The 57,671-nt window shown below is 38.9% G+C and carries 44 protein-coding genes, 26 tRNA genes and 3 rRNA genes (2 of these 73 cut by a window edge); 10 read left to right on the top strand and 63 right to left on the bottom strand.

Annotated elements, in window-relative coordinates; all coding sequences use genetic code 11:
- The 9 genes from JP39_RS03165 to murB form a co-directional block, all read right to left on the bottom strand.
- On the bottom strand, nt 1-2,585 hold the 5' portion of the coding sequence (locus JP39_RS03165; protein WP_041499341.1) for a leucine-rich repeat protein. It extends 1,012 nt beyond the left edge of the window; 2,585 of the gene's 3,597 nt are visible here — the first part of the coding sequence; it begins with the start codon at nt 2,583-2,585; the stop codon falls past the left edge of the window.
- A gap of 223 nt (nt 2,586-2,808) precedes the next feature.
- Nucleotides 2,809-3,327, bottom strand: a complete 519-nt coding sequence (locus JP39_RS03160; protein WP_041499342.1) for a VanZ family protein — start codon at nt 3,325-3,327, stop codon at nt 2,809-2,811.
- Nucleotides 3,327-4,922, bottom strand: coding sequence for an APC family permease (locus tag JP39_RS03155; RefSeq protein WP_041499343.1), 1,596 nt, complete (start codon nt 4,920-4,922; stop codon nt 3,327-3,329). The genes JP39_RS03160 and JP39_RS03155 overlap by 1 nt, the downstream gene beginning before the upstream one ends.
- Before the next feature lie 555 nt (nt 4,923-5,477).
- Nucleotides 5,478-7,289 carry a glutamine--fructose-6-phosphate transaminase (isomerizing) gene (glmS, locus tag JP39_RS03145; protein ID WP_041499345.1) on the bottom strand — a complete coding sequence of 604 codons (1,812 nt, stop codon included), beginning with the start codon at nt 7,287-7,289 and terminating at the stop codon, nt 5,478-5,480.
- Between the two features lie 798 nt (nt 7,290-8,087).
- Nucleotides 8,088-9,440 carry a phosphoglucosamine mutase gene (gene glmM, locus JP39_RS03140; protein WP_041499346.1) on the bottom strand — a complete coding sequence of 451 codons (1,353 nt, stop codon included), beginning with the start codon at nt 9,438-9,440 and terminating at the stop codon, nt 8,088-8,090.
- Nucleotides 9,441-9,460: 20 nt separating this feature from the next.
- The gene (locus JP39_RS03135; RefSeq protein ID WP_048698900.1) at nt 9,461-10,549 is read right to left on the bottom strand and encodes a CdaR family protein; all 1,089 of its coding nucleotides are present in this window, start codon (nt 10,547-10,549) and stop codon (nt 9,461-9,463) included.
- The gene (gene cdaA / locus JP39_RS03130; RefSeq protein ID WP_041499347.1) at nt 10,527-11,390 is read right to left on the bottom strand and encodes a diadenylate cyclase CdaA; all 864 of its coding nucleotides are present in this window, start codon (nt 11,388-11,390) and stop codon (nt 10,527-10,529) included. The genes JP39_RS03135 and cdaA overlap by 23 nt, the downstream gene beginning before the upstream one ends.
- Nucleotides 11,391-11,465: 75 nt before the next feature.
- The gene (locus tag JP39_RS03125) at nt 11,466-13,592 is read right to left on the bottom strand and encodes a cation:proton antiporter (protein ID WP_041499348.1); all 2,127 of its coding nucleotides are present in this window, start codon (nt 13,590-13,592) and stop codon (nt 11,466-11,468) included.
- Between the two features lie 890 nt (nt 13,593-14,482).
- On the bottom strand, nt 14,483-15,385 hold the full coding sequence (murB, locus tag JP39_RS03120; protein ID WP_041499349.1) for a UDP-N-acetylmuramate dehydrogenase: 903 nt from the start codon (nt 15,383-15,385) through the stop codon (nt 14,483-14,485).
- Nucleotides 15,386-15,494: 109 nt separating this feature from the next.
- Between murB and JP39_RS03115 the strand changes: the two genes are divergently transcribed.
- Nucleotides 15,495-16,256, top strand: coding sequence for an exodeoxyribonuclease III (locus JP39_RS03115; RefSeq protein WP_041499350.1), 762 nt, complete (start codon nt 15,495-15,497; stop codon nt 16,254-16,256).
- Nucleotides 16,257-16,259: 3 nt separating this feature from the next.
- The gene (locus JP39_RS03110; RefSeq protein ID WP_041499351.1) at nt 16,260-16,796 is read left to right on the top strand and encodes a 3'-5' exonuclease; all 537 of its coding nucleotides are present in this window, start codon (nt 16,260-16,262) and stop codon (nt 16,794-16,796) included.
- A gap of 281 nt (nt 16,797-17,077) precedes the next feature.
- On the opposite strand, the gene JP39_RS03105 is transcribed toward JP39_RS03110, so the two are convergent.
- Genes JP39_RS03105 through JP39_RS03090 form a run of 4 tightly spaced genes read right to left on the bottom strand, consistent with a single transcriptional unit; the run spans nt 17,078 to nt 19,673 of the window.
- Nucleotides 17,078-17,542, bottom strand: coding sequence for a GNAT family N-acetyltransferase (locus JP39_RS03105; protein ID WP_041499352.1), 465 nt, complete (start codon nt 17,540-17,542; stop codon nt 17,078-17,080).
- Nucleotides 17,539-18,000 (bottom strand): tRNA (adenosine(37)-N6)-threonylcarbamoyltransferase complex ATPase subunit type 1 TsaE, encoded by a 462-nt coding sequence (tsaE, locus tag JP39_RS03100; RefSeq protein WP_041499353.1) that lies wholly within the window; start codon nt 17,998-18,000, stop codon nt 17,539-17,541. Before tsaE ends, JP39_RS03105 begins: the two co-directional genes overlap by 4 nt.
- 9 nt (nt 18,001-18,009) lie before the next feature.
- Nucleotides 18,010-18,978, bottom strand: a complete 969-nt coding sequence (gene pta / locus JP39_RS03095; protein WP_041499354.1) for a phosphate acetyltransferase — start codon at nt 18,976-18,978, stop codon at nt 18,010-18,012.
- The gene (locus JP39_RS03090) at nt 18,978-19,673 is read right to left on the bottom strand and encodes a uracil-DNA glycosylase (protein WP_041499355.1); all 696 of its coding nucleotides are present in this window, start codon (nt 19,671-19,673) and stop codon (nt 18,978-18,980) included. Before JP39_RS03090 ends, pta begins: the two co-directional genes overlap by 1 nt.
- Nucleotides 19,674-19,756: 83 nt before the next feature.
- Between JP39_RS03090 and JP39_RS03085 the strand changes: the two genes are divergently transcribed.
- On the top strand, nt 19,757-20,635 hold the full coding sequence (locus JP39_RS03085; protein ID WP_041499356.1) for a Cof-type HAD-IIB family hydrolase: 879 nt from the start codon (nt 19,757-19,759) through the stop codon (nt 20,633-20,635).
- 3 nt (nt 20,636-20,638) lie between these two features.
- The gene (locus JP39_RS03080; protein WP_041499357.1) at nt 20,639-21,187 is read left to right on the top strand and encodes a hypothetical protein; all 549 of its coding nucleotides are present in this window, start codon (nt 20,639-20,641) and stop codon (nt 21,185-21,187) included.
- 288 nt (nt 21,188-21,475) lie between these two features.
- Here JP39_RS03080 and JP39_RS03075 read toward each other — a convergent pair whose 3' ends face one another.
- From JP39_RS03075 to JP39_RS03055, 5 genes are all read right to left on the bottom strand, one after another.
- A complete protein-coding gene (locus JP39_RS03075) occupies nt 21,476-22,789 on the bottom strand; it encodes a Sapep family Mn(2+)-dependent dipeptidase (protein ID WP_041499358.1) in 1,314 nt (437 codons plus the stop codon).
- A 32-nt stretch (nt 22,790-22,821) separates the two neighbouring features.
- Nucleotides 22,822-24,081 carry a PTS sugar transporter subunit IIC gene (locus JP39_RS03070; protein WP_041499359.1) on the bottom strand — a complete coding sequence of 420 codons (1,260 nt, stop codon included), beginning with the start codon at nt 24,079-24,081 and terminating at the stop codon, nt 22,822-22,824.
- Between the two features lie 15 nt (nt 24,082-24,096).
- On the bottom strand, nt 24,097-25,050 hold the full coding sequence (locus JP39_RS03065) for a glycosylasparaginase (RefSeq protein WP_041499360.1): 954 nt from the start codon (nt 25,048-25,050) through the stop codon (nt 24,097-24,099).
- Between the two features lie 87 nt (nt 25,051-25,137).
- Nucleotides 25,138-26,157: an alpha-L-fucosidase gene (locus tag JP39_RS03060; protein WP_041499361.1), complete on the bottom strand. Its 1,020-nt coding sequence runs from the start codon at nt 26,155-26,157 to the stop codon at nt 25,138-25,140.
- A 41-nt stretch (nt 26,158-26,198) separates the two neighbouring features.
- A complete protein-coding gene (locus JP39_RS03055) occupies nt 26,199-27,416 on the bottom strand; it encodes an MFS transporter (protein ID WP_041499362.1) in 1,218 nt (405 codons plus the stop codon).
- Between the two features lie 476 nt (nt 27,417-27,892).
- Here JP39_RS03055 and JP39_RS03050 point away from each other — a divergent pair, with 476 nt between their 5' ends.
- A complete protein-coding gene (locus JP39_RS03050) occupies nt 27,893-29,110 on the top strand; it encodes an IS110 family RNA-guided transposase (RefSeq protein ID WP_041501566.1) in 1,218 nt (405 codons plus the stop codon).
- Nucleotides 29,111-29,408: 298 nt separating this feature from the next.
- On the opposite strand, the gene JP39_RS03045 is transcribed toward JP39_RS03050, so the two are convergent.
- The 3 genes from JP39_RS03045 to JP39_RS03035 are packed head-to-tail and all read right to left on the bottom strand — an operon-like array spanning nt 29,409 to nt 33,283.
- Nucleotides 29,409-30,053 carry an L-fuculose-phosphate aldolase gene (locus JP39_RS03045; protein ID WP_041501676.1) on the bottom strand — a complete coding sequence of 215 codons (645 nt, stop codon included), beginning with the start codon at nt 30,051-30,053 and terminating at the stop codon, nt 29,409-29,411.
- A gap of 19 nt (nt 30,054-30,072) precedes the next feature.
- Nucleotides 30,073-31,860, bottom strand: coding sequence for an L-fucose isomerase (locus tag JP39_RS03040; protein WP_041501677.1), 1,788 nt, complete (start codon nt 31,858-31,860; stop codon nt 30,073-30,075).
- A 4-nt stretch (nt 31,861-31,864) separates the two neighbouring features.
- A complete protein-coding gene (locus tag JP39_RS03035) occupies nt 31,865-33,283 on the bottom strand; it encodes a rhamnulokinase (protein ID WP_041501678.1) in 1,419 nt (472 codons plus the stop codon).
- A 184-nt stretch (nt 33,284-33,467) separates the two neighbouring features.
- Between JP39_RS03035 and JP39_RS03030 the strand changes: the two genes are divergently transcribed.
- On the top strand, nt 33,468-34,250 hold the full coding sequence (locus JP39_RS03030) for a DeoR/GlpR family DNA-binding transcription regulator (RefSeq protein WP_041501679.1): 783 nt from the start codon (nt 33,468-33,470) through the stop codon (nt 34,248-34,250).
- Nucleotides 34,251-34,355: 105 nt separating this feature from the next.
- Here JP39_RS03030 and JP39_RS03025 read toward each other — a convergent pair whose 3' ends face one another.
- The 6 genes from JP39_RS03025 to JP39_RS03000 all read right to left on the bottom strand — a co-directional run bounded on the left by JP39_RS03025 (nt 34,356) and on the right by JP39_RS03000 (nt 41,092).
- Nucleotides 34,356-36,698, bottom strand: a complete 2,343-nt coding sequence (locus JP39_RS03025; protein ID WP_041501680.1) for a glycosyl hydrolase family 65 domain-containing protein — start codon at nt 36,696-36,698, stop codon at nt 34,356-34,358.
- An 18-nt stretch (nt 36,699-36,716) separates the two neighbouring features.
- Nucleotides 36,717-38,237, bottom strand: coding sequence for a PTS transporter subunit EIIC (locus JP39_RS03020; protein ID WP_041501681.1), 1,521 nt, complete (start codon nt 38,235-38,237; stop codon nt 36,717-36,719).
- Between the two features lie 19 nt (nt 38,238-38,256).
- The gene (locus tag JP39_RS03015; protein ID WP_041501682.1) at nt 38,257-38,739 is read right to left on the bottom strand and encodes a PTS sugar transporter subunit IIA; all 483 of its coding nucleotides are present in this window, start codon (nt 38,737-38,739) and stop codon (nt 38,257-38,259) included.
- Nucleotides 38,740-38,768: 29 nt separating this feature from the next.
- Nucleotides 38,769-39,473: a trehalose operon repressor gene (gene treR / locus JP39_RS03010; protein WP_041501683.1), complete on the bottom strand. Its 705-nt coding sequence runs from the start codon at nt 39,471-39,473 to the stop codon at nt 38,769-38,771.
- Between the two features lie 358 nt (nt 39,474-39,831).
- Complete coding sequence (locus tag JP39_RS03005) at nt 39,832-40,398, bottom strand: GNAT family N-acetyltransferase (RefSeq protein WP_041501684.1); 567 nt, start codon at nt 40,396-40,398, stop codon at nt 39,832-39,834.
- A gap of 190 nt (nt 40,399-40,588) precedes the next feature.
- On the bottom strand, nt 40,589-41,092 hold the full coding sequence (locus JP39_RS03000) for a hypothetical protein (RefSeq protein WP_137619793.1): 504 nt from the start codon (nt 41,090-41,092) through the stop codon (nt 40,589-40,591).
- Nucleotides 41,093-41,333: 241 nt separating this feature from the next.
- Between JP39_RS03000 and JP39_RS02995 the strand changes: the two genes are divergently transcribed.
- Together JP39_RS02995 and JP39_RS02990 are read left to right on the top strand one after the other, a co-directional pair.
- Complete coding sequence (locus tag JP39_RS02995; RefSeq protein WP_041501686.1) at nt 41,334-41,819, top strand: hypothetical protein; 486 nt, start codon at nt 41,334-41,336, stop codon at nt 41,817-41,819.
- Between the two features lie 80 nt (nt 41,820-41,899).
- Nucleotides 41,900-42,571, top strand: coding sequence for a 3'-5' exonuclease (locus tag JP39_RS02990; RefSeq protein ID WP_048699164.1), 672 nt, complete (start codon nt 41,900-41,902; stop codon nt 42,569-42,571).
- A gap of 197 nt (nt 42,572-42,768) precedes the next feature.
- Here the strand turns inward: JP39_RS02990 and JP39_RS02985 are convergent.
- The 30 genes from JP39_RS02985 to JP39_RS02840 all read right to left on the bottom strand — a co-directional run bounded on the left by JP39_RS02985 (nt 42,769) and on the right by JP39_RS02840 (nt 50,961).
- Nucleotides 42,769-42,852 (bottom strand) — tRNA-Leu (locus JP39_RS02985).
- Nucleotides 42,853-42,896: 44 nt separating this feature from the next.
- Nucleotides 42,897-42,967, bottom strand: a tRNA-Cys gene (locus JP39_RS02980).
- Nucleotides 42,968-42,987: 20 nt separating this feature from the next.
- A tRNA-Gln gene (locus JP39_RS02975) sits at nt 42,988-43,059 on the bottom strand.
- A gap of 9 nt (nt 43,060-43,068) precedes the next feature.
- A tRNA-His gene (locus JP39_RS02970) sits at nt 43,069-43,141 on the bottom strand.
- 18 nt (nt 43,142-43,159) lie between these two features.
- Nucleotides 43,160-43,230, bottom strand: a tRNA-Trp gene (locus JP39_RS02965).
- Between the two features lie 8 nt (nt 43,231-43,238).
- Nucleotides 43,239-43,321 (bottom strand) — tRNA-Tyr (locus JP39_RS02960).
- Nucleotides 43,322-43,325: 4 nt separating this feature from the next.
- Nucleotides 43,326-43,398 (bottom strand) — tRNA-Phe (locus tag JP39_RS02955).
- 6 nt (nt 43,399-43,404) lie between these two features.
- A tRNA-Asp gene (locus JP39_RS02950) sits at nt 43,405-43,478 on the bottom strand.
- 22 nt (nt 43,479-43,500) lie between these two features.
- Nucleotides 43,501-43,574: transfer RNA gene (locus JP39_RS02945), tRNA-Met, on the bottom strand.
- A 33-nt stretch (nt 43,575-43,607) separates the two neighbouring features.
- A tRNA-Ser gene (locus tag JP39_RS02940) sits at nt 43,608-43,697 on the bottom strand.
- A 47-nt stretch (nt 43,698-43,744) separates the two neighbouring features.
- Nucleotides 43,745-43,816, bottom strand: a tRNA-Glu gene (locus tag JP39_RS02935).
- 8 nt (nt 43,817-43,824) lie between these two features.
- Nucleotides 43,825-43,912: transfer RNA gene (locus JP39_RS02930), tRNA-Ser, on the bottom strand.
- Between the two features lie 8 nt (nt 43,913-43,920).
- A tRNA-Ile gene (locus tag JP39_RS02925) sits at nt 43,921-43,995 on the bottom strand.
- Nucleotides 43,996-44,008: 13 nt separating this feature from the next.
- Nucleotides 44,009-44,079: transfer RNA gene (locus tag JP39_RS02920), tRNA-Gly, on the bottom strand.
- Between the two features lie 50 nt (nt 44,080-44,129).
- Nucleotides 44,130-44,203: transfer RNA gene (locus tag JP39_RS02915), tRNA-Asp, on the bottom strand.
- Nucleotides 44,204-44,225: 22 nt separating this feature from the next.
- A tRNA-Met gene (locus tag JP39_RS02910) sits at nt 44,226-44,299 on the bottom strand.
- A gap of 37 nt (nt 44,300-44,336) precedes the next feature.
- A tRNA-Ile gene (locus JP39_RS02905) sits at nt 44,337-44,410 on the bottom strand.
- An 8-nt stretch (nt 44,411-44,418) separates the two neighbouring features.
- Nucleotides 44,419-44,492 (bottom strand) — tRNA-Met (locus JP39_RS02900).
- Nucleotides 44,493-44,525: 33 nt separating this feature from the next.
- Nucleotides 44,526-44,599 (bottom strand) — tRNA-Pro (locus tag JP39_RS02895).
- A gap of 13 nt (nt 44,600-44,612) precedes the next feature.
- Nucleotides 44,613-44,686, bottom strand: a tRNA-Arg gene (locus tag JP39_RS02890).
- Between the two features lie 13 nt (nt 44,687-44,699).
- Nucleotides 44,700-44,785, bottom strand: a tRNA-Leu gene (locus JP39_RS02885).
- Between the two features lie 14 nt (nt 44,786-44,799).
- Nucleotides 44,800-44,871, bottom strand: a tRNA-Gly gene (locus tag JP39_RS02880).
- Nucleotides 44,872-44,875: 4 nt separating this feature from the next.
- A tRNA-Thr gene (locus tag JP39_RS02875) sits at nt 44,876-44,948 on the bottom strand.
- 61 nt (nt 44,949-45,009) lie between these two features.
- Nucleotides 45,010-45,092 (bottom strand) — tRNA-Leu (locus tag JP39_RS02870).
- 26 nt (nt 45,093-45,118) lie between these two features.
- A tRNA-Lys gene (locus JP39_RS02865) sits at nt 45,119-45,191 on the bottom strand.
- A gap of 6 nt (nt 45,192-45,197) precedes the next feature.
- A tRNA-Val gene (locus JP39_RS02860) sits at nt 45,198-45,270 on the bottom strand.
- Nucleotides 45,271-45,281: 11 nt separating this feature from the next.
- A 5S ribosomal RNA gene (rrf, locus tag JP39_RS02855) occupies nt 45,282-45,398 on the bottom strand.
- A 94-nt stretch (nt 45,399-45,492) separates the two neighbouring features.
- Nucleotides 45,493-48,410: ribosomal RNA gene (locus tag JP39_RS02850) — 23S ribosomal RNA — on the bottom strand.
- A gap of 172 nt (nt 48,411-48,582) precedes the next feature.
- Nucleotides 48,583-50,149: ribosomal RNA gene (locus tag JP39_RS02845) — 16S ribosomal RNA — on the bottom strand.
- Together the 16S, 23S and 5S rRNA genes with 26 tRNA genes alongside form the textbook arrangement of a ribosomal RNA operon.
- Nucleotides 50,150-50,574: 425 nt before the next feature.
- Entirely contained in the window at nt 50,575-50,961 is a 387-nt protein-coding gene (locus JP39_RS02840) for a CvfD/Ygs/GSP13 family RNA-binding post-transcriptional regulator (protein WP_041501565.1), read from the bottom strand.
- A gap of 80 nt (nt 50,962-51,041) precedes the next feature.
- On the opposite strand from JP39_RS02840, the gene JP39_RS02835 reads away from it, so the two are divergent.
- Together JP39_RS02835 and JP39_RS02830 are read left to right on the top strand one after the other, a co-directional pair.
- Nucleotides 51,042-52,034: an NAD(P)/FAD-dependent oxidoreductase gene (locus JP39_RS02835; protein ID WP_041501564.1), complete on the top strand. Its 993-nt coding sequence runs from the start codon at nt 51,042-51,044 to the stop codon at nt 52,032-52,034.
- Nucleotides 52,035-52,124: 90 nt separating this feature from the next.
- Nucleotides 52,125-52,769 carry a DedA family protein gene (locus tag JP39_RS02830; protein ID WP_174795716.1) on the top strand — a complete coding sequence of 215 codons (645 nt, stop codon included), beginning with the start codon at nt 52,125-52,127 and terminating at the stop codon, nt 52,767-52,769.
- A gap of 167 nt (nt 52,770-52,936) precedes the next feature.
- Here the strand turns inward: JP39_RS02830 and JP39_RS02825 are convergent, their stop codons facing one another.
- From JP39_RS02825 to JP39_RS02800, 6 genes are all read right to left on the bottom strand, one after another.
- The gene (locus tag JP39_RS02825; RefSeq protein WP_041501562.1) at nt 52,937-53,545 is read right to left on the bottom strand and encodes a TIGR01906 family membrane protein; all 609 of its coding nucleotides are present in this window, start codon (nt 53,543-53,545) and stop codon (nt 52,937-52,939) included.
- A complete protein-coding gene (locus JP39_RS02820; RefSeq protein ID WP_041501561.1) occupies nt 53,538-54,314 on the bottom strand; it encodes a TIGR01457 family HAD-type hydrolase in 777 nt (258 codons plus the stop codon). Before JP39_RS02820 ends, JP39_RS02825 begins: the two co-directional genes overlap by 8 nt.
- Nucleotides 54,311-54,913: a YutD family protein gene (locus tag JP39_RS02815; RefSeq protein WP_053085049.1), complete on the bottom strand. Its 603-nt coding sequence runs from the start codon at nt 54,911-54,913 to the stop codon at nt 54,311-54,313. Before JP39_RS02815 ends, JP39_RS02820 begins: the two co-directional genes overlap by 4 nt.
- A 9-nt stretch (nt 54,914-54,922) precedes the next feature.
- Entirely contained in the window at nt 54,923-56,290 is a 1,368-nt protein-coding gene (locus tag JP39_RS02810) for a bifunctional metallophosphatase/5'-nucleotidase (protein WP_041501559.1), read from the bottom strand.
- Nucleotides 56,291-56,537: 247 nt separating this feature from the next.
- Nucleotides 56,538-57,230 (bottom strand): IS630 family transposase, encoded by a 693-nt coding sequence (locus JP39_RS02805; protein WP_137619794.1) that lies wholly within the window; start codon nt 57,228-57,230, stop codon nt 56,538-56,540.
- Nucleotides 57,212-57,671 carry the 3' portion of a helix-turn-helix domain-containing protein gene (locus JP39_RS02800; RefSeq protein ID WP_041501689.1) on the bottom strand. The gene runs 17 nt beyond the window's last position, so 460 of the gene's 477 nt are visible here — the last part of the coding sequence; its start codon lies beyond the right edge, outside the window; it ends in the stop codon at nt 57,212-57,214. The genes JP39_RS02805 and JP39_RS02800 overlap by 19 nt, the downstream gene beginning before the upstream one ends.

Genomic DNA, 57,671 nt, shown 5'->3' with positions numbered 1-57,671 from the left:
AATGAAGCTGTATCCGTCCCCATCGTTAAATCATATAAACTATTCTGTCCATAATTCTCAATGTTATTAATTCCCTGTTGCGTCAAAGTAACCGTATAGTTTCCAGCATTCTTAGCTGTTTGATTCAACTCCAAATCACCATTTTGAATTTGATAGTTTGTCCCGTTCGATAGAACAACTTGATAATCACTATTATCAAAAGATTGATTTTGACCATTATAAGTTTTAGAACCCGTACCATCTAAATCAAATGTTCCCGTACGCTTATATACCTCGACATTGACCGTACTTTTAAAGGTCTTATCATAACTATAAGTGACTGTATAATTACCTGCCACTGTCGTATCTATTGTCTTAACGTCATCTCCAGCAGGATTTGTTACACTTACGTCAATTTCTGAAAATGGTATATCTTTTCCGGATGTTGTGGATGCACTGACAAAATTATCCACAGGTTCCCAGTTAGTACCTGCAGGAATGCTAGAATTAATTGCTTTAATATTAGGATCATCCAAAACTACATCGTAAACACCACTGTAACCTTTATCAGCTTCTGAATCTGGTGACAGAATCCAACTAAATGTAAAACTACCCACACCTGTTGGAATATCGAAAATACCATTCTTATACGTTACACCATTGGATAATTCAGTAATGCCTAAGGCATTCTCAGTAAGACCACCAATATCAAGATTAAAGTAATCGGAAATATTATTGTGTGCAGAATCAGTGAAAATAGCCGCAAACTGATTAGTTGCACTGTTTATATTGTAAGCAGTCGTTCCAATTTTAACGTTTGGAGCATTGACTTGGGTAATTCGATTATATGAAAAAGCATTCTCACCTAGTGAAAAGTCTGAGGCTGTGGTGGAAACACTCGTCAACTGATTACCAATAAACGATTCATTACCGATATTTTTAATCGTGCTTGGAATAGTTAAGTCATTATTCAGATCATTGTAAGAAAAAGCTGATTCTCCAATTGACTGCAATCCTTCATTCAAATTCAATGTTCCAATGTGATTGCCACTAAATGCTTGATTACCGATTGTAACCAAGCTGCTTGGCAACGTCAAAGTTCCAGTCAGATTGGCGAATTCAAAGGCTCCATTGCCGATACTACTCAATTTGTTGGCATTAGAAAAATCAGCACTCGTCAAATCACCATCATAAGTGAAAGCCTGATTGCCAATTGATATTAAATTAGGTCCAAAACTGATATTTTGGAGGCCTAAATTTGAAAGAAAGGCTTGATCACCAATCGTCTGCAAGCTATCAGGCAACTTAACTTCAGTACTTCTACTGTTATAAACAAACGCTTGGTTGCCAATAGATATCAAATTATTATTATTGCTTAAATCAATTTTATTATTTTCAGAATCTCCAGAAAAAGCTGATTCTCCAATACTTGTCAAAGCTGTGTCTTTTGAAAAATCAATATTTTGTAAACTAGTATTTGCGGCAAAGGCCTGATCACCAATCGTCTGTAAATTGGCTGGCAGTGTTATTGAAGTCACCGCACTATTATAAGTAAACGCCTCGTTACCGATAGTTTGAACGGAGTCAGGCAAATCAATTGTTGGAATTTGATTACCCCAAAATGCTAAATCACCAATACTTTTTAGGGTAGTGTCATCCGTCAAATCAATATTTTTCAAAGTTGAATAAATAAATGCGTTATTGCCAATACTTGTAACCCCGCTGTTGACTTTAACACTGGTTATCGTTTGATTGCTGGCAAAGGCATCATTACCAATGCTCGTAACGTTGTATTGCTTACTATCCTTGGAACTATTATTCGTAACTGTAATTTGAGTAGGAATATTTACTGACGAATCAGTCAACTGACTAGTTGTACCAGTCAAAGAAGCTTCACCAGTATCATCGTTGGTACTCCAGGTAAAGTCATTTGCATCTGTATGATCAGCATCTGATGTAATTGTATTAGCCGCAGTATCTACTGGTGTTAAACCTGTTGGTGCTGGGGTAGTCGGTGTGGTCGTTGACGGTGTCGTAGTTGAACTAGTAACAGCTGCTGTAGCCGGATCCGTGGATTCTTTTTCAATTGATGTACTTTCAACAACCGCTGTAGAACCCGATTGTGTTGCAGGGATAGTTGAAGATGCAGCCGTGCCCGCAGTTACAGCTGTACCTATTGAAGTCGCTGGAGCCACTTTTGAATCTGTAGTCACTGGTGTTTTTAAAGTTGCAGGCTCATTTGTTTCACCTGAAATTGCAGATGACACTGTGGATGGTGCTACATCAGAACTTGTTGTCCCAGTTGAACTGCCATTATCTCCTCCACTAACATCAGTTGGTGTTGGAGTACTTGGTGTATCGGATTCTTTATTTTCATTTGTTGTATTTGAAGTTGTTGATGAACTGCCACTATCAGTTGTCGTAGCATCCTTCACACTTGTATTTGAGCTTTCAGAAGGTGTTGGAACAGAACTAGTATCATCGGTAGTAGTAGCCGCATGAATAACGGCCTCATGGCTGAACGTGGTTCCCAGTCCTAAAGTCATGGCTGCGCCCGCAGCAATCAATAACTGCTTCTTGTTTAACATGATCTTCTTATTTGCCATAATAATAAACCGTCCTATTGAGATGAAATTTCTCCGAACCTGTCTAAACATCTCAACCGTATACTATAACATTTCTTATTATTTTTTAAATATTTAGCACATGGTGTCTATGCGGCAGGCTCATAAAAAAGAATGACTAAACAATATAGCAAAAAAGCCGACCATTTAGGTCGACTTTGACAAGCAGATTTTTAAAAAAATGACTCATTTTTCAATAACAAATTCAAACTTTTTTCACATTTTTATGTCTTATGACAAAATACGTAATAATCACCACAATCAAGGCACCTGTAAGCGCTCCAGCACTATCCAGTATGACATCTGTCACTGAAGGTGTCCGTCCACCAGTCAATCCTTGATGAAATTCATCGAAAGCTGCTAGACCAGTTGTCATTAACCATGGAACAAATACATTTAAAAAATGATTTTTTTTGAAATACGTATAAAGTGCTAAACAAAGAAATACCGCCAAAATTAAATACGTACCAAAATGAGCTCCTTTACGAATAAAAAACTCCACAAAGTGATAATAGCCATCATTCGCAATCGACTGTTCCTTACCACCATAATTAAAATGAATCTGACTCAAGCTACTCTTAAGCGGTTTGCCATGCACATATTTTTCTAGAAATGGTACTGAAGTTTGTTGTTTGTAAGTCATAGACGAACTGTAAAACAAAATCAGTTCAATCAAAACTACGCCACCCCAGAACCACTTTTCATTTTTCTTTAACTTATCCATTATTTTTCATCCCAATTCACGGTTGAATTAAGTCTCTTGGCATCGTCAAAATAGCCCGAATGATAGGAGGAATTAATTGCCCAATAATAAATTACGGTTGAAAATATCATAATCACGAGAAAATCCCAAGGATATTGAATCGTATTGATCCCACCAAAATGACTGCTACCAATCCACGAAATAACTGATAGACCAACCAAATGAACAATCAGCCAAAGACTTGCATAAAACTTCTGTTTGAACTCTTTAAATCCACGACGAAAATCGTAAACAAAGTAAATGGGCAACCCCACAATAATAATCACGATAACTTCGACAGTCGTTGGAAACATTGACCAGTAAATTGCCAAACTAATTAAATCGAAAACCAATGGAGCCAATAATCTCATCCCTCGAATCTTCGTTGGACGTTTGAAATTTGGTCCCATTTTACGCAAACTACCAGCAACGACTGGACCCGACAATAACGAAATCAACGTTGACGCTGCAACAACTCGTGACAATAATGCCCAATTTTTAAACAACAAAATCAAAATCACACTGACCAAGAAATCGACCATTAAGGCAATTCTTGGCGTGCTGTAATTATTATTCGTGTTACTCAAAATTTTAGGTAAATGTTTATTCTTAGGCATTGAAGACAATGATTTACTTGCTGAAGCTGAAAAAGCTATCCCACTTCCAATTGGTGAAATAAACGCTGTGAAGTAAATCAAAGTTGATAACCAATACACATTTAAGAGAATTGCCAGATCCGCAAATGGTGAGTTGAAACTAATCTGTGACCAACCACTGCTGACGATCGATTTTGGCAAAGCTCCAATGAAGACAATTTGTAAAGTAATATAAATCAGAGCACTTATTAACAACGAATAAATAATTCCGCGGCGAATATTAACCGCCGGTTTGATAATATCATTACCTAAATTAATTACCGTTTGAAAAGCCACGTACGAATAAATAATTCCTGCACTACCAATGGCTACGAAAATTGATGACGTTCCATTCGGCATAAACTGATGAATCGTTGTCCCCATATTATTTAAATCAAAATGGGCTGAAACTAACAAAATCATTGTAATAATTGGTACCGCAATTTTGAAAACTGAAATGAAATTATTAAATTTGGCCATAATCGTAACTGACCAATAATTTATCAACGTAAAAACTAAGATTAAAACCGTTGCCATAAGAATACCGCTGAAAGACAACTGACCATTTTTCATAAAACCATGCGTCCACTGTGCCCATTTCCAAGGCCAAGTACTCATGTACTGTGTGGATGCCACCGCCTCAATCGGTAAAATTGCCAACAGTGAAAGCCAATTGGCCCATGAAAAAATGTGTCCTAACAGTGAACCATGAGTATACATTGTAAAGCGACTCATCGCCCCATCTTCAGGAAACATCGTTCCAATTTCAACGTAAACCATCGCAATCATCGCTACCAAAATCGCCCCTAAAATCCAAGCCACAATTGCAGCTGGACCAGCAATCTTAGCAGCCTGACTGGAACCAAACATCCATCCTGAACCAATAATGGCACTAAGGCCAAACATCACAGTTGAGAACAGATTTAACTTTTTATCCCTCATAAAACCACCAATCTATTGTTTGCCGTCTCCAGAAATGAGAGTTTTCACCTGCTATGCGGACCGGCTCGAGCCAAAGTGCGGTCTTCAAACACGCCCGGTGGTGTAATGGCTGAAGCCATAACGCCACACCCACAGCGGGTGAAACTCTCATTTCTTCCGACTAGTTTATCTCTCAAAATTAATACAACTAAATATTCTACATTATTGACCTCTATCAACCTATGATAAAGGTCTGTTTGTTTTTTGGTTTTGAATTAAATATGCAAATAAGCGAGATAACATATCCAATCCAAAAACAATCTAGCCTGTGGGTGCCATCGATGTAGACAGCTATGGAGGTGGCGTTAGAGCTTTAGCTCTTACACCACAGGGCGACTTTGGAGACTTGCCGAACCTATGGCAAGGCTTCAAAGCGAGACTTGAGACCTTGGCTCAAGTCGGTCCTCATAGCAGGCTACATCGTATGGCACCCACAGGCGGCAGTTCCCCCAAACCCAAAACAAAAAAATAGCCTCCATATTGGAAGCTATCATTAACATTTTCTATTAAATTAGACTACTCTACCGTAACACTTTTGGCAAGATTACGAGGTTTGTCGACATCATTGCCACGAGCCAAACTTGCATAGTAAGCAATGAGTTGAGCAGGTACAACACTGATAATTGGTGAAATTAATTCGTCAATTTCAGGGATAATAATTTGATCCCCAGCTTCAGCGTATTTTTGACTGGCAATTACAAGCACATGAGCTCCACGAGCTTTAACTTCTTGGATATTACCGCGTGTATGACTGGCACCAACACCATCATTGACATAGGCAATAACTGGAGTATTTTGTTCGATCAAGGCGATTGTTCCGTGCTTCAACTCACCAGCAGCGAATCCTTCAGCGTGAATGTATGAAATTTCTTTCAACTTCAAAGCGGCTTCAAGTGATAAGGCATAATCAATACCACGGCCAATGTAGAAAGCGTCTTTTTGATCTGTTAGGAAGTCAGCTGTCAATTTCTTGATTGTTTCTTTTTCATCAACGATTGTTTGAATACCGTTAGCTGCTAAAGCTAATTGCTTCTTAACGTCGAATTTCTTAGCATCATCAAGTCCTTTAGCCATTCCCAATGCTTTTGCCAAAACTGCTTCAACGGCGATCTGAGCTGTATAAGCTTTAGTTGAGGCAACCGCAATTTCAGGTCCAGCAAGCAATTCCATTGTAAATGTTGCTTCACGTGAAAGTGTTGAATTTGGCACGTTAGTCATCGTCAAACTTGGTAACTTCAATTCGTTAACTTTAACAAGCACTTGACGACTATCGGCAGTTTCACCACTTTGTGATAGGAAAATGAAGAATGGGTGCTTAGATAACTTAGGCATGTGATAACCGAATTCACTACCAAGCTCAACATCAACTGGCACATCAGCAACTTGTTCAAAAATATTTTGACCAACTAAACCGGCGTGATAACTAGTTCCAGCGGCGACAATGTACAAACGGTCAGCTTTCTTCATTTCTTCCAACAAAGCAGGTTCAATGTTCATACTGCCATCATCATTGAGATAATTTTGAGAAATCTTTCTCATAACATTTGGTTGTTCGTCAATTTCCTTGAGCATGTAGTGTTCATAAGTACCCTTAGAGATATCGCTAGCATCAAGATCAACTGTGTAAGAATCTCTCTTAACTGGAGTACCATCAAGCTTACTGATTTCAACAGAACCTTTTTTAAGGATAACAACTTCACCATCTTGAATTTCAACAAATTGATGAGTTTGATCAAGCATAGCCATAGCATCGGAACAGATAACATTGAAGCCATCGCCCAAGCCAATCAATAGTGGACTCTTATTTTTAGCAACGAAGATACGGTCAGGTTGTTCCTTGTCGACCATTGCAAAAGCGTATGAACCTTCAATCAAGCTAAGTGCTTTTCTAAAAGCAGCCTCACCATCAAGTCCTTCTTTTGCAAAGTGATCAACTAATTGAACAGCAACTTCAGTATCGGTTTGACTGCTAAAGTTAACATCTGACAAGTATTTAGTTTTGAGTTCTTCAAAGTTTGTTAGGACACCGTTATGTACGAGGTAGAAACGGTTATCTTCTGAAAAATGAGGGTGAGCATTTTCGATGGTTGGTGTTCCATGAGTAGCCCATCTTGTATGTCCAATACCGACAAGGCCTTGAACATCGTCTGTCACAGCATTTTCCAATTTACTAATCTTACCAACTTCTTTAACCAAGTAATCTTTGCCGTCTTGGTTGTTAACGTAAATCCCGGCTGAATCATAGCCACGATACTCAAGCTTCTCTAATCCGTTCAATAAAATATCAGTAGTTTTATTATTTCCAATAACTCCAACAATTCCACACATATTAATCAATGCCTTTCTTGTATTGGTATAGTTCTTTTATTTTTAATGGTATAGTTCATTTCTTATGTTTTATCATCTTGCGACAATGCCTAGAATACTAATCAAATGGTTTTTTGTCAAGAAAAGTTTAATATTTTCAAAAATTGGTACGGTTGGTATGTACCGATATTGTCTATATGGTATATATGTATAGGCCATTTGTTTCGGGCCGCCAGAACCGAACTGTGATTCCGCCTGCAGTAGACCGGTGCGAGCCAAGGTCTCGCGCCTCGATGTTGAGCTTCGCAAAAAGCACGAATCTCAAAATACGTCAGTAGAGTAAGAGCTAAAGCTCTAACTCTACTCCTACTGCGGGCTCCATCACTGTTCGGCTCTGGCTAGTTTTTTTGAATTAATCGGGAATTTAATGTGTGGATGATAAAAAAGATCAAAAAAATAGAGATTGAAGGATTATTTTTCCTCAATCTCTATTTTTGATTTTCTTATTTTTGAAGTTGTGCTTATTGGGGGTATTGAAAAGCCCTTTTTTATATAGGCAGTGGCTCTAAAACGAGCTACACAAGGGCAACTCCCTCCGCTTTTCATAATTTTGTAAATCACACGCAAGTTCGGCGCGTAATTCACAAAACTACGAAAATGCTCAGGAGCTAACCGCCCTTGTTCCGCTCTCTCACCAAAACGAGTTCCGACAGGGCAACTCCTTCCGCTTTTCACAACTTTGTAAATCACACGCAAAACCAGCGTGTAATTCACAAAGTCGCGAAAATGCTCGGGAGCTGACCGCCCTGTCTCCACTCTCTAATTTAATTCACTCTTAACAACTTCCACAATCTGATCACAATATTCATTAACTTTTTCTTCTGTAGGTGCTTCACACATAACTCTCAACAATGCTTGTGTACCACTAGGACGTACTAACACACGGCCATCGCCATCCATTTCATCTTCAACTGCTTTGATTGAATCAAGGATTGGTTGGTGTTGATCCCATGAGTTTTTGTCTGCTACGGGAACGTTAACTAGCTTTTGTGGATAAATCTTAACAGGTGCACCTAATTCTGCTAGGGTCTTGCCTGTTTCTTTCATGACGTGCAACAAGTGGATTCCTGTTAACATTCCGTCTCCTGTATTCATGTACTCATACAAGACAACGTGTCCTGATTGTTCTCCACCGATGTTGTAATTGTTGGCACGGATCTCTTCAACAACGTGACGGTCACCAACGGCTGTTTGAACTGACTTCATGCCATTAGCTTCGATAGCTTTGTACAAACCGAGGTTACTCATAACTGTTGTTACGATTGTGTCTTTCTTTAAACGGCCACCATCGTGCAAATACTTACCGAGGATGAACATAATCTTGTCACCATCAACAATATTACCATCAGCATCAACGGCGATACAACGGTCTCCATCACCATCAAAAGCTAATCCAGCAACGGCATCTGATTCTTTAACACGTCTTGCTAATTCTTCTGGATGTGTTGAACCAACGTTTTTGTTGATGTTGATTCCATCTGGATGTGAGGCCATGATTTCGAAGTCAACGCCCAAGTCAGCAAACAATGTGCTTGCTAAACGACTTGTTGAACCATTGGCTGTATCCAAAACAATCTTCATACCACTTAGATCATCTGACAATGTTTGTTTCAAGAATTGGAGATACTTTTGAGCACCTTCTGGATAGTCTGAAACGCTACCTAAACCTTCAGCAGATGGTCTTGGCAAAGTATCTTCTTTGGCATCCAATAATTCTTCAATTTCATCTTCAACGTCATCTGGCAATTTGTAACCATCTGAACCAAAGAACTTAATTCCGTTATCTTCAGCAGGATTGTGTGATGCAGAAATCATAATTCCGGCATCAGCTGAAACGGCACGTATTAAATAAGCAACGGCTGGAGTTGTAATTACATCAAGATCTAGCACTTCAATACCTACAGACAATAGTCCTGAGATTAAACTTGATTGCAACATTTGACCAGAAATACGTGTATCTCTGGCAACTAGAACACGTGGACGTGAGTCATTATTTTCTGAATGTTGTGTTAGAACGTAACCCCCGAAACGGCCTAGCTTAAATGCTAGTTCAGGACTTAACTCCTTATTTGCAATACCTCTTACTCCGTCTGTTCCAAAATATTTTGTCATGAAAACTTACCCCCAGCGTATTATTCTTCGCTATTATTATTATCTTCAGTCGAGTCGTTATTTGACGAACTCGAATTATTATTAGTACTACTGTCATTAGTTGACGTATTAGTACCATTGCTGCTATTAGTGTTGTTCGATGATGAACTCGACGAACCAGTATTGATTGTCACACTAATGCTATCAGGATCCGTAAAGGCCACTTTACCGCCCAAAGCATCGCCTAAATCAATTGACTTCTTGGTATTTCCGGTAACATCACTTACATCAACTGGCACATCAATTGAATTATCAATCGCATCCATTTGATCTTGCGTTCCGAAAATTCTGATGCTTTTCACATCAGATTCAAATGTGAAATTCGAGTTATTAGAATTTCCTGACTGTTTCAAGTTGATTGTTACTTGTTTGCTTTGAATAGTAATTGGAATTTTTACGTGAACCGTTTGTGGATCCAACGTAACATTTACAGTTTTACCATTTTTATCGAGTGCTTGCACTAAAACTTCTTGATCAAATGTCGATTTTATTCCTTTTGGCAAAATTGGTTTAACGATAACCTTGTTGATCTTTTCAATCTCAGAGGCGGCACCAGTAACTGTGACAGTATCAGGAGATATATCAATCTTACCGGTTTCGTAACCAGTTGCTAAGAATTCTTTATTGTAATCAACATCGACCGCAAACTTCTTAGTTTCACGCTGTTGAATATTAACGGTGACATACTTCGGTTTTATACTATAAGTTAATTCACTGTTCAAGCCAGACTCCTTGATTTGAACACGATGCTGTCCAATCGACAAGTCTTTTAAATTCAAATATAAGTTAAAATTCTGAGTATTTTTGGTCGCAGTAACTAGAGCCGCTGGCCCTTCAATCGTTACTTTGACATTTTCCGGATAACCAGTGATGTAATATTTATCGACATCCGCCTGTAACTGTAAAGGTACTGTAAAAGTTGCCCTTTTGGTTACAGTCGAAGTATTCGATTGATTAGAATTTCTGGTTGATCCTACACCTGGTGTGCTTACAAAAAAGAACAACCATAAGGCACAGCAGAGGGCGATAAAGGCATAAAAATAATTGCTATTTATTATTTTCTTTATCATCTTGGCCCTCCTTCTTCTTCCGACCAATTCTAAAGAAATCTAATATCGAATGATTGTCATTTTCATTCGGATCCTTTAATTGAGCGTGAAGATATTTCAGGTAATCTTCTCGAGAAAGATCAAGCATCATATGACCATTTCTAGTTATCATGACACCACCAGTCTCTTCTGAGACAACAATTGTAATTGCATCAGTTACTTCACTGATACCAACTGCCGCTCTGTGACGCGTTCCTAATTCCTTAGGAATCGTATTGCTTTCTGACAACGGCAAGTAGGCAGCCGCAACTGATATCCGGTTATTTCGGACGATTACTGCCCCATCATGCAACGGAGTATTCGGTATGAAAATATTGATCAATAAAGCTCCAGTAACTTCAGCGTCCAAATCAATACCAGTTTCGACATATTCTTCCAAACCAGTATTCATTTCCAAAGTTATCAAAGCACCGATTCTACGCTTACTCATGTACTGAATCGCCTGATCCAAACTTTCGATCAAGTGATTCTTGGTTTTGCCTTCTTCGTTACTCGTTGAACTAAATAACGGCATTCGCCCTAAATGTTCCAATCCACGACGAATCTCAGGCTGAAAGATTATCACAATGACGATAATTCCCCAGTTGATCAATTGATCCATCAGAAAAGAGACCGTGTGTAAATTTAACGCCCAACTAATGAGTTTGATACCAAAAATTATCACGATTCCTTTTAGAAGCTGTACCGCTTTCGTGCCTCGTAACATCGACAGAACTTTATACAGAAAATACCAGACTACTAGGATATCAACCAAGTTAGCCAAGTTCTGCCATGTAAATATATTGCTTGGTATAAAATTCATTTTTCTAGCTCCTTAGCAGTTCGAACTAATTATAACAAACAATAAAAATTATAAAAGTTCATCATTTTTTAGATACTAGTCAGTCCCTATATTAATGACTTCTTCACTGTAATTGATATTTTGCCGTAATTCATTGGCAGTCGCTTTACTAATCTTACCTTGTTCCAACATATCTTGGACAAAAGCCCGTTGATAACTCAAAGCTTTGACTTCCAAAGCTGCTCGATCACCACTAAATTGCGGTGTCCGACCACGATATTTACCTTGAAGCAATTCCAAACGGTCTTCGTAGTGACGTTGGAAAATATAGATCAAATTGTCCGCAAATCCTTCATTATCTGACTGACTCAATTCTTGCAACTTGGCTAAAGCTCGTTTTGCCCCAGCAGTCGAAATTTTGATAGAATCTTGATTCAACTGCTTGATATCATCATACTTCACAGAACGATAGAACCATCGTCTGATTTGCAGATAGGTTCTTCTAAAGTAACTCAAGAAAAATTCAACTGTTGAATTGTAACGACGATGCACAATATCTTTTTTATATTTAGCAATTTTACGGTTTGCAATATCATACGCATCATCAGAGATTTCATGATTAACGTATAATTCTTCGATTGCTTCAAGTTCACAATTAAAACAAATGTCCCACAATTCTGCATCTTTTTTACTCTTAACACGACGCTTACTAATTTGGTGACTGGCCATTTTGGGATTATGGTTACGAATACTCAAATTACGAAGATCTTGTAAATACTCTCCAATGACTGATGAATAAACGGCTGTATCACCGTCATCCATTTCACCACGCAGCTTCTTGATAGTCTTGTCCAAAATCACACGATTAGCTTCAGCCTGCGTTAATTTAACAATTACTGGTACATCTTCATCATCGTCTTCGTCATCATCCTCATCAGAAACAAACGTATTACCACGATAAGCAACCGGTGCACTATTTTTAGTTAATAAAGGAATTAAAATTGTCGCCCCTAACAAACTAAAAATAATCACAGCACTAGCTAAAAACAACAGTAATGTTCGAGATGGGAATGGCGCTCCGCCTTTAATGGTCATTGGCAATGACAAAACACCGACCATTGTAACGGCGCCACGCACACCAGAAATACCAGACATCAGGCAATCATCTAGTCTTGATTTAGACCAGAGCACGATTTTATTATCGCCATTTTTAGAGAAAGTCGAATAGACATAACTCCACGCCGCCCGGATCACGACTAACATTATCCAAATAATAAAGGCTAAGAAAAGTGCTCCGATAGTGTTTATATTGTCGTTATGAACTAGTTCTTCCATGGCAAACGGAATTTCGATACCCAACAGCACGAAAACGATTCCGTTAAGGACGTACACAACTAAATCCCAGGTTCGGGAGGTGACCATTTTAATTTCCGGTGTAAAGCTGCTGAGATTACGATTAGATGAAATATTTAGAATCCCAGCGATAACAACCGCTACAACTCCAGATACATCGAAAATATCTTCAGCAACATAGTAGATAATAAATGGAATAATAATTTGAATTATGGCATGTAGAATCGAATCATCGACACCTTGGTTCATCAAGTACAATCTAACACCGTTGAAAATCCAAATCATCACGGCACCAACTAGGGCACCGACGATAGAAATATGGAAGAAATCGATTGTAGCATCCTTCAATGAGAACATACCGGTGACCGTTGCAGCGACACCATATTTAAAACAGATCAATCCGGATGCATCATTGATCAAACTTTCCCCACTAATTAAATGCATCAATTTATCAGGGATATGCGCTTTCTTAGCGATTGATTGCACCGCGATGGGATCAGTTGGCGACAGAACTGCAACCAACGTAAACGCTGTAGCCCACGGTAATGTCGGGATGAGCCACTTAACAAAGACTCCACCGACCAAGGTTGAAATCACAACCAGAACAATCGCATTTCCTAAAATAGGACCTTTTAATTTCCACAACTCTCGTTTCGGGAAATTATTCCCATCGTTAAACAGAATTGGCGCAATAAATGCTAACAAAAACCACTCGGTATCAACGTAAATTTTAACGTGCATAAACAATGCAGCCAAAATACCCGCAGCAATTTGTAACAAACTGGGCGGAATCGACACAAAGTAGTGACTTACAATATTGGCAATAATTAAGAGTGAAAGAATCAAAATAATTGATTCAAGTATTTCCACAGACAACACCTACCTATTAATTTTAATGAAGGTTGACTGTCTACAGGGATGAGAATATTAACCTGCTATGCGGACCGATTCGAGCCACATTGCGGTCTCGAATCTCGGTTTGAAGCCTTACCAAAGTTCGGTAAGTCTCCAAACTCGCCCGGTGGTGTAAGAGCTAAAGCTCTAACGCCACACCCACAGCTGGTTAATATTCTCATCCCTTCCGACTAATTTGCTTTTTAAATAATAAATAAAACAAATAACTATCACAACATTTTGTAAAGTTAATGAAGTTATACCAACCTTAGTTTCTCTTAGTTCAAAATCAATCTAAATACCGTCTCCGGTTGTCAGTAATGCAGTCCGATGTGTAATCCAAGGTACCATGATTCAACAGATTACATTACTGACAACCGGAAATTAAGATACTTGATTAAAAATTATGTTTTTAAATCTTGTAGCTGGTTACTTAACACATGGCGCTAGTTGATAATCTATTAAAAATACTTCATAGCCTAAAGTTACTTGAATAATTTGACGTTCAATTATTACCAATCAATTAGTCGGAAGAGCTGGGAAATATTTGTGTGCCGTGGAAGTGGTATAAGTACGGGAAGTTTTTCCCGTACTTATACCACCGGACGTGTTTGGAGACTTGACGAACCATGCCAAGGCTTCAAACCGAGGTTCGAGACCGCACTTTGGCTCGGACCGTTCCGCACAGCTTGAGAATATTTCCCAGCTCTGGAGGCGGCATGTTTAACTAGCACCACATGTTATTTATCAATGCAACAAAGGTGATAAATACTCAGATTAAGAAAATGACCAGATTATTAATTAGTCTGATCACAACAAATTCATTCAAAAAAAACGTTACCTAAATCGGAGGTCGAAAGTGATTTTTACTTTTTATCCTCACCGATAATACGGACTTCTGTTTTTAGCTCGACATCAAATTTCTCTTTAACAGTCTTTTGGATTAAATGAATCAAATTCAAATAATCGGTTGCTGTTGCGTGCTTGATGTTGACGATAAAGCCGGCATGTTTCATGGAATCTTGTGCCCCACCGACTATCTTGCCTTGAAGTCCAGCTTTAATAATCAAAGGACCGGTAAAATGACCCTTTGGACGTTTGAAGACACTACCACATGAAGGATATTCCAATGGTTGCTTGGAACGTCTCAACTCGTTTAGTCGATCCATCTCTTCTTGAATAGCATCTTTATTACCACGCTTTAAGGCGAACGTAGCGCTTATAACGATACCACCGTTATCCTGAACGATACTGTGACGGTAACCGAATTGCATATCTTCATGCGTTAACGTTGTAATTCGACCATCTGGCATCAAAACTTCAGCTGATTCAAAGACATCAGTGATTTCACCACCATAAGCACCGGCATTCATGAAGACTGCACCACCGACACTTCCGGGAATTCCAGCGGCAAATTCGATACCAGTTAAACCGGCTTTTTGAGCCGCAATTGTTGTATTAATGATTGTAGCGCCCGCTTCGGCTGTAACGCTGGTTTCAGAAACTTTGATTTCATGGAAATTAGGCAAAATTATTACAATACCCCTGATTCCACCATCTTTAATAATCAAGTTACTGGCATTACCGATTACCGTGATAGCAACTTTGTTAACTCTTGCTGTATCAACGATTTCGACTAATTCGTCACGTGTTTTAGGAAAGGCCAAAACATCAGCGGGACCACCGGTTTTGGTAAAGGTATATTTACTCAAAGGTTCATTTAATTTAAATTCAATATTTGGTAATTTTTCAACTGGAAAATTCAACATTCATCATCCTTTTACTACTAAGACTTACTGTATAATTTTATCACATAGTTAGAAACATAACGAACTAACAAGCCTAACAATAATGCTATAATATTTGCGAGGTGATTTTATGAAACTTATATCTTGGAACGTCAATGGTTTACGTGCCGTGGTTAAAAAAGATTTTGCTGAAATATTCAAAGAATTGGATGCCGATGTCTTTAGTATTCAAGAGACTAAGCTTCAAGAAGGCCAAATTGATCTTGAATTAGCTGGCTATCACCAATATTTCTTCTACGCTCAGAAAAAAGGTTACTCGGGAACTGCTGTTTTCACTAAACAGGAGCCTATCAGTTTCAAACAAGGACTCGATATTGAGGAGTTTGATGATGAAGGTCGTACGATTACACTCGAATTCCCTGACTTTTACTTAATTAACAGTTACACTCCAAACTCACAACCGAAATTAAAACGAATCGATTATCGTATGCGTTATGACGATGCTTTAAGAGCATATATGTTAAAATTATCAGCCGATAAACCTGTTGTTCTCTGTGGTGATTTAAACGTTGCTCACGAAGAGATTGACTTGAAGAACCCCAAGAGTAATCACAAGAACCCAGGATTCTCTGATCAAGAACGCAACAAGTTTACGGAATTATTAGACAGTGGCTTCATTGATAGTTTCCGGTCACTACATCCTGACGAAGCTAAATATTCATGGTGGAGTTATCGTTTCAATGCTCGCAAGAATAATGCGGGTTGGCGTATTGACTACTTTGTTGTTTCTCAAAATGGCAAAGATTTAATTAGTAACGCCGATATACTTAACGACGTTTACGGATCAGACCACTGTCCAATTGAATTAGATTTAGATATCAAAGGAGAATAATTAATGAATTTTGTTTCTATGGATTTTGAAACTGCCAATGGTAGTCGTAGCAGTGCCTGTTCACTTGCTTTGGTTTTAGTACGTGACAGTCAAATTGTCGACAGCTTTTACACATTAATCAATCCTCGTGAATACTTCAGTCCTCGCAATATCCAAATTCACCATATTCGACCTGAAGATGTAGCGGACGCTCCAACATTTGACCAAGTCTGGAACCATATCAGCCCCCTATTTGATAACAGTCACTTAGTTGCCGCTCATAACGCTAGTTTTGATAACAGTGTTTTAAAAAATACCCTCTCAAATTACAACATTATGGTTCCTAAGTATCAGACAATCGACACTTTACGTACAAGTCGCAAGTTTTATCCACAGTTTCCTAATCACAAATTGAATACCGTTTCCGATGCACTCAATATTGATTTGAAGAATCATCACAATGCCTTAGCAGATAGCGTGGCCTGTGCAGAAATTCTTTTGAAGACTGAGCAACAATTTGGAATCGAACAAATAAAAAAAATGGTTAAAATTACAGGCTAATACCCAAATAAATAGGAGTTATACCACACTTGATTATTCTCAAGTATGATATAACTCCTATTTTTGTACAGTTAACTATTTAAAATTCAAATTAGTCGGAAGAAATGAGAATATTTACCCGCTGTGGGTGTGGCGTTATAGCTTTAGCTATTACACCACCGGGCGCGTTTGGAGATTTGCCGAACTTTGGCAAGTCTTCAAACCGAGATTCGAGACCGCACTTTGGCTCGGATCGGTCCGCATAGCGGGTAAAATATTCTCATTTCTGGAGACGGCTACAGTTAAACCATCTTTTTCATTACTAATGTTTTTTCAGTTTCAGACTCAGTTGTAAAACCATATTTTTGATAGATATAGATAGCAACTGGGTTATTTTTGTATACTTCTAGAAAAATTTCTTTCAGTGGTGATTCAGAGGCCCAATCGAGTGCATCTTCTAATAGAAACGAAGCGATACCGTTATTCCAAAATCCCTTATCAACAACGACACCAAATTCAGCTTTTTCCTCATCAGAATTTTCCAAACGACAATAACCAACGATTTGACCATCAAAATCAGCCACAATCAATTCATCATGGTCAGAATGATAAATGGCATCCAACGCAATTTCTTCATCAGCAACTGTGACATCTTTCATATCATCATACGAAATAAAATCACTCTGTTGACTGGCTTTTTTTAAGAAATCTAGCAGACTCTGAGCATCATTTGGAATTGCTTCACGTAATTTTAATTGTTCACTCATACCAAGTCACCGAAACCACGGTCATTAAATGTTTCACCATGCAATTTAAAAACAACTTCCCGATCAGTATCAGACAGACGTTTGATATTGATTGAAATATGTTCGTCAGGAATCTCATCCTTAATAAATTGTGGCCATTCAACAATGGTAATACCGTCGCCATCAAAGTATTCGTCAAAACCTAAATCTTCATCTGGACTGCTTTCCAAACGGTAGGCATCCATGTGATAAAGTGGCACACGACCATCTTTATATTCTCGAATCAATGTGAAAGTTGGACTCTTAACGTTACGCTTGATTCCCAATCCGCGGGCCAAACCACGAGTTAGAGTAGTTTTACCAACACCAAGGTCACCATTCAAAACGACAACATCCCCCGCTTGTAACAAATGGGAAACCTTCTCGCCTAATTTTTCTGTATCCTCATATGAATGAGTTGTTAATTGATATTCAAGCATACTTTCTCCTTAAAGTGCTAAAGCGGCTGTTAAAATAGCTGACTTGTAGACGTCCTCTTCGTTACAACCACGTGATAAGTCAGAAATTGGCTTAGCAAGTCCTTGCAAGATAGGTCCGATAGCTTCAAAGCCACCAAATCTTTGAGCAATCTTGTAGCCAATATTAGCTGATTGTAGTTCTGGGAAAACAAAGACATTAGCGTGACCAGCAACTTTTGAACCGGGAGCCTTTTGGGCACCAACACTTGGGACAAAAGCGGCATCAAATTGTAACTCACCATCTAATGGCAAGTCTGGAGCTAATTTGTGGGCAATTTCTGTTGCTTCAGCTACTTTAGTAACGTCATCACTTTTGGCACTACCTTTGGTTGAAAAACTAAGCATAGCAACTTTAGGGTCAATATCAAACAATTTAGCATCGTGAGCTGTTTGAACGGCAATTTCAGCTAATTCTTGAGCATTAGGGTTGATGTTGATAGCACAATCAGCAAACATGTAACGTTCGTCACCCTTTTGCATGATAAATGAACCACTAATCCTTGAGTTACCTGGAGCAGTCTTAACGATTTGTAGTGCCGGACGAACTGTATCACCAGTTGAGTGGATTGCACCAGAAACCATTCCGTCAGCTTTATCCATATAAACGAGCATTGTTCCGAAGTAATTGTTGTCTAATAACATTGTTTCAGCTTGTTCTTTAGTATTCTTACCCTTGCGACGTTCCACGAATTTTTCAACCATTGTTTCAAAATCAGCGTATTTCTTAGGATCAATGATTTCAACACCAGTGATATCAAATGATTTTTCAGCAGCAATCTTTTCAATTTCAGCTTGATTACCAATTAAAATAGGTTTCAAAATATTTTCTTTAACTAATCGAGTTGCGGCACCTAGAATTCTAGGTTCTTCACCTTCTGGGAAAACAATTGTTAAATTCTTTCCGTCAATTTTACTCTTTAGGCTGTCAAATAAATCCATTACTTTTCCTCCGTTTCATCGGCACTTTCAGGTAATTGCCAATTAATTTCTTCTTCATTATAGTTTAAAAGAGCTTGATTTGCTTTAGAAAATGGCTTGGAACCAAAGAAGCCATAGCGAGCAGCAAATGGACTGGGGTGTGTTGATGAGATAACAGTGTTCTTAGTTTCATCAATCAAAGGAATTTTGCTCTTAGCCGCATTGCCCCATAATAGGAAGACAACTCCACCACGCTCTGATAAAGCATGAATCGCATAGTCAGTTAGTTCTTCCCAGCCTTGACCCTTGTGAGAGTTAGCCTGTCCACGTCTAACCGTTAAAACCGAGTTCAACAATAGAACACCTTGTTTAGCCCAAGACTTCAAATAACCGTGATTAACTGGAGTACAACCAAGGTCATCTTGCAACTCTTTGTAAATATTGCGCAATGATGGTGGAATCGTTATTCCCGGTGCGACCGCAAAACTGCAACCGATAGCTTGATTTGGTTCATGATATGGATCTTGTCCTAAAATAACAACCTTAGTTTCTGAAAAAGGTGTCCAGTCAAAGGCTTGATAAATTTTATGCATTTCCGGATAAATAGTCTGTGTATTGTACTCGTTTACAAGAAATTCGCGCAATTTCTCATAATACGGTTTGTCAAATTCACTATTTAAAACTTCTTGCCAATCATTTTTTATTAAGTTTTTCAAATTTACACCTACCTGTTTTGATATAAAACTACGTAAAATATGGTAACATTCACTTATAGCATAACGCATTCGGAGGAAACTTTATGATTAAATTAATCGCATCCGATATGGATGGTACATTACTAAATGAGAAGATGGAGGTGTCCAGCCGTAATATCCAAGCAATCAAAGACGCTGAAAAGAATGGCATCGAATTTCTAATTGCGACTGGACGTGGATTGAGTGAAGCCAAACCATTTTTGAAAAATCATGTTCATCCTGGTTTCATCACTTTAAACGGGGCTGAAGTCTTTGACCCCAAGGAAAAACTAATTTCAAGTAATCCTCTTTCTCGAGAGGCACAAAAGAAAGTCGTCGCATTATTCAACAAATATAACGTCTACTTTGAAGTCATTACTGACAAAGGTATCTTTTCAAACGACCGTGAAGCCAGAGTTACCAACCTAGCTAACTTGTTGATGAAGTTGAACCCCGGTACTTCCTTCAAACAGGCCCTCAAGGATACGCAAGAACGTGTCAAAATGATGCCAATGAATTTTGTCGACAATTACGATGATGTTCTTAACAACGATTCATATCAAATCATGAAGTTAATTGGTTTCAATGAGCACGAACATCGTATTTTAGCACCACTAAAGAAAGAAATTACGAAAACAATCAAGGATGCTGTTCCAACATCTTCTTCACCTAACAACGTAGAAGTTAATAGTATCGACGCTCAAAAAGGAATTGCCCTTTTACAATACGCCGATAACAAGAATATTTTACCAGAAGAAATCATGGCTATTGGAGACAATTTAAACGACTACTCAATGATCAAGAGTGCTGGAGTCGGTGTCGCTATGGCCAATGCCATCCCTGCAATCAAAGAAATTGCTCAAATACAAACTGATAGCAATATCAACGATGGCGTTGCCCAAATAATTGAGCAGACCATCGCGGATAATCAGACCCAAGGTTAATTAATGGAACTTTATATTCGAAAAGCAGATTTGGCAGTTGGTAATATTCTTGTCGTTGCAAATCAGAATAAGGAAACAACTTTTATTGCCTCGCGTGATAAAGATAATCCATTTCTGATTAAATTATACAATCGCTTAAATACGTTAATTGGTGAAATAAAACTTAAAAATAATTTTTTGAAAATTTATTCAATCGAGATCAACGGCGAAGAAAAAGCCACTATCAATGCTGTGCCAGTGATCGACCTAAAATATGTTTATCTCAGCCAAGCCAATTGGAACGTCGTCGGTAACCTAGTCGCTTCCAAATATCACGTCACTAAGGCCGGCAAAGAGATTCTCAGAGTGCAGCCGACAATTCTAAGTCAAGGACATCCCGGATTGGAACTTTCATTTGAAAGCTTAGATGACAGTCCGATGGGCACTCTCTTAGCAATCTTTTTGGATAAATATATCAAGTTACCTATATTAGCTCCAAAAGCCGATTTAGATAATTTAGGCATGAAGTCAAAAATGTCTTATTTGAATAATTTTAAGAACAAATATGAATAGTAGTTCCGCCTCCGGTTGTCAGAAAAAATAGTCCTGCTATGGGGACCGGTCCGAGCCAAAGTACGGTCTCGAACCTCGATTTGAAGCCTCGCAAAAACCGCGAGTCTCCAAACTCGTCCCGTGGTGTAATGGCTAAAGCCATAACGCCACCTCCATTGCTGGACTATTTTTCTGACAACCTCCGGCTAGTTGAAACTGTCTAAATCATTTATAAAAAATTTAAAAATCTACATAAAAACCACTATTAAGATATAAAAATCTTAATAGTGGTTTTTTTATTTAATTACATCAACAAAGTTCAGAAACAAAACAATCATAATAAATCTCTGTCATTAATTGCCAATCATTGAGCTTCATCCATTCATTGCCCTTGTGTGCAATTCCTTTTTGACCTGGAAAAGAAGGCCCAAAGGCAACTATATTCGGCATTGCTCTGGCATACGTTACTCCAGTTGTTGTCACTGGCGTTCCATCTAATCCTGTATCTTCCTCATAAATTTTAGAGAAATGTTTAATAAAATCCGATTCTTTATCTCTTACTATTGATGGAAATCTACGATTTATTGTTAACGCCATTGAATCGGTTAACTGCGACTCTAACTGCGCCAATAAAACATGTTCTGATACTGTGATTGGATAGCGCATTGAAATTCCTAATTGAATTTCTTCTTCAGTTAGATTAATTGAATAAAACGAAAGTTGCAGTTCTCCTGATTCAGTATCCTGATAATTTAACCCTAAATTCTTACCATTAGTTTGATTACCTATTTTCTGACTTACCCATCTGAAGAAATTTCCAGTCTGTCCGTTGAGTGACTCACAATGCTCGACTAATTTTGGTAATACATTATCTGCCAAATCCGGTGCATTGCTTGGCGACTTACTACCTTTAAAGCTTGTTTTAATACCATCCACTGTAATCGACGCTTGATCTGGCAAAAAGCTGTGGTTGAATTCTCCATCCAGTTCATCAATTTGCTTTAATGAATCATCAGTAATCATTTTATTAATCGTTAAATCAACTAGACCACGTTCACCATACACAATCGGAAATTTACAGTCGGGAGTAATTCCGGCGTACGGAGGCTTTTCAACTTTCAAATACTTGGGAATATCTCTACTACCGCTCTCTTCATCAGTCCCAAACATTATTCTGATTCTTTTTTTAAGAACAATATTTTGTTTCTTAATTAAATAAAGGGCAAAAAGTGTCGACATTATTGGCCCTTTATTATCTAAAACTCCTCGTCCATACATGTATCCTTCTTCAAAAGTCACATCGAATGGATCATATCGCCAATCGTTGACCACATCTACAACATCCAAATGTCCCAAAACTCCAAAACACTCACTACATTCTTTATCAGTTGGACCATATTCCGCCCAACCAACACAGTTATCAACCTGACCTGTTCTAAAGCCAAGTCGCTTGGACAATTTCAACATAAATTCCAATGCTCTTTTCGGACCAATTCCAAAAGGAGCCCCATATGTTTCATTTCCACAAACACTTGGTATCGAGACAAGTTGTTGGAGATAATCTAAAAATTCATTTTTAGACGCTGAAAATAATGTATCAAAATCCTTTCTAACGGTCTTCAATTTATTACTCCTTTGATGTTTTTACATACTTATCAACTTTCCTCTGAAATATATTGCTTATCCAATGATTTTACAAAAGGATAATAGATTAACATTCCCAATATTATTTCAACCAGTTGTAGCACTGATCCCAACCAACTACCTGTAGATAACCACCCTGAAATTATTGGTGGCGTTGTCCATGGCAACATGACACCTGTTGTATAAGGAACCCAATTGAGACTGAATACTAAACCAGAGATTATTGTGTTCACCACTGGAACAATCACAAATGGAATTGCGATTCTTAGATTAAATATCACCGGAATACCAAAAACAACTGGTTCATTTATTCCGAAAATACCTGGTACCAAAGCAATTTTTCCCAGATCTTTTAGTCTTTTAGATTTACTGATGAAAACTACGACTATCAAAAGTGAAAGCGTACTGCCCCCACCACCATAAGTCGTAAAAATATCAATAAATTGTTGGGTATAAATATGTGGAATCTTATCCCCAGCTTGAAAAGCGCTCAAATTATCTTGCGTCAAAGAAAACATGATTGGGGACCAAAAACTATTGGTGATAGTCGGTCCATTTATTCCAAATACCCACAAAAATGAAGCTATGAAATTATAAAGTACTACCGAAATCAAAGAATTTCCTAGACTTTTCAGCGGCATTTGGATAAATATAAATATCAAATTATGGACTGACTCAATTCCTGTTAGTCCCAAAACAGTCTTAACAATCACAAAAATTAAAATTACAAAACCAACTGGTAACAGTTCTGTCAATGAATTTGCTACAGCCGGAGGAATTGAATCTGGCAATTTAACAGACCATTTCTTATTAATGCTAAATCTATACAATTCAACACTGATTATTCCAACTAAAACGCCAATGAATATTCCATTTGGTCCAAAATAAGCCGTTGATACATCGGCACCTATCTGATTTGACATTGGAATCAGGATTAGAAAAGATATTAATCCGACCATGCACGGTGTAATGCCTTTCAATCCTCGATTATTTCCATAGGTATTTGCCATCACAGCGCAAACCAATAATCCAACAAAATTGAATACTCCTACAAATGATGAAGAAAGTGTTTCAATCAAGTTGTTTCCCAAAATACTTTGCCAGAAACTTACCCAACCAGGTATTGGAAAATTTCCAATCAATATAAATAAGGAAATAATCATTATCAAAGGTGTTAAGGCCGATAACGCTTCACGCATAGATTTTAAAACTACGTTATTTGTAATTTTAGTGGAAATAGGGATTAAGTTTTTCTCAGCTTGTTCTTGCATATTCCCCACCGTTTCCTAATCTATTGGAGCCTTTATTCTTTTAGAATAAGCATCTAACCACTCTTGAGTAATAGGTTCAATCTTTGTCTGATCATTAGCAGCTGGATGTGCGATAAAGATAGCAGGTTCCCCCGCTTCAGTTCCGACTGCAAATGTAAATTCAACGTTGGTCGCAACACCCCAGTTTCCATTCTTATCTAAAGCCACTAGTGAAAATTCACCAATTTTGCCATAGCGTTCTTTTAGTTTTTTAGTGAATGAATAAACTGCCTTATCACATGCAGCCTGTGGGGTCATTCCAGTACCCATCAAACGTACGATTTCGTAACAAAGACATCCCTTCATGATATCTTCACCTAATCCAGTTGCGGCAGCTCCACCTATTTCACTGTCTACATAAAAGCCATCACCAACAAGTGCGGTATCCCCAGTTCTTCCGGGCTTTTTCATAAATAATCCCGATGTAGAAGTCCCGACAGAAAGTGAACCGGAAGCATCCAAACTAACCATTCCTACAGTATCATGACCGTCATATGGAGAAAGATTCTTCTCAACTATTTCTTTACGACGCTTTTCCCAAATCTTATGTGCTCGTTCTGTCAGCATATTCTTCCGTTCAAAATTATTGAGCGTGGCATATTGAGAGGCACCCGCACCAACTAGAACACTATTGTAATGCTCATGGCTCAAACTTCTAGCTACCGAAATAGGATTCTTTACGTCACTGATTCCCATAACAGCGCCAACTTCAAAAGTATCTCCGTTCATAAATCCAGCATCCATTTCAACTAGACCATTAGCATTTGGCAAGCCACCATATCCAACTGACTTAAAGAAAGGATAGTCTTCTACTTCCTTAATAGCTGTCTCCACTGCATCAGCGCTCTTACCATTTTGACTTAACAGATCCATACCTTTACATAATCCTTCATAGGCCATTCTCCAAGTTCCAATCATTGCATACGTCATACAGAACACATCCCTTTACAAAAAATTATTATAATTAGTTTTTGACTTCAAAGAGGCATCCAATTGGACGCCTCTTTAATTATTTAATTATGATTCCATATCCTTTACGGCTTTTAAATTATCGATTGAATCCATTGGAATTCTTCCCAATCCATCCAAACCGACATTTAGTAAGTAATTGATACCTAGATCATTCAAATGCTTCTTGTACTTGTAAATATCTTCCGGTTTCTTCCAATTTTGATCATGATATGAAAAGCCCCATGAATCGTTCATTGTACCGGCAGTTTCGTATAGTCCATTTGGCGAAGGCTTTAGTCCGTCAACCGCATTGTAATCAACTTTTTCATCGCTTGTTTCCACTTCAGTTGTATCTGGAATTTCATTATCACCTAATGAAACGTAATCATATTCTCCATTACCTAAACGCGAATTAATTAAACAATCTGGTTGAAGTTTTTTAACTGTGTCGTAAATTTTCTTACTTTGTTCTTCAGTTAAAGTCATAGGAACATCAAACCAAGCGGTTGCAATGTCACCGTAGTTAGTCATCAACTCTTCGATTTGAGGCATGATTTTATTTTCAAAGCAGATGTTATAGTCTTTTTCACCAGTAAAGTCCCAACTGTTATCCCAAGTTGTACCGGCAGTTTCAATATCATTTGATAAATACCCACCACCGTTAAAGTCGTGCCAATCAAGATCTTGCGAATAATAAATGCCAAACTTCAATCCAGCTTTTTTACAAGCGTCGGATAATTCCTTAATAATGTCACGATGGAATGGTGTTGAATCAAAAATATTATATTTATCAACTTCTGATTTATACATTGCAAAACCATCATGATGCTTTGTTGTAACAACTAAATATTTCATACCAACATCTTTAGCCAAATTAACAATCTTATCAGCGTCGAAATAAATGGGATTAAAAGCATCGGTCAATTTCTCATATTCAGCATTTGGAATCTGTAGTTTTGATTGAATCCATTCAGCATAATTACTTGATGACTTGCCATCATACTCACCTGCTAGTAATGAATATAATCCCCAATGAATCATCATGCCGTATTTTGCTTCTTTAAACCATTTCATATTTTCATTCATTATTTACATCCTCCAACTAATCTTAGTAATAATTCGTAATTTTATAATGTAAGACGATCTCTTTTAACTGTGTATACATCGTAAAGAGCTAGGGCGATATAGAACAAACCTGAAACTAGAATAATAAACTGTGGAGTTGCATTTCCAAAGACTGATGAAATCAATTGGAACGCATATGGTGCAGTTAAGAAACCAATGTTGATTCCGATAATAATAATTGATGTTGTTAAATTCATTGAATTTTCTGGAGAATAATCAACCATTCTAGCTGTTAAAGCTGGGTTGATAATACCATTACTGAATCCACAGATAAGAATTAAAACAAGCAATACTGGGATTGAAGTTGAAAGTGTTAAGGCAACCATAGCTACGGCTGTAATTGCTTCAAATAAAACAACTGTCCACTTACCAAAGATCTTAGAAATCTTGTCAAAAAGTAATCCTGAGAAAATTGAGCATAGTGTTAAGAAACCAAAGATATAAGTTGCTGTTGCAGCTGTACCAATTTTGTTATCTACCACGTAGTTCGCAAACTTCAATGAAATAGCACTATAGAACATGCACATGAATAAGAATATTGCAGCTAATTTAATAACTTTTAGGTTTGTCGATGGCTTTACATTTGATGTCTTTTCAACAACTTCTGTCTCACCATTTTCATCAGTGATGGCCTCAAAGTTATCCAATTCCTTGGGAACAAAAAACATGATTAAAATAATAGGAATCAATAGGAAGAAAAATACTAAATATGTTGTATTCCAACTAATCTTGATCAAGAAACCCGCAATGAATAACATTATCGAGTCACCGATGGCACCAATAGCATTACGATAGCCTAACAGCTTGTGACACTTCTCTTTAGAAAAAGTATCGGTGATATATGAAACACTCAATGGAGTGAAGATACCACAACCTACCCCGAACATTGCTCGAGATAATAAAATTGTGAAATAATTGGCCCAAAATGCCGGTATTACCCCGGTTATCAGAGCAATGGTCAAACCTAATAGAACTGTATACTTTTTACCAATAACATTACCGATAGCACCACTAATTACTGTACCTAGCAGTACACCACCGGTGGGGATAACAACCAATAACTCAATATTAGAACTTGAAACATTTGAAAAATACTTCTGCATTAATGGAATGGTACCTGATATAGCGTTACTAACTGACATTAAAAACGAAATAGATAAAATACCTAGGGTTATTTTCTTAGATGTTTCTACATTTTTTCTATCCAAACTACTTTGCATTTTTCCCTCTCCTTGTTCATAAAATATATTTTTTTTACGCGTGATGATAGCTGATAACCTATTACAAACATTTCATAGTCCAAAATTGATCAAGTACTTTTACCTTCAACTAATAACGATTAATTAGTCGGAAGAGCTGGGAAATATTTGTGTGCCGTGGTAGTGGTATAAGAATGGGAGATTTATCCCGTTCTTATACCACCGGGCGTGTTTGGAGCCTTGACGGACTGTGTCAAGGCTTCAAAACAACCTAAGATTAGTTCTGAGGGAAGATCAATTTCTTCTCTTAGAACTTTTTTTGTACACTGGAGACAAAGCTAAGATCGTGCATGAACCTCGGGACTTCGAGTCCGTATTAAAAAATGATCTCCGTTATCTTCATTTCTTTAATCAGGTTTTAGGTTGTGGGACTTCGAGTTCGTGTTTAGGAAATGAGATTCGAAATGTTGATACGGATAGCTTTAGAAAGGAAAAATATGTCAGATATAATTGCTTTAGATGTGTCCAAAGGACACAGTTATTGTGTGCATTACAGCGATGGTAACTGCGTGAAAGAATTTGATTTTGAACATAATAAACTAGGTTTCGCCAAACTAAGCGAAACCGTTAAACGTGCTAATAATCCAACTTTTTATTTTGAGGCTACGGGTATATACTCTCGCCCCATAGAAAGATTTTGCAGGGATAATAAGATACCCTATGCTTTGTTAAATCCTCTTGAATTACACCTCAAGACAGAGAATTTGCGTCGTGTTAAAACCGATAATAAAGATGCGCATAAGATAGCTCTTAGCGCCTATGATAATAGTTATCGGTTGATGGCATTTCAAAATCCTAAATATCTAGATCTTAGAGAATGGTGTAGATTTTACGAGAGAGTCGAAGACTCTCGTAAATTCAATAAAGTTGAATTACATAACGAGTTACAACAGACGTTTCCAGAAATGGAACAACTGTTTACTAATAAGACATCTATTCTATCTTTAAATTTGGTTAGTCTTTTTCCGCATCCTGATTTAGTGTCTGGTATTTCTAGGACAAAATTAAAGAATATTTTGATGAGTAAGACCGATAAAAAAATCTCCAGTGATAAAGCACTGGAGTATGCTGAAAAGTTAATAGTCTTTGCTAAGAATAGCTCTCCAGCAGTACGTGTAGATAATGTTCAAGTGCAAGAAGTTAAATATTATGCACGTAAATTAAAAGACCTCACTATTGAAAAAAGAAAACTTAGAAAACAAATGATTCAACTCGGAAAAACATTACCCGAATTTGAAATTATTGCTTCAATGCCAGGCATTGGTGAATTAACAGCTGCCATGTTACTGGGTGAAATCGGAGATTTCGCCAGATTTGATACTTCTAATCAATTGAATGCTTACGTTGGGATTGACCTTATTAGGTACCAATCTGGTCAGTATCTCAGAAAAGATCACATAAATAAACGTGGAAATCCCAAAGCAAGAGAGATTCTATTCCTCACTGTCAGAAATATGATAAAGCAACAAGCAGCTGCACCTAATCACATCGTGGACTATTACTACAAACTAAAAAGGCAACCCGTCCCTAAAAGGGACAAGGTTGCCACAGTGGCTTGCATGAACAAGACACTGAAATGTCTGTTCTCCATGATTAGAAACAAGACTAAATATGCTTATGCATATACGGACTCAAGGTCCATAGAGACACTCTAGTATCTCTATTCCAAATACTAACTCTTACCTTCATAATTTTAAAGTCATAAGTTATGAAGTACTGTTTAGAATACTCTCATTTTCCTGATTCTCACTTGACTAATCGTAGGAACCGAGGTTCGAGACCGCATTTTGGCTCGGGCCGGTCCGCACAGCTTGTGAATATTTTCCAGCTCTGGAGACGGCATATTTAACTCTCACCATGCGTATTTTCTATCTAATTTAATGAATATCCCTTATAAATCCTGCTTTATTAAAAGTCGTCTAGCAACAACCCCCTTCAAGTTATTTAAAACGACTATTTAACTTGGCCGTAATCCTCAAACTTCTTAGCCATTAATTCCATTTCTTCATCAGGAAGAACAACTGGTGTACCAATACTTCTGGCAATGCAATAAATCTTTGCACAATATTCAATTTCCTCAATAACGTTAAAAGCATTGGCAATATTATAAGAACCTGCTAACAATCCATGATTAGCTAGGATCACAGCTTTACGATCTTTCATTGCTTCAAATGAATTATCCGCTAACTCTTTACTGCCATATGTTGCGTATTCTGCAACTCGCACATCTTTACCAGCAACGGCAATCATATAGTGCGATGCAGGCAATGGTGAATGTAAAACTGATAGAACTGTGGCATATGTTGTATGAGCATGAATAATTGCATCCATATCGGTTCGTTCTTGATATTCTTTCAAATGCATCTGCCATTCACTGGAAGGAACTGTGTCACCATCGATAACATTTCCATCAATATCTAAAATCACAATGTCCGATTTTTTTATCTTATTGAAATCTATTCCTGAAGGTGTAATCGCAATTTGACCATTTTTACGATCGTAGATACTTAGGTTTCCACCAGTACCTTTAGTTAACTCAGTTTCAACTAATTTTTTGCCGTACTCAATTAATTGCTCGCGTTCCTTTTCCATTAACATTGTTGTCATTCCTCACTAACTAGTTTTTGTAAAATGGTCCTAATTTTTCACATGCTTCAAAATCGGCAGCCTCTAAATTCTTTGTTCCAAAGCCATCAAACATACTTGGTCGGAAAATCTTTTCACTTGGAACATTATGTAAAACAACTGGGATTCTCAACATGCTTGCCATTGTTATCAAATCTGCACCGATATGTCCTTGAACAAACGCACAGTGATTAGAACCCCAATGATTCATAACATCATAAGTTGTTTCAAATCCTGCCATACCTAAATTTGGTGCAAACCAAGTTGTTGGCCAAGTTCTGTCTGTTCGTTCATCTAAAATTTTGTGAACATCATCATCCAAAACAACCGTGTAACCTTCCGCAATTTGTAAAGATGGCCCAACGCCACGAACCAAGTTCATTCTGATCAATGTTACTGGTAACTCTGCTGCTGTCTTGAAATGCGATGAAAAACCACCGCCACGGAAATACTCATAATTTGCTCGACACCAGTCAGTTTCAGCCAAACAAGCTTCTTGATCCGCTTGGGTCATATTCCAAAATTCTTTCATACTTCTGTTACCTTGTTCATCCCTAGCAGCTGCTGTTCCATCCAACGCTGAAGCGCCCGAATTAATTAAATGTAGAAAACCATTCTTGGCTTTTCCAGTTGGTTTCTTGCCGGTAACTCTCTCGACAGCTTCTGGACTCCAGTAAGTTCTAACGTCTGAGAAAATTGGAGCTTTATTGGTTAAAAGTGTTCCTAAAAGCATCGATACACCGTTTAAAGTGTCATTCTCCGTGGCAAAAGCTGTTACTGGACGGGTACCGTTCCAATCAAAAGTTGAAGCCATAATTGCTTCAGTGAAATCTCCATTTGGCAACCAATCTGTCCACTGACGTTGACCTTGGAATCCACCAGCTATGGCATTATGACCGTGGGATTCTTCTTCCCAGCCAATATCAGCTAATCTTTTATTTCCGAATAAAATATCTCGAATAATAATTGCTTGTTTAGCAATAAACTCCCAATCCTTGTCAGCTGGTACTACTTTTGATTTGGTAATGACTTCTGGAAAATCTTTGCCCTTGTTAATATCTAAGCCTTCACGACAATTGTCTTTGATCCATCTAAGAGCTGTTTCATATTCTTCAGGATCATAGATACCTAAAGTTATCCGACGAAGAATTTCGGTCATATCGACAAATTCAACCGGCATACCGAGATAATCTTTAAAGAAATTACTATCCACCTGTGAACCAGCGATTCCCATTGAAGAAGCACCAATATTCACATATGATTTGCCTTTCATCTGACCAATAGCAATGGCGCCTTTAGCAAAAGTAAGAATTTTCTCTTTGACATCTTCAGGAATAGAATTGTCATCCAAGTCTTGGACATCATGTCCATATATCTTAAATGCTGGATAACCTTTTTGAGCATATCCACTCATGGCAGCTGCCAAGTAAACTGCTCCTGGTCTTTCCGTTCCATTGAATCCCCAGATTGCCTTGATTGTATTAGGTTCCAAATCCATTGTTTCGGTACCATAGCACCAACTTGGCGTAACCGATAATGTTGCAATGATGTTATGTCCCATAAATTCTTCCTGAACAATACCCGCATCACCACGGCCACCAATTGTTCTACTAGCCAAAACACATTGAACTGGCGTACCATCGGCATATCTTAATGTATTTTCAATCAATGCTTTAGCTGCTTCAGCCATATCCATTGTTTTTTCTTCTAAAGATTCTCTAACTCCACCTTGACGACCATCAATCGTTGGTCTGATACCAATCTTTGGATATGAATTCATGAATTTATTCCTCCATCAATTTACTTTTTAAAGGTTCAAATCTTTTTATTTCAACCGAATTAGCAACAATTTTTCGTGCTTCCGAAACATCCTCAATCTCACCCAATGAAATTAATTGCATAAGAACATTTCCTAACGCTGTTGCCTCAGCTGGTCCAGCCAAGACATCCTTTTGGGTTACATTGGCAATTAGCTGACAGAAATAATTAGATTTAGAACCGCCACCTACTACGTGAATATCTTGATATGACTCTCCAGTAGCGTCTTCAATTTCTTTAATAGTTTCGTTATATTTCTTAGCTAAACTTTCATATGCACATTTGAAGAATTCACCTAATTTTTGGGGAATCTTCTGACCACTTTCAGAAGCATATTTACTAATTCGTTCACGCATATCACCAGGTTCATTGAATAAATCATCATCAGTATCAATCAAGCATGTTTCAACAGTAGTGTTCTCAACAATTTTGGTAATCTCTTCATATGAAAGTTCAATTCCATCTTCGTGATAATTGCGTTTCAGTTCCTGAACAATCCACAAACCAGTACAATTCTTCAAAAACTCGGTTGTCTTATTGAACCCACTCTCATTCGTCAAATTATATTCAAGCGCTTTTTTGTTCAATATCGGGTGATCCAACTCGGTTCCAACTAATGACCATGTCCCACAGGATATAAACAAGGATGGTCCAGTTGCAGGAATACTGAGTACAGCACTAGCAGTGTCATGTTGACAGACATTGATAACTTGAATGTCGCCAAAGTTCAAACTTTTTTTAACGTATCCAAGTTGATTACCTTCATCCACAATCTCTGGTAACAACTGTGAATTGAGGTTAAAGTTATTAACTATCGTTCTCGACCATTCCTTTGAATATGGATTAGTCAGTTGTGTCGTTGAAGCAATACTTCTTTCAGCAGCCATCTTACCCGTCAGCATATAGTTAAATAAATCTGATACCATTAAAATTTTTCTAGTTCTGAAATACTGATCTGGATAATATTCACGGATAGATAAAATTTGAAACAAAGTATTAATCTTCATAATCTGATTGCCAGTACTGTCATACAAATCTTGTAGGGTAATAAAATCCGATACTTTGGCAAGAATCTTTTCAGTATCAACTCCCCGATAGTGCATGGGAACACCGATTAAATCTCCATATTCATCAATTAATCCAAAATCAACACCCCAAGTGTCAATTCCTAAACTAGTAATTTTATATTTTTCTAATGAATTTTTTAATCCCTGTTTAATCTGTAAAAACAATTTGTTGATGTCCCAAGATAACTTATCATCGAAAAGAATCGGCACATTCTCAAACCTATACATTTCGTCTAGTCGAATTACACCCTCTTCATACCGTCCAACAATGGCTCTACCAGACGACGCACCAAAGTCCATAGCTAGTACGTTTGTCATGTCCTCCCTCCATTTCACTTGTTTTGAATTTCCATAGAAAATATAACATCATAATGGAACCGGTTACATAGAATGAACGGATAATGAATTTCGTTCAACTTTTACCAGTTATTAGTTCACTATTGTTCAAAAAGTTGTTATTCTGTTTATGGAAAATCTTTACTTTATTTGGGGAGGAGTTTCTTTGGATAGACAGGACCGAATTATGCAAATCACTGAAATCATTCAAAAAAGAAAGAGAGTAAGTACCACTGATTTAGCTCATGAAACATTCTGCAGTATATCAACACTAAGAAGAGATTTAATTTATTTGGAGAAGCAAGGATTAATTAGACGAGAGCGTGGTGAAGTCATCTTAAATACATTCAGCACCGTTGAACAAAATATTATTTTGCGTGAGAAACAACATATACAAGAAAAAAAATCCCTGGCAAAAATTGCTAGAGATTTCATTGGACCGGGAATGTGTATTTACTTAGACTCCAGTTCAACTGTTTTCCAATTATGCGAATTAATCAATAATATCGATAATCTGATTGTCGTTACCAATGGTCTAAACGTCGCTAATGCACTCGCAATCAACGGCAACAGTACTTTAAGAACCTTTATTACTAGCGGTGAAATACAACACAATTCTTCCTCAGTATTAAATAGCGAGTTTGAAAACCCAATCATCAATCATTTTAATATTGATATAGCTTTTTGCTCCGCTAGTGGCATTGATCAAAATAGCGTCTATGAATCTAATATGAACCAAGCATTCTCAAAGAAAAGTATCATGGACAAATCACAGGAAACAATCCTATTAATTGATAAATCCAAGTTTTTCAAGAAAAGTTTTTTTAAGATGAACACCTTAACACAATATAAAGTCATTATTTCGGATGCCTTACCTGCCGATCCAATCTCACAGGTAGTGAAAGAAAATAACATTGAGTGGATTTCATCTGACTATGTTAAAATTTAAACCGCTTCCGCTTAAAACAAATAGCTCCAGCAATCCAAAATCGGATTGCTGGAGCTATTTGTTTTAATACTCGAAAGCTGACCATATTTTGTCACACTCTCGCTGTTATACCAAAACATTTTCTTTAATTTTATACTCAAATGCCTCATTAGCTTTCAACGAAATCATCTGATCCACAACCTTAACCGTACAATCATGATCAGCTGTAATCGACAACTCCTGACCACGGAAATCAAAGTGATATTGAACTCCACGATAAGTTTGCGTAAACGATAATTTCGACCAAGTTGTTGGCAATTGTGGATTAACGTTCAATTGATCATCCTCAAAACGAACGCCAGCAAAGTCACGCATGATAACCGTCAAATCGGCTCCCATTACTCCGGTATGAATACCTTCAGCCGTGGTACCGCCTTGAATATCATCATAATCTGATTTAACTGCAACTTTGAGTTTCTTCCAAGCTGCATCAGCATCCCCTAACGCTGCATCAACACTGGCATAAACTGGACGGGAAACGGTTGAACCGTGAACTGTTCTGGATAGATAGTAATCGCGGTTTTGCAAAAGCCATTCTTTTGGCAACTTATTACCCAACTTTTCAATCACTGAAGCCATGACCTTAGGTCCCAAGTTATAAATCATCATCAAAGTATCGGCTTGTTTATCAGCTTGATAGTCGTTCGATGACTTGCCTTCTGACTTCAAAATTCGATCGATTCGATGAATGTCGCCATACTTCTTTGCATAAGCTGGCAAATCCAATTCTTTCAATTCAAAATAGTGATTATACTGTTCGATAACGCCGTCTCTTGTCACATTAACTGCCAAGTTTTGACTGACTTCTTGAGCTTTTGCCAACAAATCACTGTCGAAATCTGACTCCTGACAAGCTTTTTCGAAAGCCTCGGGAACAACATCTTTCAAATCTAATAGCCATGATAACGACCAAGCCAACATCAAATTGGTATAGGCGTTATCTGACAATCCACCAGTCTTCGTATTAGGATAAGCTTCGTGAAATTCATCCGGTCCCATTACGCCTGACAAGTGATATTTATTACCGTCATACTCAACTTTATTCAACCAGAATTTGCTTGTTTGTAGTAGTAAATCTAAGCCACCATTGACTAACAAATCATTCTTACCAGTAATTTGAGTGTAGCTCCAAAGATCGTAAACAATTGCTAGAGAAACGTGACGTTGCAATCTCGAATTGTCAGGATACCATGAATTTGTCATTGGGTTAAGGTGAATAAATTGTGCCTGTTCATCCCCGATACCAGCTGATTGCCAAGGATACATAGCTCCATGTTCCAACTGTAAATGAGCATTTTCCATAGCAGCTTTCAGACGGTCGATTCGATATTGAATAATCGCCTTAGCAGCCAAAGGTTCATTAGCTGAATAGTAAGGAACCATGAATAATTCATCCCAGAAAATGTGCCCACGATAGCCTTCACCTGTTAGACCACGAGATCCAACTGAGGCATCGAAATGGGGATTGGATAGCTCTGAAGCAGCTTGATGAAGTTGGAAAATATGCAAACGAATTAACTTTTGAATATCTTTATCATCAGTTGTTAGTTTAATATCTGACTTCTGCCAAAACTCTTGCCAATGGTCCAAATTAATCTGATAAATATTCTCAAAACTGCCCTGCTTGAGCGATTCTTCAACAATATTCAAAACATCAGCTGTTTCATGACTGGTAGCAACAGCCATAACTCGATCAACCACGAGCGGCTCATCCTTTTGCAAATGAACTGTCGCCGAATCAATGACTGAATCATCCGTATAAGTTGTCGCAAAATCAGTCATATCGCTAGTTGTCTTAGCTCCAAGCACAAAGTTTATTTCTGACTGTAACGTCTCGCCTTGTAACATGTGATCAGAAGTCTTAGTTACGGCAAACTCCTGACTATTAAAATTACGATAACGAGCAACATTCTTATTCTGAATTTTGCCATCAATCACCAATTCGACTTTTACATCAGCTTCAAAATCCAAACTCAATTCGACTTTTAAGGCAAATTGATGGTAATTTACTGGATCACAGATTTTAGTTGTCTTGAGAAACAACTGACCTTTATCAATTGGGAAAGTCATTTTCTCAACTAAAGTACCGTGTTCCATATCTAATTGTGCCAATCTGTCGCTATAAGGAACCAATAATTGCGTTTGATTGACAGTAACTTTTAATAATTGTGGATTCGGAAAGTTAACCAAATCTTCATTAATGACCTCTCGATCATTAACCTCTGTTTTAGTTTGATTAAAGACACCTGCTACATATAGACCGGGATAATGATCATCGCTATAACGGCTAATTACAGGTGCTCCCCGCCATCCTAGATAACCATTACCTAGAGTGAGGATTGATTCTTGTCCATAAGATTTAACACCAGTTGGCGTATCCCGATAAGTAATTTTCCAATCTTCAGTCATAGTCTGAAAGCTCCTTAGCTATTTATTTGTAGCATCTTTAAAGACGTTCTTCTTTTGAGCAGACTTAACTTTATCCAAGTCAGCATCACTGAAGCCCCAGAAGTATACACAGATAAAGGAGACGATGATTGTAGCAGCACTAGCAATTACGAAAGTCCAAATATTACTTGGGTTTGTCTTTGAGAAGAATGATGGGAATCCAATTAATGAACCTGTGAAACCAAACATATCAACTTTCAATAGTCCAGCGATGAAACCACCGACAGCACCACCGATATTAGCCATCCAGAATACGTGACCATACTTCAAGTTAATACCATACATAGCGGGTTCTGTAACACCAGCATAACCTGATAAAGCACCAGCTAGTGATAAACCTTTGACATCAGCACGTTTTGTTTTAGCCCAAACAGCCAAAGCACCAGTACCTTGAGCAATCATAGTAAAGTTGATCAAAGCGTTTAGAACAGAGTGTCCAGTCATAGCGATATCGTTTGAAACGATAGGAACAACCATCCAGTGAAGTCCAAAGATAACTAGAACTTGATACAAACCACCGATTACTAATCCAGCAATAGCTTCATTTGCCGTAACAAGCATGTTGATTCCGGCAGCTAAACCACTTGAAATCAATGAGATAACTGGTCCCATAATTACTAAAACAGCACTTGCAACGATAAATAGTGTGAATAGTGGTTGTAAAATTGAACGAAGACTTAAAGGTAGAACTTTCTTGAGCCAATTACCAACTGGTCTAGCTAACCAAGCAGCAAAGATAATTGGGAAAATTGAATATGTATACTGTGGGATGTGAATTGGTAGACCGAAGAATTCAGCATTCATTGGAATACCTAAGAAAGTTGCCATCCCTTTTGTTGGTGCAGCCCAGAGAGCCGCAATTGTAGGGTGAACTAGAACACCAGCAATCGCACCAACGACGATTGGATCAGAACGCAACTGTTTAGCTGCAGAGAATCCAACCAAGATAGGTAGGAAGTAAAAGGCGGAATCGCCCATTGCGTTAATAATAATATACGTTGTTGACTTAGTATCAATTAAATTCAAGTTAAATGTGAATAATGTTAAAAATCCCTTTAAAATACCAGAAGCAGCTAGCAAGCCGATAATTGGAATCATTGATCCAGTAATTGTTCCAATTAAAACTTGGAAGGCTTTAGTAATCCAGCCCCAGAGGTTCTTAGGACGTTCTTCTTTTTGCGCAGCAGCACCAGTTTCAGCAACAGCTGATTGTGTAGCCTCTTCATCAGCGAATCCTTCACCCAATTGGGCAATAACTTCGTCATAAACGTCTGTAACAGCAGGTCCAATAACAACTTGATATTGACCTAAACCGGCGTTATACAAAGCTCCAGCTACACCATCAAGTGCAGTAATTTTATCTGTTTGAGCTTTCTTTTCATCTTTTAAATAAAATCTCAAACGAGAAATACAGTGAATAACTTTATTTATATTTTCAGCTCCCCCGACACCAGCAATTATCTCTGATGCTAAAGCTGAATAATCTTTACTCTTTGACATTTTGTTCAGTCCCTCCATATCATTTTGCGGTTGCTTGTCCGATTGATTGATTCTTAGTTACTGGTTCTTCAGCAACATTCAAAGACCCTAAATTAGTTTTTGAATTAGGAATCAAAACCATCACGGTCGGATCAAGTTTATTTGTTATAATTTGATTCCAATCGATATCGACTAACGGTGTCCCCGCCTTGACCTTTTTACCTTGCTTAACAAAAATCGTAAATGGTGCACCTTTCAATGAAACTGTATCAATACCAATGTGAATCAAAAATTCCAGACCATCATCACGTTCAATACCAACTGCATGTCCTTGCGCAACGGTTACTTTTCCGCTGATTGGTGCAAGCAATTCAGAACTACTTAGGTCAGGCTTAATTGCAAAACCATCACCCATCATCCCCTGCGCAAAGACAGGATCTGAGACAGTCTTCAGATTTACGATTGTACCGTCGATTGGTGCAATTAGTTCATCTGTTGATTCATGTTTATTAAATCCAAACATAATTTTTACCCCCTCTGTTGTTGGTATTTTTAATGATGCCTTCGAGCAAATTCAACACTACTGAACTTATCAGCTCGGTGTCGTGATTCGGTATAAGACAATATTCGACTATCCGTTAAATGAGTTTCACTACGGACGACCACCATTGGCATTGATTGGTCAATTTTCAAAAGATCACAATCATCATATTCAGCGTTTTCAACTGTCAAATGTTTGATTGCATAATCAACTGTCAAACCCAACTTACTTTCAAAGTAATTGAACAATGAATCCTCGGCATCCGCTTTGGGAACATCTTTGGCAACGTCTTCGTTGATATAATCATAATCAAGAATCGTTGGAATACCATTAACTACCCGTGCGCGGACAATCAATTGAGAATACATTTCTGGTGATCCAAAACGCAATCGCTCCGGAACTAAAACGTGATTTTGGATTTTCAGTACGCGGTTGACTGAATCCAATCCACTCTCTTTAACAATTTCTTTATAACTTTTAATTGACGAAACTGGGAAAAGATATCTTTTCTTAGCTAAAACTAAACTGCCTTTTCCACGAATCGTCTGAATATATCCTTCATCAGCTAACAACTGCATCGCCTTACGTACCGTTTCCCGGGATACATGGTAACGCATGACCAATTGCTGATTACTGGGAAGGATTTCTCCGGATTGATATTTCTTGGTTTGAATATCACTTAACAAATCATGATATATCGTCAAATACTTCTTCATATGCCCTCCAACAACTCCTAGACTACCACAACCAGAAACCGCTTACACCACTGTTTACGCGGGATTGAGCTAAAAAACTAGACAAGTTGGTCGTCATTAGTACTAGACAACGGCATTAAAACTAGACAAGTTTTTAGTAAACTTTGTTGTGGTATGAATTGGTTAATATTTCAAGCTTAGATTTTAATCGTATTTATTTCAAATATATTTAAAGAATTGTAAAAGATTAGCCATTTCAATATATGTCATGCATTATAAAGGCATTTTATTTAATAAATTTTTCTCATAATTGAAATCTACTTTAAAGCAAAAAACGACAAATATTCAGCTAGAAACTGAATATTTGTCGTTTTTCTGGTTATTTTGTTAAATCATACTGCATATGATCATATAAGTGGCTACCAATATACAATTGGCCAACCTTCTTAAAGCCAGTCTTTGTGTAGACATGTTGAGCTGGCTCATTATTTACATCAACGTTCAAACTCAAAATCTTTTCGCCACGATCACGAATCACGTCAATGAAGTGTTCCATAGTTTTGGTTCCGATTCCCTTGCCTTGGAATTCAGGAGCAACCGCAAATGAATCCAAATACCATTCACCAGGCCAAGCTTCCTTATCACCAAACAAGTTCTTCTCTTTAATGCCATATTTGTGCATAATCTTGACTAATGGTTCGTCAATGCCATCCTCAAGCTCTTCCGGATAGCCGACCATAATGGCTACAACTTTGCCATCAATCTCGTTTACAAGGATATTTCCAAGACCATAACGATAACCAGGTTGGAAGAAACCTTCTTTGATAACCTGTGCCATCTTCTCGTCGCCAACTTCTTTAAAAACATCTAATTCCATCTCATCGAAGATTTGGAACAAAATTGGCAATATCTGATCTGCATCCTCTTCTTTTGCATATCTAAACATCTTTTCACCTCAGTTATATATGATACATGATTTTTAGAATTTCTCAAATTTACTCAAGTTGTCTTGCTTTCATTCTGCAAAAAAAAAGGCAATGATTTTTTAAATCATTACCCTCAGGGGTTTGTAAAATTATTGTCAGTAATATCCCCTTTAATATTTTTTTATGAAAATTAAATGCTAATTTCAGAAATTAATCCAAGATTTCTCTATGGTTTAATAACAATTGCTTTCTAATTTCTTCTATAACTTCGTTGCTCAGAATATAGTAACGCTCCGTAGACCATTGCTGAAATATTCTTATATATCCAACGATTAAATATAATCTTTCTTTTGAATCAGTGTTTTCGCAATAATCAAGAATTAAATCATTAAGTAATTCGATTACTTTCTTGAAACGAATCACCTCTTCGGTTTGCTTGTACAAATTTAAACAAAAGGTCTTGTTCTCAGAAACATAATTAATAAAATTATTAATTACATCTTCAAACGTTTCACTATTTTCAGTAACTTTTTTCAATATTACTTCTTCAAAAACAGCTTTGTAGACATCCTCCATAAATCCGATTTCAGTATAAATGGTCAACATGTCTAGCTTCGATTCATTCGATAAATCATAAACCGTAAAACGTTCAAACCCAGGTGCTGATAATATATTACACACCGTCTGAATCACGCAATTTTTTGTATCATTCAAGCTTTTAGGCTCCATTCTTAAATTTGATAGCGCCTCATCTCTTGGTGCTCTATTATAGTATCAAACCACCACGTAATTAGATAGTCATTTTGTACAATTTATCAATTTACTTTGTTATAAAATTTGACTATTCAATAAATAAAAATTTAAAATCTATCAATATTTAACTATGCATTCTACTGTTAAATGCCCATTTATCAGAATTATAATTGACAGGTGAATTGTCTGAGGAGGAACCAATATGAATCGTAAACGAATCGCTCTATTAACCGGTCTAACACTTTTAACAGGTACCATAGTTAATACCACTAATCCATTACGTTACGCTACAAAAGCTCATGCTGAGGCTGCTCAGAACAAAACTAAATTGAAACCTCATTCCAAATACCCTGATATTTCAAAAGAACTGGATCTCACTTCGATGGAACAATATAGCAGCGTCAATCTGTTCATGAACGTGACCCTGAAAGATTTCTACGTCAAAGATTCAACAATTGACGACTATGGTCAATATCATCTACTATTGGCCCCTATCAAGAGCAGTAACCAATATTTTCTGATTGTGACTAAGTCTAAGCAGGCAATTAAAAAGAACCGTAAAATCAGCGTACAGGGATTTCTCAACGGTAAAACGAGAATCGATGATCAACAAATTAATGCTGGCTTGAATCAGAAGTATTTGAATAAGAAAGTTGTTTCAATGCTTGCTGACAATATCAGCTTGTAAAAATATTCAAACAGCCTAATCTAATCTGTCCCGTTAAGGTAAAATTGAATTATTAGACTAGAAATAAAGAAGGCTGTTTTATGGTTACCTATAAAGAAACATCACAAGCTATCTTGCAAGATAAAACAATATCCAATGCGCTCGATGCTGCAGGACTAACATATGAAGAGAAAATCAAATTAATTACCAAGATATTGTCAGTTAACAAATCAGTTTCATCATCGATCAAAAAACAAAGCTATCAGCATCTTCCCGATTCTTACATAGTTTTAGATGTAGAGACAACCGGCTTAACCAACTATGACGAAATTATTCAATTTGCTGCATTAAAGATTCAGGACAATCAAATTGCGGATACTTTTGACACTTATGTACATCCAACACATAAGAGAATAAGTCGAAATATCACTCGTTTAACTGGAATTGACAATGCGCTCGTCTCATCCTCACCAACTATTACTGATATAGTCCCCAATATTCTGTCCTTTATAAGCGATTATAGTATTGTCGGTCATAATGTTAACTTTGATCTTAGATTTCTAAGAAATGCAGGCATTGAAACAGATGACCATACGATTTTAGACACCCTACGATTGGCGAAACAAAACGATTTACCGGTTGCTAATTACAAGCTATCAACTTTAAAAGAATACTTCGGCGTTTCCAATAGATCTCACAATGCACTGAATGATTGTGAGACGACAAACATCGTATTTCAAAATCTAAAAAATGATTTGAAATCTGAAAAGTGATGCTTTTTATATTATGAATACTACTGAATACCTAACCCTAATCAGGGCTTAGGTATTTTTTCATATACCGACATTGGCCGTTGCCAAATGGAAAGATGTGATGCATCTGTGCAGAATGTTCACAAATATTGAGGATACAAAAAAAGCCTCAAACGTTGATATATCAACATTCAAGACTAACTGACATTCTATTCTAATGCCGGTGATCGGAGTCGAACCGATACTTCCTAGTGGAAACAGGATTTTGAATCCTGCGCGTCTGCCAATTCCGCCACACCGGCATAATATTACTAACTATCATGCCCGATTACTTTAGCATAACCAAAGGCGGTAACCGGATTTGAACCGGTGATGAAGGTTTTGCAGACCTCTGCCTTACCACTTGGCTATACCGCCATATTCATTTATTACAGCAATTGGGTTAGCTGGATTCGAACCAGCGCATGATGGAGTCAAAGTCCATTGCCTTACCGCTTGGCTATAACCCAATAAAAAAGGGCGGTATGTGGGAATCGAACCCACGTGTGTCGGTACCACAAACCGATGTGTTAACCACTTCACCAATACCGCCATGATAAAAGGTAGAAACAGGGATAGTAGGAATTGAACCCACACCGACGGTTTTGGAGACCGTAGTTCTACCTTTAAACTATATCCCTAAAAAATATGGAGGGGAGTGGATTCGAACCACCGAACCCGAAGGAGCGGATTTACAGTCCGCCGCGTTTAGCCAGACTTCGCTACCCCTCCAAAATGGCGCGGGACGGAATCGAACCGCCGACACATGGAGCTTCAATCCATTGCTCTACCAACTGAGCTACCGAGCCATTTAACGGTCCCTGCGGGAATCGAACCCGCGATCTCCTGCGTGACAGGCAGGCGTCCTAACCAACTAGACCAAGGAACCAAATTTAATTATTTGAAGCTAATTGCGGGAGCAGGATTTGAACCTACGACCTTCGGGTTATGAGCCCGACGAGCTACCAGACTGCTCCATCCCGCGATAATAAAAAAGTAAATCAACTGTTACCCACTAAGGAGGATGTGGGATTCGAACCCACGCGCCGCTTTCGCGACCTGACGGTTTTCAAGACCGTTCCCTTAAGCCGGACTTGGGTAATCCTCCATTGCTTAAAAAGTAAAACTATTAATATAATGATGCAACAGCATCAATGACCCCTACGGGATTTGAACCCATGTTACCGCCGTGAAAGGGCGGTGTCTTAACCACTTGACCAAGGGGTCATATCTAACGGAGAAGGAGGGATTTGAACCCTCGCGCCGCTTACGCGACCTACACCCTTAGCAGGGGCGCCTCTTCAGCCACTTGAGTACTTCTCCAGATATAGTGGGCCTAAATGGACTTGAACCATCGACCTCACGCTTATCAGGCGTGCGCTCTAAACCAGCTGAGCTATAGGCCCATAAAAGTGGCAAAGCGGGTGACGAGAATCGAACTCGCGACAACAGCTTGGAAGGCTGTGGTTTTACCACTAAACTACACCCGCATATTACCTTTGCGACTACTTCTACCATAGCAAACATATCGATCTGCTAACGGTCCCTGCGGGAATCGAACCCGCGATCTCCTGCGTGACAGGCAGGCGTCCTAACCAACTAGACCAAGGAACCAAATTTAATTATTTAAAACAAATTGCGGGAGCAGGATTTGAACCTACGACCTTCGGGTTATGAGCCCGACGAGCTACCAGACTGCTCCATCCCGCGATAACATTAACAAAATGCAAGGTCCATTCAAAATCGATGGACCCTGTAGGACTCGAACCTACGACCGAGCGGTTATGAGCCGCCTGCTCTAACCAACTGAGCTAAAGGTCCGGAATAAATAGCGGCGAAGGGGATCGAACCCCCGACCTCCCGGGTATGAACCGGACGCTCTAGCCAGCTGAGCTACACCGCCAAAAACTATGATACTGACAACATACATTGCCTATCGGGAAGACAGGATTCGAACCTGCGACCCCCTGGTCCCAAACCAGGTGCTCTACCAAGCTGAGCCACTTCCCGAAAATAAAACTAATGCACCTAGTAGGAGTCGAACCTACAACCTTCTGATTCGTAGTCAGACACTCTATCCAATTGCGCTATAGGTGCATATTCATTATAGTGCCGAGGACCGGAATCGAACCGGTACGGTAATTACTTACCGCAGGATTTTAAGTCCTGTGCGTCTGCCAGTTCCGCCACCCCGGCGTTACTATAATGAAAGCGGAAGACGGGATTCGAACCCGCGACCCCCACCATGGCAAGGTGATGTTCTACCACTGAACTACTTCCGCATTATGCCGACTAGAGGATTCGAACCTCCGACCCCCTGTTTACAAGACAGGTGCTCTGCCAACTGAGCTAAGTCGGCATAAAACGTTACTTTCATATTCTACTAAATGAAACACAATATCGCAACAACAATATTGAAATACGGGTGAAAGGACTTGAACCTTCATGTCCACTGGACACTAGAACCTAAATCTAGCGCGTCTGCCAATTCCGCCACACCCGCATGGTGTGTTATATATATGTTGCAAATGAGCCGTGACAGGTTCGAACTGTCGACCCTCTGATTAAAAGTCAGATGCTCTACCGGCTGAGCTAACGGCTCATGATATGGAGGATACAGGGATCGAACCTGTGACCTCCTGCTTGTAAGGCAGATGCTCTCCCAGCTGAGCTAATCCTCCATCATGAGACAGCGTAGCGACTCTCTATCCTCGCGGGTAGTTTCCCACCAACTACTTTCGACGCGGAGAAGCTTAACTTCTGTGTTCGGCATGGGAACAGGTGTATCCTTCTCACTATCGTCACTACACTGTATTCTACTATGACACTCGTACCCTGAAAACTAGATATTAAGAACAATGAATTAAATTTTGAATCACTTCGAACTGCTGTAAACTCTTTACTCGATTAAGTCCTCGATCTATTAGTACTGCTCAGCTCCATGTATCGCTACACTTCCACCCGCAGCCTATCCACGTCATAATCTCTAACGGATCTTACTTCCATAAAGGAATGGGAAATCTCATCTCGAGGGGGGCTTCACACTTAGATGCTTTCAGCGTTTATCCCTTCCATACGTAGCTACCCAGCGATGCGCCTGGCGGCACAACTGGTACACCAGAGGTATGTCCATCCCGGTCCTCTCGTACTAAGGACAGCTCCTCTCAAATTTCCTACGCCCGCGACGGATAGGGACCGAACTGTCTCACGACGTTCTGAACCCAGCTCGCGTACCGCTTTAATGGGCGAACAGCCCAACCCTTGGGACCGACTACAGCCCCAGGATGCGATGAGCCGACATCGAGGTGCCAAACCTCCCCGTCGATGTGAACTCTTGGGGGAGATAAGCCTGTTATCCCCAGGGTAGCTTTTATCCGTTGAGCGATGGCCCTTCCATATGGTACCACCGGATCACTAACTCCGACTTTCGTCCCTGCTCGACTTGTCAGTCTCGCAGTCAAGCTCGCTTATACGTTTACACTCTGCGAATGATTTCCAACCATTCTGAGCGAACCTTTGAGCGCCTCCGTTACATTTTAGGAGGCGACCGCCCCAGTCAAACTGCCCACCAGACACTGTCCCCCACCGCGCTAAGCGGCGTGGGTTAGAGTTTTCATATAACAAGGGTAGTATCCCACCAATGCCTCCTTCGAAACTAGCGTTCCGAAATCAACGGCTCCTACCTATCCTGTACATGTCACACAAAAACTCAATATCAAGCTACAGTAAAGCTCCATGGGGTCTTTCCGTCCTGTCGCGGGTAACCCGCATCTTCACGGGTATTATAATTTCACCGAGTCTCTCGTTGAGACAGTGCCCAAATCATTACGCCTTTCGTGCGGGTCGGAACTTACCCGACAAGGAATTTCGCTACCTTAGGACCGTTATAGTTACGGCCGCCGTTTACTGGGGCTTCAATTCTCAGCTTCGCAAAAGCTAACTGATCCTCTTAACCTTCCAGCACCGGGCAGGCGTCAGCCCATATACGTCATCTTACGATTTAGCATAGACCTGTGTTTTTGATAAACAGTTGTTTGGGCCTATTCACTGCGGCTGGCTGTTACACCAGCACCCCTTCTCCCGAAGTTACGGGGTCATTTTGCCGAGTTCCTTAACGAGAGTTCACTCGCTGACCTTAGGATACTCTCCTCGACTACCTGTGTCGGTTTGCGGTACGGGTAGTTTATTTCTAACTAGGAACTTTTCTCGGCAGTGTGAGTTACTGTGCTTCGCTACTAAAATTTCACTCCCCATCATAACTTGTCCTTAAAGGTAAAAGCATTTGACTCTTACCAAGACTTGCTATTTGGACGCGCATATCCATCAGCGCGCACACATCATCCTCCTGCGTCCTTCCATCGTTCAAACAAAATAAACTAGTACGGGAATATCAACCCGTTATCCATCGATTACACCTCTCGGTCTCATCTTAGGCCCCGACTAACCCTGGGAGGACGAGCCTTCCCCAGGAAACCTTAGTCTTTCGGCCGACCAGATTCTCACTGGTCTTTCGTTACTCATACCGGCATTCTCACTTCTAAGAACTCCACTGCTCCTCACGGTACAGCTTCAATGCTCTTACAACGCTCTCCTACCACGTGTCTTACGACACATCCACAGTTTCGGTATCATGCTTAGCCCCGGTACATTTTCGGCGCAGAATCACTCGACTAGTGAGCTATTACGCACTCTTTGAATGAATGGCTGCTTCTGAGCCAACATCCTAGTTGTCTATGCGTTTCCACATCCTTTTCCACTTAGCATGAATTTTGGGACCTTAACTGGTGATCTGGGCTGTTTCCCTTTCGACGGTGGATCTTATCACTCATCGTCTGACTCCCGGGTATAGATTGATGGTATTCGGAGTTTATCTGAATTCAGTAACCCAAGACGGGCCCCTAGTCCAAACAGTGCTCTACCTCCATAATCCTAATCCCCGAGGCTAACCCTAAAGCTATTTCGGAGAGAACCAGCTATCTCCAAGTTCGTTTGGAATTTCACCGCTACCCACAACTCATCCCAGCATTTTTCAACATACACGGGTTCGGTCCTCCAATGCGTTTTACCGCATCTTCAACCTGGTCATGGGTAGGTCACTTGGTTTCGGGTCTACATCAACATACTTAGTCGCCCTATTCAGACTCGCTTTCGCTACGGCTCCGACTTTTCATCTTAACCTTGCATGTTAACGTAACTCGCCGGTTCATTCTACAAAAGGCACGCCATCACCCATTAACGGGCTCTGACTACTTGTAGGCACACGGTTTCAGGATCTATTTCACTCCCCTTCCGGGGTACTTTTCACCTTTCCCTCACGGTACTGGTTCACTATCGATCACTAGGGAGTATTTAGCCTTGGGAGATGGTCCTCCCAGATTCCGACGGAGTTTCTCGTGTTCCGCCGTACTCAGGATACTGAATGGAGTGGGTCAGATTTCGTTTACGAGGCTTTCACTCTCTTTGGCCAAGCTTTCCAACTTGTTCAACTATCATTACCTTTTGTTCTCACAACATCAGTCCTACAACCCTAAAGAGCAAGCTCTTTAGTTTGGGCTATTCCCGTTTCGCTCGCCGCTACTCAGGGAATCGAATTTTCTTTCTCTTCCTGCAACTACTTAGATGTTTCAGTTCATTGCGTGTTCCTCTTGATTGCTATGTATTCACAAACAAGTAAATATCCATTACGATATTTGGGTTCCCCCATTCGGAAATCCCCGGATCAAAGCTTACTTACAGCTCCCCGAGGCGTATCGTCGTTAGTTACGTCCTTCATCGGCTCCTAGTGTCTAGGCATCCACCGTGCGCCCTTTATAACTTAATCTTGACAAAATATGAAATTAATCATTTTTATCGCGCAGTTTTCGGTGTTTCTTTAATTCATTATTTCTTAATATCCAGTTTTCAAGGTACGAGTTTGAGGGTAGACCCCTCAAAACTAAACAAAGTTTTAACAATTGTGTATTTCCGTTGATGCTTACGCATCATATCCTTAGAAAGGAGGTGATCCAGCCGCAGGTTCTCCTACGGCTACCTTGTTACGACTTCACCCTAATCATTTGTCCCACCTTAGACGGCTAGCTCCCCGAAGGGTTACCCCACCGGCTTTGGGTGTTACAAACTCTCATGGTGTGACGGGCGGTGTGTACAAGGCCCGGGAACGTATTCACCGCGGCATGCTGATCCGCGATTACTAGCGATTCCAGCTTCATGTAGGCGAGTTGCAGCCTACAATCCGAACTGAGATCGGTTTTAAGTGATTTGCTTGCCCTCGCGAGTTCGCAGCACGTTGTACCGACCATTGTAGCACGTGTGTAGCCCAGGTCATAAGGGGCATGATGATTTGACGTCGTCCCCACCTTCCTCCGGTTTGTCACCGGCAGTCTCACCAGAGTGCCCAACTGAATGCTGGCAACTGATAATAAGGGTTGCGCTCGTTGCGGGACTTAACCCAACATCTCACGACACGAGCTGACGACAACCATGCACCACCTGTATCCATGTCCCCGAAGGGAAAGACTAATCTCTTAGCTTTTCATGGTATGTCAAGACCTGGTAAGGTTCTTCGCGTTGCTTCGAATTAAACCACATGCTCCACCGCTTGTGCGGGCCCCCGTCAATTCCTTTGAGTTTCAATCTTGCGATCGTACTCCCCAGGCGGAGTGCTTAATGCGTTAGCTGCAGCACTGAAGGGCGGAAACCCTCCAACACTTAGCACTCATCGTTTACGGCATGGACTACCAGGGTATCTAATCCTGTTTGCTACCCATGCTTTTGAATCTCAGCGTCAGTTACAGACCAGAAAGCCGCCTTCGCCACTGGTGTTCTTCCATATATCTACGCATTCCACCGCTACACATGGAGTTCCACTTTCCTCTTCTGCACTCAAGTTTACCAGTTTTCGAAGCACTTCCTCGGTTGAGCCGAGGGCTTTCACTTCAAACTTAATAAACCGCCTACATTCTCTTTACGCCCAATAAATCCGGACAACGCTTGCCACCTACGTATTACCGCGGCTGCTGGCACGTAGTTAGCCGTGGCTTTCTGGTTGAATACCGTCAGTACGTGAACAGTTACTCTCACGCATGTTCTTCTTCAACAACAGAGTTTTACGATCCGAAAACCTTCTTCACTCACGCGGCATTGCTCCATCAGGCTTTCGCCCATTGTGGAAGATTCCCTACTGCTGCCTCCCGTAGGAGTTTGGGCCGTGTCTCAGTCCCAATGTGGCCGATTACCCTCTCAGGTCGGCTACGTATCATTGCCTTGGTGAGCCTTTACCTCACCAACTAGCTAATACGCCGCGGGTCCATCCAAAAGCGATAGCAGAGCCATCTTTTAAACTACGATCATGTGAAAGTAGTTGTTATGCGGTATTAGCACTTGTTTCCAAATGTTATCCCCCACTTTTGGGCAGGTTACCCACGTGTTACTCACCCGTCCGCCACTCACTTAGATCCGATTCATGAAGCAAGCTTCAATCATCGGGAAAGTTCGTTCGACTTGCATGTATTAGGCATGCCGCCAGCGTTCGTCCTGAGCCAGGATCAAACTCTCATATTAAAAGTTTGTGACTCAATAAAAATATTAAATACTAGCGAATTGACTTCGTTGTAAATCCAACAAATAAATGTTGGCCTACACAATTTTAGTGTTAAAACTTTGTTCAGTTTTCAAAGGTCTACCAGCTGATTAAGCGCTTACGCTCATCAGCGACTTAATTATTTTATCAAGCTGACAAATGAATGTCAAGAACTTTTTAAAATAATTTTTCTAACAATCTATCAAACAAATGATAAATTGTTAGAAGTTATCTAATAGACAACTTAATTATCATATCGAAGTTACAAGACCAAGTCAAGAACTTTTTTAAAATAATTAAAGGCGATTAAGATAAGCAATTAAGCTTGAATCCGTTGACGCCGTTGTCATCTGTCGCAACAACAAGATATATATTACCAATTAGATTAAGTGTGCGCAACCCTTTTTTACAAAAAAGTTGAATTTTTTTCATTTTTCTCTGAAATCTGCTTTAAAGCGGCCTTTACCCAGGCATCTTTATGCATTGCAATCGTCTTATAGCCTATCTTATTGCGATAATCCGTCCAGAAATGCTTGTGTAAAATAGGTCTTCCTATCTTCTCTGGCTGCAAAGCTCGCATTGATAAACTTATCTGTTGATTGTATTCATCAATACCCATTACAATTACATTAACCTTATCTCCGACTTTGTACTTACTATTAAGATCAGATACAAAGCCATGTTTTAATTCCGATATATGGATTAAGCCTTGATACTCATCATCTAGCTTTACAAAAACTCCATATGATTGAATACCCGAGATGGTTCCAGTTAGTTTATCTCCAATTCGCATTAACTTTCCTCCCGCATTGAATTTTAAAATGTGTAACAATGTATCTATAGATTATATAACAGAAAATGGTGACTAAGATTATGAATGACAAAATTTATGACATTTCAATTATCGGTGGTGGTCCTGCTGGTATGTTTGCAGCCTACTTCGCCCGTTTGCGAAATCTAAAGGTAGCTTTAATAGAAAGTTTACCAAAATTGGGCGGTCAACCGGAAACACTTTACGCTCAGAAACATATATACGATGTGGCTGCACTTCCTAAGATATCTGGTACTGACTTAACCAAGCAACTTAACGAACAGTTAGACATTATGAACTGTGACCAATACCTTAATACATCTGTTTCTTCTATAGATAGAAAAGACGACATTTGGGAACTGACTACTAATAATGAAACCATCTATACTAAAGCTATCATTATTGCTATTGGTAATGGTGCTTTCAAACCTCGCAAGTTAACTTTTGATTATGATCCTACTATAGAAGAAAACAATCTCGATTACTTCGTCAATAGCATTGAATCTTTCAAGAATAAAGATGTCATCGTTGCTGGCGGTGGCGATTCTGCTGTTGATTGGTCAATTGACCTTTCCAACATTGCTAAACGTACTTTCCTAGTTCATCGTCGTAATAAGTATCGTGCTATGGAATCAAGTGTTGCCAAGCTGGAACAATCTAGTGTTGAACAACTCAATCCCTATATCATTAAAGGGCTTAACTACAACCCAGACAATCATGACAAAATTGATGTTACTTTAAAAATGATTAAGTCAGATGATATTAAAGTCGTGACCGCAGATAAACTACTAGTCAATTATGGCTTTGTATCTGATTCTAAGATACTTCATGACTGGAACGTTGAATTAAATGGTCCATTCATCAAAGTATCTCAAGAAATGGAAACCAATTTACCAAATGTCTTCGCTATCGGTGACATCGTAACTTACCCTGGAAAGTTGCAATTGATTGCGACAGCATTTGCTGAAGGTCCCATTGCAGTCACTAAAGCCTTACGTAACCTTTACCCAGAGAAGAATTACTTCGAACACAGTACTTCTATTTTCGAGAAATAATCTTTAATTTCCATTAATTTTAAAGTTATTTTAAGTTATGCTGGTATAATGAAGTTTAATTTGAATTTTGGAGTTGATTGATTGAGTTACATAATGGGTTTGGTTGATTTTATCTTGCACATTGATCACCACATGGTCAATATCGTAAATAATTTCGGCTTGTGGACATATTTAATACTATTTCTGATTATCTTTATTGAAACCGGCGTTGTTATCCTACCGTTTCTACCCGGAGATTCCTTAATCTTCGCAGCAATGGCGTTAGCCGCTAATCCTAAATATGGACTGATTTCTTGGTTGATGTTCTTAATTTTCCTAGCAGCAGCTGTTTTGGGAGATTCAATGAACTACGAAATTGGTGAACATTTTGGGGAATACGCGACGAAGAACAAATACCTCGGTAAACTTATCAATAAAGATCACTTGGACGAAGCGCATCATTTCTTTGAAAAACATGGTGGTAAAACAATCGCCATCGGTCGTTTCATCCCCTTAATTAGAACTTTCGTACCTTTCGTTGCTGGTAGTGGAACAATGCATTACGGAACATTCTTGAAATTCAATTTCATCGGTGCTTTCCTATGGGTTCTAGTTTGTTCAGCTGCTGGTCACCTATTTGGTAACATTCCAGTCGTGCAAGAACACTTCTCAATGATTATCATCGGTATCGTGATTGTTTCATTAGTTCCTATCTTAATCACAGCCATCAAAAATAGAAAAAAGAAAACAGCTTAGGGAATTCCTAGGCTGTTTTTTCGTCTCCAACGGTTAGAATATTCATCTGCACATCCCTTTAAAAGCATTAAACTATCGGATGCAATGTATCAAGACAATCAAAAAGCAGTAATCCCTTTCGATAAATAAAGGATTACTGCTTTTTAGTTTGTTCTTACTAATAATAGTTAACTTCTAACCTTTTTCTGTCGAGCTTTCCAAAAGTTTAATCCTTCAAAAATCACGAAGAATAAAACAAAGCACTGTGTAAAGAAGTCCTCTGGCAAGATATTGATTACTGGGTCCTTATTCGGATCAAACAACCAATCGCTATTACGAAAGAGTACTTCATGGAAAATTACGAAAAATTGATCAAAGTTTAGCAACATCATAATTGCTAACACTATCCCAAATATTCCAATCCACAAAAAAATGCGATTGAATCGTGCACGAATCTTATGAAATTTAGCTACTATAATACCGCTAATAATAAAGACTCCGAAATTCAATAGGAAGAGCTTTTTACAATCGAGAAAATGTAACCGACCGGCCGCTGAAGAACCGAAGTCGCTCAAATGCCAATGCCAGTTGAACGGATTAATTAAATAATCCATCATCTGCATATAGTTTTTCATAATCGTGCCGTACTTCATCTCGACAATTTGGTCTAGATTGTAATGCTTAATATCAAATGCAAACAGCGGATAACTGGCAAAGATAGTTACCGTAATAGCTGCTGTTAACAAAAAGAATGCTAATGCAACAGTGTACAAAAGATCCTTTTGTAAGTTAGACATCCCATTGATCCAGACTTTCTACCTGATGAGTTGGCTTGATTGGCGCATTATCGATATCTTCGTGTGTGCTGACACCAGTATTTACCCAAAGAGTATCGACACCAGCGTTGATTCCACATTTAATATCAGTATTGTAGTTATCGCCGACCATGACAGCTTTCTTAGGGTCAAAGTCACGAGCTTTGGCAGCAAAGTCAATAATGTCACGTTCTGGCTTACCAATATAGTGAGCCTTTTGTTGAGTTGAAGTTTCGACTAGTGAAATTACAGAACCAGCGCCAGGCACGAGTCCTCGCTCATTAGGCAAGTTAGTATCGGCATTAGTTCCAATAAAGAAGGCCCCACGCTTGATTGCTAGAGTTGCTAACTCAAATTTATGATACGTAACGTCATAGTCCAATCCGACAATAACAACATCTGGATCGACTTCATTTAACTTGATACCTGTACTAAAGACAGCACTCTTCAAACCATATTCACCGATTACATAAGCACTGTGATTTTCTATATCGTCACCAAACATATTTTGAATATAAGCTGCTGTAGCTAATGATGGTGTCAAAACTTGCTCAGCCTTAGCTGTAATTTGATGATTGTTCATCAAATTATCAGCCACTTGTTGAGGAGTTTTGGTTGTATTGTTCGTTAAGTAGTAGTAATTGATTCCCGCATTGTTTAAGTTGTCGATGAAAACTTTAGCTTCAGGAATTTTGTCCTTACCGCGATACATTGTTCCATCTAAATCAATTAAATATGTTTGATACTTCATTTATTCTTCTCACCTATTTTTCTAATTTTAAAAGTCTTCTTGGTCGAAGTCGTCTTCTTATTAGAATTATTCGTTCGACGTTTGGAAACTTTAGCTTTTCTATGTTGATTATTATTATTGTGTGGCTTATTAGGCTTGTTCTCCGCCTTAGCACGTGTTGTAGTCCGTGTGCGGAATTTATGTGTATGCGTGTGCGCACTGTGACTGTTATTGCGATTATTACTGTTGTTCTTGCGATGATTATTGTTTCTCAATGGCGCTTTTTTAACCTTTTCCAAGACAAAATAAGCACAGCCAAAATTACAATACTCCAACAAGTAATCTTCCAAATGAGAAATACGATTCTCTAGCGTACTTTCATTTCGTTCGTCTTCATAAAATCCTTTAAAACGCAACTGATCATAACCCCAGTCGCCGACAATATAATCATATTTTTCAAGAACATTGTTATAACGTTCTTCAATTCTTTCTTCACTAAAACCACTATCATGGTTTTCTACTATTCGATATTGCGTTTTGTCGATTGAAATCAAATTATCATCTAGTTTGATTACATCGACCAATTTAGTAGTAGCGGTGTTATCTTCAATTTCCTGCAAGTAATCACCTCAAATCGGATATTTTTTGCTTAAGTAATCACCGAATACGCCCCGCAAAAAGTCGGGATACATAATTTCATTGTCACCTGAAATCTCAATTGATGGGAAATAAGGTACAAATAAGTAGTGATCCAACAATGCTAAAGTATACTCTTGATTTTTATCTAATTCTGCACCGTTTATATAAACATTGCGTTTACTGTCAATCTCAATGCCACGATAAACTAGTTCGCCAAATATCTTACCACGAAAACCCATTCCTTTTTGCATATGATTACGTAAAAACATACGATTCTTTTCCATTTCCATTACTAGGCGCCAAACATTGTCACCGGTCATGGTTGTTTTCATAACGTGAATCGCATGGGGCAAGACATCGTGTAAGTTTTTCTCAGTTACAATGCCTTTAGGCAAATCTTCCAAAAATAGTCCGGAACTCAAAACGGCCACATCAGTCTGGGCGTAATCCTGAACCGCATTCAGTGCCTCTTGCATAATAGAATGTTTGGCTTGATAGTCGACGCTCAAAGTTTCTGGTAAATTAGCGACCTGCTTTTCATCCAATAAAGACTCACCCTTATCAAATTGATGCTTTATCCATGCCGCATCCTCAGGTTGTTCTGCCAAGGTAGATGTTGCCACTGTGAAAGCTGACTTAGCGGTGACTTGCTTTTGGTCATCAAGTTCCATATTAATGGTACCGACGTTTTGACCATACTTACCGGCTGCCGCTAGCAAAACTCCATTATCCATCTCACCTTTTGGAAATAGATGATGCGTGTGAGCTCCGATAATGACATCAATTTCCGGATGCTTCTTGGCAATCAGACGATCCATCGATACACCCAAGTGCGATAGCAAAATTATGACATCACAGTCTTTAACTAATTCCAGAGACTTTGGCAACATTTCTTGAATCAATCTAATATCCCAATTCAACAGTGGATACGTCAAAATATATGGTGCCGTTAACCCCATGACACCAATCGTTGTACCCTTTTTAGTCGTAAATATCTTAGCTGGCTTGGCAAAATCAGCCAAACGATTAGGTTCTTTTTCATAGAGATTATTTAAAATAACAGGAAAATTAGCATGGTCGTACAGATGTTCCAAATGCTCGTGACTATTTCCTAAACCTTCATTATTACCAATTGTGGCCGCATCATAATGCAGTGGATTCATCCATTCGATATTAGCTTGACCATTGGTAGCCTCACTCAAAGGATGAGCACGGTCCATGGCATCACCAATATCGAACAAATAGAAATCATCAGCCTGACTATCTTGACGTGATTGGTTGATGAAACGTTCAAGTCGTGGAAAGTTTTCGAAGTGAGAATGTAAATCATTCGTATGAACTATCTGAATTTTTTCCATAATATCCTACTTTCTCTGTAATCTAACTAAATATTCCGTCTACAGAGATGGGAAGTATTGCGCCTGCTGTGCGACCGACTCGAGCCAAAGTTCGGTCTCGTCCCTCGGTTTGAAGCTTCGCACAACCCGCGAGTCTCCAAACTCGCCCGGTGGTGTAATTGCTAAAGTAATAACGCCACTTCCACTGCTGGTGAATACTTCCCATCTCTTCCGACTAGTGGAGTATAGCTTTCATATCTAGACATAATCAGTCTTCTATCTTTGGATAAAGCGAATGTAACTTTATGCGTGCATCTGCTGTTGTAAATTGCCAATCTATTGATAGATTCTTTTCATTACGTTCGCTACACCATGTTGTCACTTCTTGACGTAGTTGTTTGATTTCTGGAATACGCCGATTCAGACATTGACGACTCAACAAGTTCAAGCCAATTTCAGCTATATTTAACCAGCTCCCATGCTTGGGTGTGTAGTGTATTTCTAATTTACCAGCCAATCGACGAGCCTCTTTTGGCTCGAAACGTTGATATAGTGATCCTATTTTATGAATATTCAAATTATCCATTACTAAAATTATTTTATCGGCAGATGGGTACAGGTCATCCACCAACCATTTTATAACCTCCGCGAAATCGCGTGAGGTTCTGCGTTTTCGGACGTCCACATATTGTTTACCGGTTAATGGTTCAATCAAACTGATTATTGCGCAATACCCATTACGAGTGTATTCATAGTCAATTTTCTTGGGTTTCATTCTACGAGTTGGAAGTGGTTTGGAAACATCGCCGTGAAGTACATACGGCTTCTCATCCAAACAAACTAATGGTCGATTACTATCATATGGTAGGGCATATGTGTCTAGAACATCCTCCATGTGGGCAACGTATTCACCATCATCTGGCTTGGGGTTCGCCCAACTCTCTACTTGGTATGGTTTAATTTCATTTTTTTAAGCTTGCGTGCAATGGCATCACGCTTCACAGGATGTTCGAGTATAGTCGCTGACTTTTCTTCCAATAAGCTATATGACCATCTCGTGTAGCCTTCTGGAGCGGGGCCACAGGCTAACGCAATCAGTTTTGCCTCATCTTCTGCTGTTAATTTTTGGTTTGCGTGATCCGAATTACTATTACGTTTTATAGTGATGGCCTCATCGATACCGCCTTCGAAGAAAAGGTTGATGACGGCATAAACCACTCCAGTACTGCAACGATTCATCTTAGCCACTTCAATTCTAGTCATGATTTCACCATGAGATTCATCTAAGTCTAGCAATACTTGAATCCGACGTTTGACGGTTTTATTAAGACTTTTAGAATTCAAAAGATTTTTTAGACGAGTAACTTGATCATCAGAAAGAAAAATATGTTGTTTAACTGGT

The sequence above is a fragment of the Companilactobacillus heilongjiangensis genome, assembly GCF_000831645.3.
GTDB lineage: Bacteria > Bacillota > Bacilli > Lactobacillales > Lactobacillaceae > Companilactobacillus > Companilactobacillus heilongjiangensis.
Note: the sequence above shows the minus strand (reverse complement) of the source record. Positions and strands in the feature narration are given on the sequence as shown.

Coding starts and splice junctions, on each gene's coding strand:
- JP39_RS03105 (WP_041499352.1), bottom strand. CDS start 17,542: ATGAGTGAACAATTAAAATTACGTGAAGCAATTCCAAATGATGCTCAG.
- JP39_RS03065 (WP_041499360.1), bottom strand. CDS start 25,050: ATGACGTATGCAATGATTGGAACTTGGAGAATGGCCTATGAAGGATTA.
- JP39_RS03040 (WP_041501677.1), bottom strand. CDS start 31,860: ATGAATTCATATCCAAAGATTGGTATCAGACCAACGATTGATGGTCGT.
- murB (WP_041499349.1), bottom strand. CDS start 15,385: ATGTTGAATTTTCCAGTTGAAAAATTACCAAATATTGAATTTAAATTA.
- JP39_RS03015 (WP_041501682.1), bottom strand. CDS start 38,739: ATGTTTGGATTTAATAAACATGAATCAACAGATGAACTAATTGCACCA.
- JP39_RS03110 (WP_041499351.1), top strand. CDS start 16,260: ATGAATTTTGTTTCTATGGATTTTGAAACTGCCAATGGTAGTCGTAGC.
- JP39_RS03080 (WP_041499357.1), top strand. CDS start 20,639: ATGGAACTTTATATTCGAAAAGCAGATTTGGCAGTTGGTAATATTCTT.
- JP39_RS03135 (WP_048698900.1), bottom strand. CDS start 10,549: ATGATAAAGAAAATAATAAATAGCAATTATTTTTATGCCTTTATCGCC.
- JP39_RS02995 (WP_041501686.1), top strand. CDS start 41,334: ATGAATCGTAAACGAATCGCTCTATTAACCGGTCTAACACTTTTAACA.
- JP39_RS03060 (WP_041499361.1), bottom strand. CDS start 26,157: ATGAATGAAAATATGAAATGGTTTAAAGAAGCAAAATACGGCATGATG.
- JP39_RS03045 (WP_041501676.1), bottom strand. CDS start 30,053: ATGTTAATGGAAAAGGAACGCGAGCAATTAATTGAGTACGGCAAAAAA.
- JP39_RS02810 (WP_041501559.1), bottom strand. CDS start 56,290: ATGGAAAAAATTCAGATAGTTCATACGAATGATTTACATTCTCACTTC.
- JP39_RS03025 (WP_041501680.1), bottom strand. CDS start 36,698: ATGACTGAAGATTGGAAAATTACTTATCGGGATACGCCAACTGGTGTT.
- glmM (WP_041499346.1), bottom strand. CDS start 9,440: ATGACAAAATATTTTGGAACAGACGGAGTAAGAGGTATTGCAAATAAG.
- JP39_RS02825 (WP_041501562.1), bottom strand. CDS start 53,545: ATGTCTAACTTACAAAAGGATCTTTTGTACACTGTTGCATTAGCATTC.
- pta (WP_041499354.1), bottom strand. CDS start 18,978: ATGGATTTATTTGACAGCCTAAAGAGTAAAATTGACGGAAAGAATTTA.
- JP39_RS02990 (WP_048699164.1), top strand. CDS start 41,900: ATGGTTACCTATAAAGAAACATCACAAGCTATCTTGCAAGATAAAACA.
- JP39_RS03020 (WP_041501681.1), bottom strand. CDS start 38,237: ATGTCAAAGAGTAAAGATTATTCAGCTTTAGCATCAGAGATAATTGCT.
- JP39_RS03055 (WP_041499362.1), bottom strand. CDS start 27,416: ATGCAAAGTAGTTTGGATAGAAAAAATGTAGAAACATCTAAGAAAATA.
- JP39_RS03035 (WP_041501678.1), bottom strand. CDS start 33,283: ATGACAAACGTACTAGCTATGGACTTTGGTGCGTCGTCTGGTAGAGCC.
- JP39_RS03160 (WP_041499342.1), bottom strand. CDS start 3,327: ATGGATAAGTTAAAGAAAAATGAAAAGTGGTTCTGGGGTGGCGTAGTT.
- JP39_RS02820 (WP_041501561.1), bottom strand. CDS start 54,314: ATGAAGTATCAAACATATTTAATTGATTTAGATGGAACAATGTATCGC.
- glmS (WP_041499345.1), bottom strand. CDS start 7,289: ATGTGTGGAATTGTTGGAGTTATTGGAAATAATAAAACTACTGATATT.
- JP39_RS03115 (WP_041499350.1), top strand. CDS start 15,495: ATGAAACTTATATCTTGGAACGTCAATGGTTTACGTGCCGTGGTTAAA.
- JP39_RS03005 (WP_041501684.1), bottom strand. CDS start 40,398: ATGTTTAGATATGCAAAAGAAGAGGATGCAGATCAGATATTGCCAATT.
- JP39_RS02840 (WP_041501565.1), bottom strand. CDS start 50,961: ATGCGAATTGGAGATAAACTAACTGGAACCATCTCGGGTATTCAATCA.
- JP39_RS03070 (WP_041499359.1), bottom strand. CDS start 24,081: ATGCAAGAACAAGCTGAGAAAAACTTAATCCCTATTTCCACTAAAATT.
- treR (WP_041501683.1), bottom strand. CDS start 39,473: ATGAAGAAGTATTTGACGATATATCATGATTTGTTAAGTGATATTCAA.
- cdaA (WP_041499347.1), bottom strand. CDS start 11,390: ATGAATTTTATACCAAGCAATATATTTACATGGCAGAACTTGGCTAAC.
- JP39_RS03085 (WP_041499356.1), top strand. CDS start 19,757: ATGATTAAATTAATCGCATCCGATATGGATGGTACATTACTAAATGAG.
- JP39_RS03050 (WP_041501566.1), top strand. CDS start 27,893: ATGTCAGATATAATTGCTTTAGATGTGTCCAAAGGACACAGTTATTGT.
- JP39_RS02835 (WP_041501564.1), top strand. CDS start 51,042: ATGAATGACAAAATTTATGACATTTCAATTATCGGTGGTGGTCCTGCT.
- tsaE (WP_041499353.1), bottom strand. CDS start 18,000: ATGCTTGAATATCAATTAACAACTCATTCATATGAGGATACAGAAAAA.
- JP39_RS03155 (WP_041499343.1), bottom strand. CDS start 4,922: ATGAGGGATAAAAAGTTAAATCTGTTCTCAACTGTGATGTTTGGCCTT.